Source organism: Rhizobium sp. BK313 (genome assembly GCF_014193655.1).
Classification (GTDB): Bacteria; Pseudomonadota; Alphaproteobacteria; order Rhizobiales; family Rhizobiaceae; genus Rhizobium.
This window is the reverse complement of record NZ_JACHZQ010000011.1, coordinates 56,280-106,657: the sequence shown is the minus strand read 5'-3', so window position 1 is coordinate 106,657 and position 50,378 is coordinate 56,280. Positions and strand designations below refer to the sequence as shown.

The following is a 50,378-nucleotide window of genomic DNA, read 5'->3' as shown; positions in this document are numbered from 1 at the left end:
TCCATCACCGCCTCGGCCAGTTCCTGCATCGGCGCAAGCCCCGGCGCGGAAACGCCGACGACGACCGGCAGACGGCCATTAAGCCGTTTCAGCACGCGCTCGACGACGGTGCGCGATTCCTCCGCCGTCAGCTTCGGCGCCTCCCCAAGCTGGCCGAGCACCGTCAGCCCGGTCACACCGACACTTTCATAAAAATCCACCATGCTGTCGATGCTGGCAAAGTCGAGCGCACCGTCATCGCCAAACGGGGTTACGGCAATCACATAGACGCCCTTGGCGTCTTCCGTCAGTCTGGTCATTTAGCCGCCTCCAAATTCGTAGGCCGCAACACATGGTCCGGCTCCGTCGGCAAACATCGTCACAATTTTCGTTGTTCGTCAAACGATTAGGCAGCGTCACTTTGACATCGATGTGCTTCAGCGGAGGCGGTTTCCCTGTCCGTCGAAATAGCGGCGTCTTTCTGGCGTGCAGCGCAGATAGAGCGTATCGCCGCGCTGAACATCGGGACCCTCGCGATATTCAGCGATCAGGTTCTGGCCGTCCTCCGTCTGGCAATAGAGATAGCGCGTGCCGCCGAGATATTCGTCGAAATCGACAGTCACGCGGACCGCATCATCGCCATCGGATGCCACGACAAGATGTTCCGGGCGCATGCCCAGCATCAGCTTGTCGCCGGGCGCGAGGCGGGCCTGACGTATATCGGTCTTGATCGAACCACCAGGGACCTTAGCGGAGCCATCGGAGGCCCATTCGGCCTCGATCATGTTCATGCGCGGCGAACCGATGAAGCCGGCGACGAAGATATTGGCCGGATCTTCATAGACCTCGCGCGGGCTACCGACCTGCTCGATGTTGCCGTCCCTGAGCACGACGATCTTGTCGGCGAGCGTCATCGCTTCGGTCTGGTCGTGCGTCACGTAGATCATCGTATTGCCAAGCTCGCGGTGCAGCCGGGCGATTTCGATGCGCATGGAGACACGCAGTTCCGCGTCAAGGTTGGACAACGGCTCGTCGAACAGGAAGACATCCGGCTTGCGCACGATCGCTCGGCCGATGGCGACACGCTGCCGTTGGCCGCCGGAGAGTTGGCCCGGGCGGCGGTCCAGCAGATGGTCGATCTTGAGGATGGCGGAGGCGGCCTTGACGCGTCCCTCGATCTCGGTGGCATCGGTCCGGGCCATTTTCAGCCCGAAACCGAGATTTTCTCGCACGCTCATATGCGGATAGAGCGCATAGGATTGGAAGACCATGGCGATGCCGCGGTCCGATGGGTCGAGATCGGTGACATCCCGGCCCTTGATGGCAATCTCGCCATCGGTCACTTCTTCCAACCCGGCAATCATTCGCAACAGGGTCGACTTGCCGCAGCCGGACGGGCCGACGAAGACGACGAATGCACCCTCCTGCACCTCGAGATCGATACCGTGAATGACCTCCAGCCCGCCGTAACTCTTGCGGACGCCGGTCAGCCTCATGCTGTTTTTCGCCATGTCAGGCTCCGTGTTGCGTCTGATCGGCGCGGATCCAGACCAGCATCTCACCCGGTTCGCGGTTGTCCCATAGATGATACGGAACGAAACGCGCGGTGGCGGAGCGGCTCTTCGGCGGCGTGGTTCGATAGAGGTCCGATCCCCAGTCAGCCTCATCGCGTTTGACCGGAATGTCGAGCGCAATGGCGCCCTCCAGCGCGGCAATTTCTGCCGTCTGCGCCGATACCGGATCTCCGGCAAGCGAGATGCCGTTGAGATCCCGGCCATTGTCGGTGGTTTCGACGCAATAGACCAGCGGTCCGCGCATCAGCGCCGCGCGTCCTGCATCCTGGCGCACCCTGGGATTGGCAAACAGAGTGCGTGGGATCAGCGGAATGTTGAGATCGACCTTGTCGCCGCTCTGCCACTCCCGCTCGATGCGAGCATAGCCGTCGACCGTGACCGAGGAGAGATCGACGGAAGCTCCGTTGATGGCAAGCGTCGCGCCGGCAGCCCATTCGGGAATGCGCAGCGAAAGCGCAAAGCGGGCGCGGCTGTCCGGATTGACCGCGAAACGGATGGCGCCGTTCCAAGGGTAATTCGTCTCCTGAGCCAGTTCGACCGTGACGCCGCTTGCGAGCGGGACGCGGGCCTTGCTCTCGCCATAGAGATGCACGGCGATTTCACTATCGGCAGCTGCGTACATGTAGGAGCCAATCGAAGCGAGCAGGCGGGCGATGTTCGGCGGGCAGCAGGGGCAGTTATGCCAGGTCCAGCGGTGATGCTTGCCAGCGCTTTCCAGCGGGTTTTCGTAGAAGAAGGTTTTTCCGTCGAGCGACAGCCCGGCCATTGCGCCGTTATAGAGTGCCTGTTCCATGATATCAGCGTAACGCCGGTTCGGTCCGCGCCCCAACATGCGGTTCGCCCAGAAGACCAGGCCGACCGAGGCACAGGTTTCGGCATAGGCGCTTTCGTTCGGAAGGTCGTAGTAGTCGGTGAAGCCTTCGTTGGAAGCCGCTGGCCCGATGCCGCCGGTGACATACATCTGCTTGGTTGTCAGATCGTCCCACAGCGTCTCCAGCGCCGAGGTCAGGCTGTCGTCATTATATTCCGTGGCAATGTCTGCCATGCCGGAATAGAGATACATGGCGCGCACCGCATGACCTACGACTTTGGTTTGTTCGCGCACCGGCTGATGCGCCTGATTGTATTCATAGGTCTTCTGCACGAACTTCGCCGGATCGCGGCCGTCGCGCAGCGCCTCTTCGGTGAAGAAATGCGGTTGCTGGCCACGTTCGTCGATGAAATATTTGGCGAGATCGAGATACTTCTTTTCGCCAGTGACACGGGCGAGCTTGACCAGCGCCAGCTCGACCTCCTCGTGGCCGCAATAGCCCCGAAGCTGACCTTCGCCATGGCCGAAAACAGTGATCATGTAGTCGGCAAAGCGGCTCATGACGTCGAGCAGCTTGCGCTTTCCCGTCGCCTGGTAATAGGCGACGGCGGCTTCGATCAGATGCCCGGCGCAATAAAGTTCGTGGTGGTCGCGCAGGTTGGTCCAGCGGCGGCCAGGCTGGACGCGCTGGAACCAGGCGTTCAGGTAACCGTCCTCCTGCTGCAATTTTTCATACATGTCGATGATCGCATCGGCGCGTGCCTCAAGCTCCGGATTCGGGCGGCGATAGAGCGAATAGGCAATGGTCTCGATCGACTTGCCGAGATCGCTATCCCAGAACATCTGCGTCGAGCCCGACCAGGTCTGCAGCGGGAGGATAATGCCGGGGCCCGGCTGGCCGACGTCAATTGCTTTGACCATGCCCGCCTCGACGCAGCGGTCGAGCAAGGTGGCGGCGGTGGAGTTGCAGATCGCTTCCTGACGGGCACCAAAAAGGCCGTGAAGTTCGACATTCGGAACGGGCAGGGGGCGGAATTGGCGATTTTGCTTGGCTGACATGGAATTCATCCGTTTCGTTTGAGGTTCATTTCACCGCGCCGGCCATCAGACCGCGCATGTAATAGCGTTGCAGAAGCAGGAAGACGATGACGCAGGGGATGGTCATGACGGCGATGCCGGCCTGGACCGCGCCCCAATTGACCGCGCCGAGCCGCCCGGTCCTGACCGCGATCATCAGCACCGGCAGTGTGAATTTCTCATTGCTGGAGAGCAGCACCAGTGCTGCCAGGAATTCGTTCCAGGCATTGAGAAAGGCGAAGATCGCAACGGTTGCCACACCCGGCAGCACCAATGGCAGCAACACGCGGAACAAAAGCTTCAGGTCGCGTGCGCCATCGATACGGGCTGCTTCCTCGATCTCCTTCGGCACGGCGTCGAAGGCGTTTCGCATCATGAAGACCGAGAAGGGTAGCTGGAGGGTGACATAGACCAGCGTCAGGCCGAGCAGCGAATTGTTGAGGCCGAGCCTCGCCAGGATGATGAAGAGCGGCGTCAGGATCGACTGGAAGGGGATCATCAACGTTGCGATGATCAGGATGAAGAAGGCACCCTTGAACGGGAACTGATAGCGCGAGAAACCGTAGCCGGCGAGCAGGCTGACCATGACCGTCAGGACCACCGTCGCCACCGAAACGAAGAGCGAGTTCAGCGTGTGCTGCACGACACCGGCGCCGAAACCGTCGAGGGCGCGATAGGCATCGAAGCTGAAGCCCGATGTCGGCCAGGGCGGCAGAGGCGGCAGGCTTGCCTCCGAGCCGTGCCGGAACGATGACAGCAGCGCGATGGCAAAGGGCGCAAAGAAGAAGATGACGATAATGACGCCGACGCCGTGATAGCTGACAGCACTCCACATTTTCCGCCGGGCGCGACGCTCTTTGGCGGTTGTCACGTTCGTGGTGCTCAAGTTCGTGATGCTCACGGGCGATCCTCCCCGACGCGCAGCAGCCAGAGCTGGACGATGCTGATCAATACGAGAATGACGAGAAGGGCGATCGATAGTGCCGCGCCATAGCCGAGATTGAAGGACACGAAGGACTGGTTGAAGATATAGTAGACCACCGAGATCATCCGGTTCTGAGGTCCGCCGCTGGTCATGATGTAGAACTGGTCGAAGGCGAGCACCGAGCCGGTGATCGAGATGATTAGGGCAAGCGCAATCGTGCGGCGCATCAGCGGCAAGGTCAGAAAGCGGAAGCGCTGCCAACGTCTGGCGCCGTCGATGCGGGCCGCCTCCGTCAGCTCGGAAGGGATCGCCTGCAGACCGGTGAGCAGGATGATCATGGTGAAGCCGGCGATCTTCCAGACCACCATCACGATAATCGTCGCAAAGGCCATGTCGAAGTCGGCGAGCAGGTTCGGTTTCTTGTCGACCAGTCCGAGCGCCAGCGCTGCCGGAACGAAAAAGCCGCTGTCGACATTGGCGAGCCAGACCCAGAGCAGCGAGGCCGTCGCCAGCCCGACGACGACGGGTAGGAAGATGATGGTGCGGTAGAAGCCGACGAGAGGCCGCTGTTTTTCTACGTAAAACGCCAGGGGAAAGGCGACGGCGAAAATGGCGATGGTGACGATCACGGTATAATAAGCGGTGAAGCGCAGCGCGGCCATGAAGCGGACGTCCGACACCATCCTTGTATAGTTGCCAAAGCCGATCCAGCGCGGATTGCCGAGCAGCGGCCAGTTGTGCAGGCTCATCCATCCGGTAAAGAGGACGGGCAGGACGAAGAAGACGATAACCAGCGCCATGGCCGGCGCGATGTAGAGAAATCCGTGCCAACCGGCACGCCGCCGCCGCTTGCGGCGCCGCAGTGCTCCAACAGCTCCGGGACCGGCCATGGAATGCTCCTGATGTTTTGGTGGGGAGGACCGGGAAACCTTAAGCCTCCCGGTCTGATGTGGCTTATTGCTGCTGCGCGTTGTCGATGATCGACTGCATTTCCGATTGCGCATTGGAGAAGGCCGTGTCGACGTCGTCTCCAAAAATTGCGGCGTTGGTGAAGCCGGCCCAGGGGCCGTTGGCGCTGTTGATCAGATCGTTGAACTGCAGCGTATAGGGCGTCTTGGCGATAGAAATAGCTTTCAGGCCCACTTGCATGCGTGGATCGAGGCCTTGAAGCACCTGGTCGGCAATATCGCCACGCGTCGGCAGGCTGCCATATTTCGCCATGATCTTCTGGCCTTCCAGCGAATAGGTATATTCGAGGAATTTCTCGACCGCCGCGAGCTTCTTCGTGCCCTTGGTGATGACGAAGTTATCGCCGCCGGCAAAGGAGGACGGCTTGCCGTCGACGCCGGGTATGAGGGTCACGCCGAAATGGATATCTGGATATTGCGTGATCAGCGTGCCGATCGAGAAGGCGCCGATGCTCTGTTGGCCGATCTTGCCGTTGCTGATGCTGAGGAAGTTGGCGCCGGTGTCGCTGGCCGCCCCCGCCGGCACCAGATCCTTCTTGACCATGGTGCGGTAGATATCGACTGCCTTGCGCATCTGCGGCGTATCGAGTGTCGCCGTCTTGCCGTCGGCCGAAAGAATGTCGGCGCCCGCGCCCCAGACAAGCGGCGTGAAGGTGAAGATCATGCAGCCGCCGCAGCCGCCGCCGGAGAAGTAGAAGCCGTAGGTGTCGCCGCCGAGCGCGCGGATTTTTTCGGCATTGCTCTCGATTTCGTCCCAGGTCGTTGGTGCTTTTTCGGGATCGAGACCGGCTTTCTTGTAGAGGTCCTTATTCCAGGCAAAGACGGAGGTCTCGACCGAGAGCGGCAGGCCGTAGATATGATCCTGATAGGTGCCGAGCTTCACATGCGACGGTGAGAGCGAATTGAAATAGGGCAGGCTCTTGGCCCAGTCGGTCAGGTCTTCCAACTGACCGGCGGCGGCAAAGGCCGGTGTATAGATGAGGTCCATCGACAGAGCGTCCGGCGCCTGGCCGCCCGCAATCGCGGTTGCGTATTTTTGCACGAGTTCGGAAAAGGGCACCTCTGTCATGGTGACCTTGTCGTCATGGCTGGCATTATAGGCTTCGACGACCTTCTTGAAGGAATCGCCGATGCCGCTACGCACCCACATTGTAATATTTTCGGCGGCGGATGCGCCAGACATTAGGCATAGAGATATGAGGCCGGTCGCGGCCAGAAGTCGCTTCATCATGTTTCTCCTCCCATGGGGCATTTCCGTCTGCCCCTTTTCCTCAACTAATGATCGGGGTTTCCCCCACACGACTGCCGCACGACCAATTCGCACGGCAATGTCCTGATCCCCGGTTCGACGGCGCGGCCTTCCGCCAGCGCCAGAACCGTCAGCCCGGCCTCCCGCCCGAGCGCCTTGAGATTCATATCGACCGTCGTCAGCGGCGGCCGCGTTTGGGCCGCGACGATCTCCCAGTTGTCGAAGCCGACCACAGAGACGTCCTGCGGTACGCGCACGCCGCGCTCGCGCAAGGCATCGACCACGGCACGGGCGATCTGGTCGTTGCCGCAGAAAATGCCGTCGGGCTTCGATCCGGGCGCATCCCATATTTTGGCAACGGCCTCATGCCCCCAGGCCTCGGACCACGTACCGTACATCACCGGCAGCACATCACCGGCGAGGCTGCGATAGGCCCTGGCTCGCTCGCGCACGGAAAAGAAGCTTTCCGGGCCGGTGACATGGGCGATCCGGCGGCGGCCGAGACCCATTAGCCATTCGACCGCAAGGGCGGCACCCTGGAAATCGTCGGCGCAAAAGGCGACACTACCGGGCGTCCCTTCCGTGAACGCGTAGACGACGGGCACGGGCAGGTTGGACAGATCCACCGGCAGCCGGCGGTCGATCCTCTTTCCCGAAGCGATGATGCCATCGACGCTCTTGTCCAGCATGGCGTCCACATGAACCTTTCCGAGCGCAGGATCGTCTTCGATCGTGCAGAGAAACACCGAAACCCCGTGATCGACGAGCGCTTCGGTAATGCCGGCCATCACAGGGAGAGTGAAACGGCCGTAGGTATCGTTGGTCAAAAGACCGATGGTGAAACTCCGATTGCTGAGCAGACCCTTGGCCAAGGCATTCGGCCGAAAACCAATTTCGGTCGCGACCCGCTTAACCCGTTCGCGAGTATCGTCGCCCATCCGCCCAGTATTGTTCAACGCTTTCGATGCGGTCGAAATGCTGACACCTGCGGCAGCGGCAACATCGTGAATCGTTACCCGACCGCTTCTAACACGCTGATTTTCCAGATGTCCTCTCCCGACCTCATTTGCCGTGAGAAAAGCTTTTCTCATCTCAAGAGTCAAGGAGAGAAAAGCTTTTCTCAAATTTTTTTGATCATGCCCGGAGAATGATGTCTTTGGCTGTAAACGTTCCGAATATTTGCGCGACTTTTAGTGCCGGTCGAAAGACCAGCGGTTCACCATGTAGGTGCGCGGCGAGGTTCCGAGCATGCGTCGGAACATGGTGGTGAAGGCGGCGACGCTTTCATAACCGGCCTCCAGCGCGACGTTGGTCACCGGCTGTCCCTCTGCAAGTTGCGGCAGGCAAGCGAAGACGCTCGCCTGCTGACGCCAGGTGGTAAAGCTGATGCCGGTTTCCTTGCGGAATTGCCGGGTAAAGGTCCGGCGGCTCATTGCCAGCTTCTCGGCCCAATCGTCCAGCCGGGCATTCGGCGTCGGGTTTGCCAGATAGTCGCGGCAAAGTGCTGCCAGCCGCCGGTCGGACGGGAAGGGCAGGCCGAGCGGGCGCTCATCGAGCGTCGAAATCTCCTCGATCAGGAGGGAAAGGACAAGTTCGGCCTTGCGATTTCCGAGCGGAGCTTCCCGAAGTCGGATGGCTTCAAGCAGCAGACTGCGCGCAAGATCTGTCACTTCGAGGACGCGGGGTGCCTCGTCCGGCAGGGTTGGATCGCGCGGCGTCACGTAGACCGATTTCATGCTGACATCGCTCAACATTTCGACGGAGTGTTCCAGGCCAGCGGGAATGAACAAGGCATGGCCGGGTGGCACCATCCATCGGCCACGGGTCGTCAGGATCAAGACGACGCCGGCGAAAACGCAAAGCAATTGTGTGCGGCGATGATGATGCCAGGGAACCGTGTAACCCTGCGGCGGCTCTGAGCTATGGACGAGTACGCCAGCATTCGATTCCTCCATCCAGAGCATATTTTGCTCGTGGTCTTTTTCGAGTGTCGCCAGCAACTGTTGAGAGAGCTTTTCCATTTTGGCCCGATCGCGAAAGAACTGGACCAAAACACGAAAGAAGGTCACCCGCAAGCCGTGTAAAAGGCTGATCAAATAGCATGGCTGAAAGGAATCGGTCGGCGCAGGAAGGAATCCTCAATGGTTGCGGCATTTTCGGGCACGCAGGCCCGATTTGAGAAGACGACAATTTCAATCGTGGTGGCGGTCAGCGTCTGCCATCTTCTGAACGACATCATGCAATCGCTGCTGACGTCGCTCTACCCGATGTTCCGCGAGAATTACGCGCTCGATTTCGTTCAGATCGGGCTGCTGACGATGACGTTTCAGATTACGGCGTCACTGCTGCAGCCAGTCGTCGGCATCGTCACCGACAAGTGGCCCATGCCGTATTCCCTGCCGGTCGGCATGGTCAGTACCTTTCTGGGGCTAGTCCTACTCGGTTATGCCGGCAGCTTCCAAACATTGCTAATTGCTGCCAGCCTCATCGGTTTTGGATCCGCGGTGTTCCATCCTGAAGCATCGCGCGTCGCGCGGCTGGCATCCGGCGGACGCCATGGCTTGGCGCAGTCGCTCTTCCAGCTCGGCGGCAATGCCGGCTCTGCCATCGGGCCGTTGATTGCCGCCTTCTTCGTGCTCCAGCACGGCCAGTCGAGCGTCGCCTGGCTTTCGGTTCTGGCGGTGATCGGCTTCATCGTCCTGAGCTGGGTCGGCACCTGGTACATCAGCCATCGCCGCCAGCATGCCGCGCGCCCGGCTCCCAGCCGCGCCTTGCCGATCGCGCGCAACAAGGCCATTTGGGCTCTTGCGATCCTGATCCTGCTGACGGCGACGAAAAACGTCTACATGGCGAGCATATCGAGCTATTTCACCTTCTACGTCATCGACAAGTTCCATCTTGACGTTCGCGATGCGCAATTGATGCTGTTCCTTTTTCTCGGTTCGGTCGCGGTCGGAACGATCATGGGCGGCCCGGTCGGAGACCGTCTCGGAGCGCGCTTCGTCATTTGGTTCTCGATCCTCGGCGTCATTCCTTTCGCGCTGATGATGCCCTATGCGAACCTGTTCTGGACCTGCGTCCTGACGGTGGTGATCGGGTTGGTGTTTGCGTCGGCCTTCCCGGCCATCGTGGTCTTCGCGCAGGAGCTGATCCCCGGACGCGTCGGGCTGATCGGTGGCATCTTCTTCGGCTTCGCCTTCGGGGCAGGGGGACTTGGTGCGGCGTTTCTCGGCGATTTCGCCGATACGCATGGGATTTCCTTCGTCTACACGGTCTGCTCTTATCTGCCGTTGCTCGGTCTGTTCACGATCTTTTTGCCGCGCATACCGAGGCATTGACGAGAGAGGCGGGGCTTTGCCGCCCCGCCGAATGTCTTACCGTGCGCTATTTCCGTCATGCGTCGCGTCGACGCAGCTTGCCGGCCGGAGCGATCGGTCAATCCGCGTTCCGGCTGCAGGGGTGAGACTGCAATCGTCGGGAATAACGGCCCGGCGATCCCTATCGTACACTGAGGTCCGCCGGAACAACGTCGCCTGGCCGCTCAGTGCGGAAAGCCAAGTCCGAAATTTCGCTTCCATTTTGAGACTGGTCATCAGCCTGCTCTTCGCCATAATCTATGCCTGCGTCATGCAGGAGGAGGAGACTGTCGAATGAGCGCCAATATCAAAGTTCCCGTGACGGGATGCATCTCCGGCAGCTATTTGGCTTTGCCGATTGGTCCCGCCTGAGCCTGGTAGGGCCGGCCCGTCATCACTTTTCTTGCCTTGCAATGTTTCATTCTCGACGCCACGGCCGCCGGCGCGGTGCCCGCTTGGCGTCAACCATATAGGATATGCCATGCAGCTCACCATCGCGCAGCGCCTAGACCGCCTGAAGGTACGCATTGCAGAGCTCAGTCATTGGCGCGAGCGCGCCGTACTCGCGATCGATAACTGGACGTTCGAAGGCGAGGATATAGCCATCGGTCAGGCCTGGCCGCATCGCAAAGGCATAGTGTATTTCGCCTCGCAAGCGAACGTGCCTGCCGACTGGCCGCTGGAGGAAACGCGCCTGCAGCTCGATCTCGGCGGTGAGAGCCTGATCACGCTCGCTTATGGAGGAGGGAAGAGCGAGAGCTTCGGCCTTGATCCCTACCACCAGGAGTTCCCGCTCAAGGACCGCAATTTCTCGATCACAACGGACAGCGTTGCCCGCTTCCCCTTCGGCGAACCGAACCGCCAGCCGAAGTTAAACCGAGCGCGGCTCGCCTGGTTGGACATTCCCGCACATCGGCTGAATCTTTCACTTCGGCAGGTAGCTGAGGCGATCGAAGCGCTTGATGATCACGATGTGGTGCCGCATCTGCTCGATGCCGCAGAGACGGCGCTGCGCAGCCTGGACTGGCCTTCCGCCACGGCTCCTTATATTTCCCGCACGGCGAACGCCGAATGGCAACAAAAGATCTGGGAATTGCCCGAGCTGATGGAAAACCCGCCGGGTCTGTCCGAGGATGAACGTGGGACCGCCGCTGCTGCTTATGACGGCCTGCTTACCCGTCTCAAATCGCTGCAGGAACGTTATCCGCAAAACGGCGAACTGCTGCTGACCGGCCATGCTCACATCGATCTTGCCTGGCTGTGGCCCTATGACGAGACCCGCCGCAAGATGCGCCGGACTTTCCACACGGCGCTGTCGCTGATGGACCGCTCGCCCGATTTCCGTTTCAACCAGTCGACCGCGCATTATTATGCGCAGATGGAGGCTGACGATCCGCAGCTTTTCGCGCGCATCAAGGAAAAGGTGGTTGAAGGCTCGTGGGAAGTAATCGGCGGCATGTGGGTCGAGCCGGACACGAACATGCCGACGGGCGAAAGCCTGGTGCGGCAGATCCTCTACGGCCAGCGCTATTTCGAAAAGACCTTCGGCGCCCGTCACACGATCTGCTGGCTGCCGGATTGCTTCGGTTTCTCCGGCGCCTTGCCGCAATTGCTGCGCCAGGGCGGCATCGAGAGTTTCTTCACCATCAAGGTCAATTGGAGCGAAACCAACAGGTTCCCCTACGATCTCTTCTGGTGGGAAGGTCTGGATGGCAGCCGGGTGCTGGCGCATACTTTCGACAATCCGATGCAGGGCTATAACGGCTTTGTGCAGCCGGATTGCTTCATGCCGACCTGGAAGAATTTCCGGGCGAAAACCCTGCACGACACCTCGCTCCTGGCGGTCGGCTATGGTGACGGCGGTGGCGGCGTGACGCCGGAGATGGTCGAGCGTGAAGTGCAGCTGCGCGATTTCCCCGCCATTCCGAAGGCCCGTTGGGGCAAGGTCGCCGATTTCTTTACGAGTGCCCATCGTACGGCTAAGGAAAAGCGTCTTCCCGCCTGGTCCGGCGAAATCTATCTCGAACTGCATCGTGCGACGCTGACCAGCCAGAGCGGTGTCAAGCGGCAACACCGCAGGGCGGAACGGGCGTTGATCACGGCCGAAACCCTGGCGTCGATCACCCACATGATCGGTGGCGCCGCGCCGCAGAGCCTGGAAGCTGACTGGCGGATAACGTTGAAAAACGAGTTCCACGATATCCTGCCCGGATCGAGCATCAACGAGGTCTATCAGGACGCCGAGCGCGAGCTTTCCGGCGTTATCGATCACGCCAAGGCACTTCAGAAGGATGCCATGGACGCGATTGCTTCGGCCCTCCCGAAAGGCGGCATTATGGACGCTCTCGTAGTCGTCAATCCGTCTCTCGATGCCCGGCCGTTACGCGCGGTTCTAGCCGACGGCACGATCCTTTCCACCGGCGATATCGTTTCGCCGCTTTCCATCCGTGTGTTCGACCGAGCTGCATTGAAGCCGGCCGGCGGATTGCGTGCCGAAGCGAGCCGGCTGGAGAACGAGCATCTCGCCGCTATCATCGGCGCGGATGGCGCTGTGCAGAGCCTTGTGCATAAGGCGACCGGCCGTGAGGCACTGGCGGAAGCCGCCAATCAGCTCTGGATCTATCCCGTCGACAAGCCGCGCAATTGGGACGCCTGGGACATCGACGCGGACTATGCTGAAAAGGGAATCCGTTTGGACAAGCCAGAAAGCATCGAGCTTGTCGAGAACAGTCCCCATCGGGCCGCGATCAAGGTTGTCCATCGCTATCGCGATTCCGCCATCGTGCAGCACTATGTCCTGACCGCCAACGCCAAGCGGCTGGATATCGAGACCCGTATCGACTGGCATGATCGTCGCACCCTGCTGCGCTCGCTGAGTCCAGTCGCGACGCGCGCCCGCACCGCCACATTCGAATGCGCTTACGGTGTTATCAGCCGCCCGACGCACACGAACACGAGCTGGGATGCCGCGATGTTCGAGGCAGTCGCCCATCGCTTCATCGATCTCAGCGAGCCGGATTTTGGTGTCGCCTTGCTAAACGACGCAAAATACGGCCATAGCGCCCGCGGCAACGTGCTTGGCATCAGCCTAGTGCGCGGGCCGATCTATCCCGATCCGATGGCGGATGAGGGCGAGCAGCGTTTCACCTATGCATTGCTGCCGCATGCCGGCGAATGGCATTCAGGCGGCGTGCGTGAGGAGGCCGACGATCTCAACCAGTCGCTGATCGTCACGGCCGCTGTCAATCTCGCAGAGACGACTCTCACTCCGATCGCCGTGACAGGCACACCGGTGGCGCTTTCAGCCATCAAGCCGGCCGAAGATGGCGGCGGGCTCGTGCTGCGCGTCTACGAACCGGCGGGCCGGCGCGGCGGACTTGTCGTCACCCCGGCAGAGGGTTGGACGATCAGCGAGGCTGTCAATTTGATGGAGGAGCCGGCCGCGCGCGATGCCGGTCCGGATATCCTGCCCTTCGAGGTCAGAAGCTGGATGATGACGCGGGCGTGACGGTTGGTTGCGGCGATCGGCCCGATAACTCTAGAGGGACAGAGCCATGATGCGAAAGATACGTGTATTCAACAATGTATCGCTGGACGGCTACTATACCGACGCAAACAACGATTACACTTGGGCCCAAGCAGGCGCCGGCGATCCGGAATTGATAGAGTTCACGAAAGGCAACGCACAGGGCACGAATGCTCTGGTATTCGGCCGCGTCACCTATCAGATGATGGTGAACTGGTGGCCTACGCCGGCGGCGGCCAAGGCCATGCCCGAAGTGGCCAAGGGCATGAACGAGGCACCCAAATATGTCTTCTCTCGCACTCTCGACACGGTGGACTGGTCCAACACCACTTTGCTGGCGGGCGATCCCGCAACAGAGATGGCGCGGATCAAGCAGACGCCGGGGCCGGACCTGACCGTGCTAGGATCCGGCAGCATCGTGGCGCAGTTGACGGCATCCGGGTTAATCGACGAAGTGCAGCTATTGATTTGCCCGGTGGTGCTGGGTTCGGGCAAAAGCCAGTTTGCGGGTGCGAGCGGCAAACTAATGTGGACCTTGTCGCGATCCAAGACGTTCCAGAACGGCCGCGTCTTCCTGGCTTATAGGCGGTCCGCGATGTCAACCTGAAGGTCGGGGAGAGCCAGCATGAGCACGTCGAGGAATTAGACCTTCAGGAATTGCGAAGACCTATCGAAGCTCAGGCCAGGAAAGATCTTCGAGGTCAGGTCGTCGGCGCCAACATTGAATTGGCGGTAAACCATTGCGGCCGCGATCTCACGCACGTCTGCAGTGGGCATCAGGTCGCGGTCCTCGAAGAGCTGTTCGTCTTTAATTCCGGGCCATTTACCGAGCACGCGGCCGCCATTGATGGCACCGCCCGCCAGCAGGCAACAGCCGCCTGTACCGTGATCCGTACCACCGGAGCCGTTCTGGCGGACGGTGCGGCCGAATTCAGTCATCGCCAGAACCACGGTCGTCTTCCATGCATCCGGGCCGAGCGTGTTCTTCAATGTCAGCACGGCTTGCGTCAGGTCACCAGCCGCTTTCCGGAACTGGGCCGCTTGCTGCACATGAGTGTCCCAGCCGTTGATGGAAAAGCTGGCGATACGGTATTCACGCAATAGCATCTTGGCCGCAAGCGCCGCGACATCGGCTATCTGCTCACCGCGTTTGGCGCCCGGCGCCTCACCCATCTTCGCCGACTGGTCGGCGCGCGTTGCCTCATCCATCGCCTTGGCGAAAGCGGGATCGTTGGCATAAAGACGTGTCAAAAATTGCATCTCGTCCGCACCCATGCCGAAATTGGAATCCGAGGCCCATACGTCGACGACATTGGGACCGGAGAGGATCAGTTCGGTCGAGGTGCTGATGTCGATCGCTTTGTGCGTCGTCGAGCGCGGAATGGTCGCGAGTGCGCGGTTCAGCCAGCCGGTCTTTTCCTCGGCGACGTGATCGCCGCCCGATTCCAGCATGTCCTGGCCGTCGAAATGGCTGCGGGCGTCTCGATATGGCGTCGAGACGGCATGGGCGAAGGCGAGCTCTTTAGCCTTCCATAGCGGAAGCAGGTCCGCGGCGGCCGGATGCAGGCCGAAGAAGCCGTCGAGATCGACGAGCCCCTTCTCGGGAGCAAGGGCGATATCCGGCCGCAAGCCGGCGAAGGATGCCTCGCCGTAAGGCTGCACCAGATCGAGCCCGTCCATGGCGCCGCGCAGCACGATGGTCACGAAACGGTTGTCCCCGGGCATGGCCGCAAAGGTCACCGGCGTAAAGATCGGCGCAGCCGCAAGACAGCAGGCGGAAGCGAGGAAACCGCGGCGGGAAAGCGGGAAGGCCTTGTCATCTGCCATGGGAATGCTCCTCGCGCTAGCGGCGATTGAATTCGGGCGAGGCAAGCACCAGCGTCAGGCCCGCCATCTTGTTTGGCGCCTGCGACACGACCCGGATCGTGTCGTCGCGGGCGGCATCCGCGAGCGTCTCCTTGAGAAACTGCCGTGGATCTTTCTGCTTGCCGTAACGACCGATCGCGCGCCGCGCCCAGGAAATCCGCTCGGAAAGCTCGCCGGCATTGATCCAAGCGTCGAAACCCTCGGGAAAGCCGGCCGGACTCGGCGGCCTCCAGACCGGCTGTCCCATGCGCTGCAACGCGTAGAGACCGAGGCCACGCGGCACGTAGAAGGTTGCGTCGATCGCAGCCTGACGGCGTCTTGCCTCCTGCGGATCCGGCGGATCGGTTGTCTTGTCAGGCGTAGCGGAGCTGTTGACTGGGACGGATGGACTATCGTCGGCCATTGCCTGCCCGCCGCCCTCGTCATCGGCGAGCGGATCGACAATTGCGCCTGCGGCCGTGTTCTTGGGAAGATCGAGCGCCCGCAGGCCGGCCACGACGAAGTCGAAAGGCTGCCGGGCCTTGGCTCCCTCGTTCGTCCAGGCAGCTGGATGATCAAGCATCGCGCCATAAACGGCCATCAGGTCGCCGTCCGTCTTCCGCCATGCCTGGGCCATGGCATCGATCATCGCTTGCGGCGGCGTGTCGGAGATGAAGTGGACCGCGAGCTTGCGGCTGATGTGCGCCGCTGTTTTCGGGTTTAGTGCCAGATCGTCCAGCAGCTGCAGATAATCGCGCTCGGTTCGTTGCGTTCGGCCGTAGCTGACGCCCAGCACCTGATGGCTGCCCGGTTCAGCAGCAGCCTTGCGGAAATCGGCCTCGACCGCCTGCCGATCGACCGTGATGCCCGTCAGTACCATGGCGGCGGAGCGCACATCGTCCTGTGTATAGCCGCTGCCAGCACCGAGCGTATGCAACTCCAGCAGTTCGCGGGCGAGGTTCTCGTTGAGTCCCTTGTTGCGTTTGATGCCGGCGGGAGAATCGGGGCCGAGCGACTGCGTCTGATCGAGATAGATCAGCATCGCCGGATGTTGGGTCGCGCTGCGCAGCAGATCCGGAAACGTCCCGCCGATATGGGGCCGGATCGCCTCGGCCTCGAACAAGGGGACGATGAGTTTCATCGGCTGGGTCTTGTCGACACTCACTGAGAAATGATTTGTCCAGAAGCCGGCAAGCCGCTCGTAGAAGCCGTTCGGCGAGAAGACCGCCTGCGCGATGCGCGCATCGGCATCGCGCCGGTAGCTTTGCTGAAGTTCCTTGAAGACTGCTTTCTGTTCATTGCGCTTGGCGTCGTCGTCAATGTCGCTGGAACGGATGTCGCGAAGACGGTCGGCGACATTGCCGATCGCCTGGCGGCGCGCATCGATGCCGCCGACTGGAAAGAGACAGTTGCCGTTGCCCACTCGCATCGGGTCGAGCAACGCATCCCTGTCGGCCGGCGGGGTTTCACCGGGGCGGAAGCCGTAGCCGAACCGCAGTGCTGCCATGGTCTGAAACGAAAGGCTCATCGCTTGTCACCGCGTCACCGATTTCGAACAGGCTCGCAGGCAATTGCGTCAGCAAAGTTCAGAAATTGTGGCTTTTTCCCGACATGAACAATTTGTAATCCCCATGCGTGTGTCGCGGGTCCAACAGGAGCGGGAGAGTGGATCGGAATAGGATTTTTTGCGGACGTCCGATCCGTCCTAATTCCTCCTCAATTTATCTTCTATTTGCCGAAGCGAAAAGAGGTGCGCGATGGTTAAATTTATGCATCGGAACATGGCGCTTTTACTGGCCACAGTCATGACTGCGCTCGCCATAACCGTGTACAACATGATTTCCCTCCTGGTGAGACATCACCACACGGCGCTGCATGACATCCGTCATGCGGTCTTCGTGATTGTTCTCTTCGGCATTTTCTATGGTGTCGTGCGTTATATCCAGGCGTTGCCCGAAGACGCCGACTAGGATTCTGCAGAAGCTTCGAAAACCAAAATCGTTAATGCGACACGTGTCCGGCTTCTGGGGACCCTCCGTCTCTGCGCGCAAGACTGGTGCACCACGAGGCAACAGAGCAATTATGCTGACGCTGATCTGAGATACTCCAGACAAGAAAAAGGCCGGCTATCGCATTTCTGCGATCGCCGGCCTCCGCATATTCGGGATCAACCGGCCTAGTGGGCCTTCGAAGGACGCGTGGCGGCGGCCTTCTCGACCATGGCGGTGACTTCGGCGCGGCGAGCGCCGGACAGCGGCAGGCGCGGCATGCGGACGCGCTCTGAACCACGGCCCATGATCTGCTCGGCAAGCTTAATGGACTGGACGAGATCATGCTCGGCATCGAGATGCAGGAGCGGCATGAACCAGCGATAGATACGGCGAGCCTCTTCCCAGTCGCCGCGTTCGGCAGCGGCGACGAGCTGCACCGATTCCTGCGGGAAGGCACTGGTGAGGCCGGAAACCCAGCCCTTGGCACCGAGCATCAGGCCTTCGAGCGCAACGTCGTCAAGGCCTGCGAAGATGTCGAAGCGATCACCGAAAGCATTGATGAGGTCGGTGAAACGGCGCGGATCCGGCGCACTTTCCTTGACGGCCTTGATGTTCGGCACTTCGGCGAGGGCTTGCAGCACGTCGGCGCCGATATTGACGCGATAGGCCGGCGGATTGTTGTAGAGCATGATCGGCAGCGAAGTCGCTTCCGCCACGGCGCGGAAATGCGCGATCAGCTCCTCCGGTTTCGGAACATAGACCATGGCCGGCAGGACCATGAGACCATCAGCGCCAAGCTTTTCGGCGTCACGTGCATAGGCGGCGGCGCGGCGCGTATCGAATTCGGAAACGCCGGTGACAACCGGAACGCGGCCATTCACCACCTCGACGGCCGCCTTCAGGATCATGCGCTTCTCATCGGGATCCAACGAATTGTTCTCGCCGCAGGTTCCCATGACGATCAGACCGTTGACGCCGTCATTGACGAGCGCGTCTTGGACGCGTTGCGTCGCGGCCAGATCTACGGAAAGATCCTCGTTGAATTGTGTCGTTACGGCGGGGAATACGCCCTTCCATCCAGTCGTCATTTTGGGTCCTCAATCGAAAGTCGTTGCGTTATATACAAATTGTCGACAAAGTTCAAGGATGGTTAAACGGCAAATAAGCGGTGATCGCCCGCTATTGCTGAAAGCTGCCAAAACGAAATAGTAACGTGCTTGTTGCGAAGAAGGATATCGGATGCGGAACGAGACGGAGAATGTACGGGTACGGGGTTCGGGAACACAGAGCGTCTATGCCGCTCTGCGCCGGGAAATCCTGTCGATGGCGCTCGAGCCGGGAAGCCCGCTCGACGAGGTCCGGCTTTCTGAACGCTTCAAGATGTCGAGGACGCCAATCCGTGAGGCGCTACTTCGGCTTGCCGGGGAAGGGCTGGTGACGACGCTTCCGAACCGCAACACGATTGTCGCGACGATCGATTTCGCCAGCCTGCCCACCTATTTCGAGGCGCTGACACTGATGTATCGTGTGACCACGCGCGGCGCGGCGGCGCGGAGGGATGCCAAGATCATGCAGCGCGTGCGCGCCCGGCAAAGGGAATTCGCCGATGCCGTGACTGCCCATGATGCCTTCGGGATGATCGAGGCGAACCGCGAATTCCACGTTGCCATCGCCGAACTTGCCGGCAATCCCTACTACACCACGTTCTTCGCACGGCTGCTCGATGAGGGCCGGCGCATCCTGCGTCTCTACTATTCGACTTTCGACGATCGCTTGCCGCGTCAATATGTCGACGAGCACGAGGAAATGATCGCCGCAATCGAGGCCGGCGATATCGACCGCGCGGACCGGTTGGCGATCGACCATGCGGCGCAGATCGTGCGCCAGATCCAGGAATATATAGCCCGGGATCTCGAGCGTCCGCTTACGATCGAGATCCCGTGAGGCAGGTGTCCCCTTCTTGAGGGCAGAGGTTGCCTGCTTCGACCATGTGGCCGCGTATCAGCATGCCGAGGATCTCTTATTAACTAAGCATCGCCCCTCCGCTTTGCTCGTTTTCTTGTCGACATATTGCCTACAGTCGCATTAATGTCGCTGCAAGGGGCGGTGCCAGCCGCACGAAAACCGCGCGCAACAGGAACTGGAAAACAAGATGACATGGTCCCATCCCGTCTCCCGTATCACCGATGATGAAAGGCAGCTCCGGCTGGCGAAGCTGAGACAGTCGCTGGAGGCGGAGGGGTTTGCCGGTATGCTACTCGGCCCGACGGAGAGCCTGCGCTATTTCACCGGCCTCGTCTGGCATCCGAGCGAACGATTCCTCGGCGCGCTCGTCACACCGGCCGCACTTTACTACATCGTTCCGGGTTTCGAGCGCAGTCGCGTGGAAACGTTGCCGCACCTGCCGGGCGAGATTCTGGTGTGGGAAGAGGAGGAGAACAGTGCCGGGCTCGTGTCACGCCTGCTGGGACAAGCCGGTACGCTTGCGCTAGACGACAGCTTGCCGCTCTTCTTTTATCACGCGCTCGCTGCGGAATTCGGCGCCGAAAGACTGAAGGATGGCGGGCAGATCATCCGAAACCTGCGCCGTCTCAAATCTCCGGCCGAGATTGCCCTCATTCAATATGCCATGGACTTGACGCTCGATGTGCAGAAGCAAGCGCATGCGCTGATGAAACCCGGTATCAGGGCTTCGGAAGTCGTCGACTTCATCGACCGCCGGCATCGACAGGCCGGCGCCGACGGCGGCTCGACCTTTTGTATCGTTTCCTTCGGAACAGCGACTTCGTTGCCGCACGGCGCCGACGGCGATCAGACGCTTGCAGCAGGCGACGTCGTGCTTGTCGATACCGGCTGCCAGATCGACGGCTATCATTCCGACCTCACCCGGACCTATGTACTCGAAAGTGGCAACCGCGAATTCGAAGCGGCCTGGGTGATCGAACGGGAGGCGCAGCAGGCGGTCTTCGATGCTGCCAAGCTCGGCGCACTCTGCTCGAGCCTCGACGATGCGGCGCGTTTGGTGCTTTCAAAACATGCCCTCGGTCCCGACTACCGCCTCCCCGGGCTGCCCCACCGCGCAGGCCACGGTCTCGGTCTACAGATCCACGAGGAGCCCTATATCGTCCGCGGCAATGCCACGCCGCTCGCCGCCGGCATGTGCTTTTCCAACGAACCTATGATCGTCTTTCCCGACAAGTTCGGTATTCGACTGGAGGATCATATCCACATGACGCCAGAAGGCTCGCATTGGTTCACCAAACCCGCCAAGGGGCCAACCGAGCCTTTTTCGTAATCGACGGCCAACATGGGGCGCGCAAGCTTCTCAGCTTTGAATGCCTATCGCGGCGACAGGCCTTTGGGCTGCACCTAAAACGTATTCGGGCCTGCAACTCTTGATAAGGGTCCGTGCCCTTCGGGAACCAAACGGCGTTTCCGTAGTTTACTGCCGTTGGAAAACGTCAGAGGACAGCATGACCGCCACCGTCAGCGCCGCAAAGTCGTCCACGATAGAGGGGCGTTACAGACTCCTCGTCGATGCCATTACAGATTACGCCATTTACATGCTTGATCCGCATGGCCTTGTCATAAGCTGGAACATCGGTGCTCAGCGGTCCAAGGGGTACACGGAAGCCGAAATCATCGGCGAACATTTCTCGCGGTTTTACATTCCCGAAGATCGTGAGGCGGGTCTGCCCCAAAGGGTGCTGAAAATGGCTGCTGAAACGGGGCGGTTCGAAGGCGAAGGATGGCATCTGCGAAAGAATGGTTCGCGATATTGGGCTCATGTGGCCATCGATGCGATCAGAAACGCGGAGGGCGATTTGCTGGGATTTGCAAAGATTACGCGCGATCTTTCCGAGCGGAAAAAAGCGGAAGCCGAGCTCAAACGGAGTGAAGAGCAGTTTCGCATCCTCGTTCAGGGTGTCGCTGACTATGCCATCTACATGCTCGATCCCCAAGGTTATGTCTCCAGTTGGAACCTGGGTGCGCAACGCATCAAAGGTTATACGCAGCAAGATATACTCGGCCAGCACTTTTCCCGCTTTTATACGGAGGAAGATCGTGCGGTAGGGCTTCCGAGGAAGGCGCTCGATATTGCCGCCAAAGTCGGGCGGTTCGAAAATGAGGGCTGGAGGGTGCGAAAGGATGGATCCAGATTTTGGGCCAGCGTCGTCATCGATGCCATACGCGAGAGTGACGGCTCACTTTTAGGGTTCGCGAAGGTCACTCGCGATATTACCGAAAAGAGGGAAACGCAGCGCACGCTCGAACAAGCGCGGGAAGAGTTGTTTCAGGCGCAAAAGATGGAAGCCGTTGGCCAGCTTACCGGCGGCATGGCCCACGATTTCAACAATTTGCTGATGGCCGTTCTGGGGAGCCTGGAAATCATGCGCAAGCGTATCGCTGACAATCCCAACATCACCCCACTGATCGACAATGCCATTCAGGGCGCACAACGCGGCGCGGCGCTGACGCAGCGCATGCTTGCTTTCTCGCGGCGTCAGGAACTCAATTTCGAGCCACTCGACGTGATCGAGCTGGTTCGCAACATGACTGACCTGCTGCAGCGCTCGATGGGGCCGTCGATGATGATCGAGACCCACTTCCCCCTCAGTCTTCCGATGGTGAAATCCGATGCGAATCAGCTTGAGAATGCTCTTTTGAACCTAGCCGTGAATGCGCGCGATGCGATGCCCAATGGTGGATCGCTCGTTATTGCCGCCAAACTTCGTGAGATTGCCAAGGATGAATCGGGTGGCCTGAAAGCAGGGTCCTATGTCTGCCTCGCCGTCAGGGATGAGGGAGACGGGATGGACGAGGAGACGCTTGCCAATGCAATCACACCGTTCTTCACGACCAAGGGCGTCGGCAAGGGAACAGGTCTCGGATTGCCCATGGTTCAGGGATTGATGGCGCAGTCTGGAGGCAAGCTGATCCTGAAATCGTGCAGGGGCGAAGGAACTACGGCCGAGCTTTGGCTTCCTGTCGCGGCGGAGACGAGGAAGAGGAAGGAAGAGCCGGCAAAGGAAGCAGTGTCCGCAGGCGTCGGTTCGTTCAACATTCTGGCCGTGGACGACGATGTACTGGTCCTGATGAACACGGCATTCATGCTGGAAGATCTCGGCCATACCGTCCTGCAGGCCCATTCAGGGGAAGAGGCGCTCAAGCTGCTCGAGGATCACAATGATGTTCATCTCGTCATCACCGATCACGCGATGCCGAGGATGACGGGCTCCGAACTCGCCACGGCGATCGCCGAGCGCCAGCCCGACTTGCCGGTCATCCTTGCCACAGGCTATGCCGAGCTGCCGCCGGGCAGTAACAGCGATCTGCTCCGCTTGCCAAAACCATTCAACCAAAACCAACTTGCCTCGGTGATCGCCAAAGCCGCGGCGAAGGCTCCTATCGCCAACATTACGAGTGCTGCCGGCGGAAGATAGACCTCTCCGAGGCAAGGTCTTCCCGGTCACGCATGTCCGTAGATGAGCTTCGGGTACCAATCCCTTGCCCGTCCCTCGGGCGTCATGTCGAGGATAGTCCAGAGCGGCATGAGGTCGGGGGCGCCGCGTGGATCCTGGCCGGGGTCAGCGGTCACGGGCCCCATTTCCTCACCCCAGAAATGCCGGATCGTCCCGTCCCTGCGGGTAAAGACATTGACGGCCGCATCGTCGCTGCCATTGCTGCCGAGCGCTCGATAATCGCGGCTATATTCGCCTGTCGGGTCGGAATAGAGCGGCAAATTCTGCCAGCGGCGTTCCCTTTTGAAATCGAGCAGTCTTTCGATGGGTGACCGAGCCACGACGGCGATGGCCATTCGCTGTTCGATGTCGAGCACTTCGCCTTCCAGTGCCGAAAGGAACGAGGTGCACATCGGGCATGGCCGTGCCCGTTCCGGTCCGAACATATAGCTGTAGATCAGCAAGGTCTCCTTGTCGTCGAACAAATCGTCGAAATCGATCGGGCCGTCGGGGCTGATGAACTGATAATGCTTTTTCACCAAACCGCCCGGTGGCAGTGCTCGCCGTTGCGCCGCGACGCGTTCTATATGTCGCCGAAGTTCAATCTCCTCGGCCAGCAGCGCGTTTCGCGCCTGCCGGTATTCGCTGCTCTCGTTCGGAAACCTGACACCGTTTCTCTGTGCCAATTCCGTTGCAGGCGTATATCCGTCTTCGCTGATCATGATGTCCTCCCTGTGCGATCCATTGGCCGATATTGGAGCGCCGTGCGTTCATTTGAACGCACAAAGGTCGCTCTAATCTTTTCAATCTAGAGCATCTTATCCGCTTGCAGGCGATGCCACCGGAAAGTGCGATGCTCTAGTCGTATGGCGCCACTGGATTTCGACAATAACACGGAGGAAAAACCCGGTTGCCGGTCGAAAGTTCCAGTGTTTGCGGAGGCATTTGACCGGCGGGGATCACTGAGCGGCGGAGCGGGCCTCGCTCGCTTCGTCCCATTCGATATCCGATGCCGGCTCCTCTTCTTCGAGCATCGGTGTGTCCATGACGTAGAGATAGCCATCGAGCATATCGCAAGCGCGCTCCGTGGCGTCGATCTTTGCCTCCGTTTCGCTGATTGCGGTAGCGATGGCCTTGATGCGGGCGCGCAGCATGTGGCCTACGACATCCTTGCCAGGGCGTTTTCCCAAGCGATCCAGATGAAGGCGGATACGGTCGGAATGACGCTCCAGCTCGCTCTTGCTGAAGTTTGCCTTGCGGATTTCGTCCAGAAGACTGGCGCGCATATGGGCGACCGGATCGAAGGTTCCGGGTTCGCGTTCGTCCAGAACCATGTCGGTAATGAGCTTCTCGATGGCGACCAGCGCCTGCAGATCGACAGCGTCGGTCAGTTCGACGTCGTAGCCGGTATCGTCGAACACCTTGCGGCGCACGGGGTCCAGAAGCAGCTCGTAGGCCTTTTGCAGCTGTCCAAAAGCATCGACGTCGCCACCGGAATCCGGATGCGCCGTCTTCGCCCGCTTGCGATAGGCCGTCTTGATCTGCTCTTCGCTCGCATCGCGTCCGATGCCGAGAATCTCGTATGGATCGGTCACTCCAACTCCTGCTGCCACTCAGCCCCGTCCAAAGTCCTGAAGCTCTTATGCCGTGATAGTTTCGGCAGAACGCGGGGTTCGCCGACGGACGGCTCGTATCCGTCCCTGCTTCTTCTCTATCATCACCACGGCAGAGTTTGGACAAAAACTGTCATGGCGCAACGTAGAAACGTCCCTTCTGTTGAAAGCCGCACTTCTTTAGGAGATTTTTATTTTACGACGTGTTTCCCGCAATCGAAAAACTATGCCGGTCCTTCTAGCCTGATTTCAACGGTTGCCGTTCGCGACATCCGTCGTCAGGACAAGGATCAAAGAGATGTACGCTCGTTATGGCATTCAATATCTCGCTCAGCATTTGCAGCTGGAACAGGAGCTTCGTGCCTCGCGGAGAAACGATGACGTAACGGAGATCGACGAAGCCGCACATCATTCCCATGATGTCCGAATTTTCCTGAGGCTTGCCTGTGTCATCGCCGTCTTCTCGGTGGGCGCGGCCAGCGTTATGCAATTGATCCATTGATCCCCAAAGAGCTCTTGCCGCATGGCCATTGAATTGGACCAGACATCGCGCGCTACCGTCAACCGGTTCGCCATAAAATGCGTCGTGGCGGTTCTGATATCGCTGTTCGCCCGGTCGAACTACCTTCTGTCGGCAGCGCGCTGTTTTGAGCTTTATGCACTGTTGATGGCGCTGATCGCGGCTTTGACGCGGCAGCGCTATTCGGCTCACTCCTTCAATCACTGGAGCGAAGCCCTGTGGTTGGCCTTTATATCGGCGGGCCTGCAAGTGCTGTCCCACGCGACCGCGTAACCAACTACTCGACTGCGAAGGCCGCGTTCTTTAAGGCGAAGCTCATCCACCTCATCCACAGTCTCCGAACCTCTTAACGGACCATCGGGCTATTCTGTCCAATCTCGTTCGGTGGCTGAAGGCGAGATAAAGGCCCTAAGACCGTCCCCTCATCACACGCGTCATCTCCTCGGCGGGGATGGGCCTGCTGAATAGGTACCCCTGGATGGCATGGCATCCGGCCTGTGAGAGGAAGCGGGCCTGCTCTTCCGTCTCCACGCCTTCTGCGATCACATCCAGCTCCAGCATTCGCGCAAGCGAGACGATTGCGGATGTGATCGCCATGTCGTCAGCATCGTCCGGAATATCGGTGATGAAGGATCGGTCGATCTTGAGGCGCGACAGCGGGAAGCGTTTCAGAGTACTCAGGCTCGAATAGCCCGTACCGAAATCGTCAATCGCAAGGCTGACGCCCAAAGCGTTCAGTTCGTGCATCTTCATAATTGCCCCCTGAACGTCGCGCATCAGCAGGCTCTCAGTGACCTCGATCTCGAGCCACCGCGGTTCAAGACCACTCTCGGCGAGGGCCGCGGCCACCTGCCGGATCATGCCATGTTCCTGGAACTGCCGCGCCGACATGTTGACACCGATCTTCACAGGAGGCAGCCCCTGTTTCTGCCATTCCTTGGCCTGGCCGCAGGCCTTGCGCAGGACAGCCTCTCCGATCGGAACGATGAGGCCCGACTCCTCGGCAAGCGGAATGAAGTCCCCGGGGAAAATAACTCCGTCGGTCGGATGGTTCCAGCGCACGAGCGCCTCCACGCCGATGATCTCGCCGGAGTTCATGTCTTTTTGCGGCTGGAAGTGCAGGACGAACTCGTCCCTCTCGACGGCACGTCTAAGTTCCTCTGAGCGTCCAAGTTTCCGCCGTGCGTTCTCCGCCATTGCTGGGTCGAACATCTGTATACCGTTTCGTCCGTTCTCCTTGACGCGATACATCGCCATATCTGCGTTGGCGAACAATTCCGTGGCCGTTTTGCCATGCATGGCAAAGCAGGCTATTCCCATGCTGCAAGTGAGTTGCAGGTCCATCCCGGCCAGAGTGAGCGGCCGTGCGATGGCCTCGCGAATGCGCGCCAATTGCGAGACGAAATCTTCGTCGGCCTGCTGGAGCGCCAGAATAAACTCGTCGCCACCGATGCGCGATATCAGATTGTCCTGTCCAATCTCCTCCGAGATCCGGCGCGCGACGATCTTGAGCAGCTCGTCGCCGGCCGCGTGACCGAGACTGTCGTTCACGAGCTTGAAGTTGTCGACGTCTAGGAAGACGACCGCGACTTTCCTCGATGTTTTGTCAGCACGCCGCAGCATACCATCGAGCTTTCGGTCGAGCAGCGTACGGTTCGGCAATCCGGTGAGGGCATCGTGCTCGGCAAGGAAGGTGATGCGTTCAGCGTCGTAGTGGCGGTCGATCGCGATACCGATCGTTTGTGCGACACCCGTCAGGAACTCCCACACGCTCGCTTCATGGTCAGTCGATCCTCGAATGGCGAGCACGCCGTGCTGTGCGCCGTCACCCGACGAGATTGCGAGGCAGGTCCATGCCGGGTGGTCGAGGATGTCTACTGGCGAAATCGAAGCCGCGCCTGCGGATGGCGACGCCGCGGCGATATAAAGTTCCTGGGCACCTTCGTCATGCAGTAGCACTGCGGCCGCGGTACCGGGGATGACCTCTTCGAGTAGATTGGCGGCGTCACTGAGGAACGGCTCAAGGCGTACTCCCTTGGCAACCGCCTTGAGAAGGTGGGCCTGAGCCTTCATCAGGCTTTCCCCGCGTTTGCGGGCCGAGATGTCCCGCGACGCCCCAACGACACCGATCACCTTTCCAGCTTTGTCCCTGAGCGGAACGCGCGACATCATCAGCCAGCCGCTGCCTCTCAGACGGCGTTCCTCGAAGCCAAGATCGGGTTCACCGCTTTCCATGACGCGTCGTTCGATGGCGGCTATGCTCTCAGCCGCCGCCGAAGGGTGGAGGTCGTAATCAGTCAGTCCAACCATGTCTTCCACGCGCTCAAGTCCATTGTTCAAGACGATGGCCTTGTTGGCGAATAAGAAACGGCCCTCCAGATCCTTTGCATAGATGTAGTCGGGCACATGGTTGATCATCGCCTCGAGCCAGTCGTAGCGTTCGGCGAGGCTGGGCTCGTGGGACTGCGGAAGCTCCTCCGCCAAGCGCGGGCGGGCGATCAGTTCCTCGGCATCCGCCGATATCGCCCCAGCAACCTGTTCTCCAACTGCTGCCTTACGCATGTTTGCCCTCGTCATCCACGTTTTGCCACAGTGTGAGCAAACCGTTATGTATCAGTGAAAGGCCCGTGGCGGGAGTGTGGCGTGTCAGCCTTCTCTGGCGACATCGTAAACCAGTAGTTGACAATGATGCTCCCGTTGAAAATTCCCCCCTGTCTACGACAGCGGCATCGCATAACTCGTTTCGAATAGTTGAAATGATATTGCGGGCATGAATCTCTCATTTCCGAAAAGGGAACCGGTGGCACTGGGCTGCTCTGCTGCAAATCGTATGCCTCCGGTTCGCTGGAGGTCAGAGCGGCGCAGAAGGTGCCTGCCTGCTGTGGTATCGTACGGTGCATTGTCTCAAGGAGCAACTGGCACGCTGGCTATAGGTCCAGTGACAGCCCTCGGGAAGCAAGGGCGCGAAACCTAGCGAATGGAGGTTGCTGGGAGATCCCGGATTTCTTTCGGGCGAAAGTGCCCTGACGCAGGGTGGTTGGCTTGCACCTTGCCGCGCCGTCGGCTGGGACGCGATGTTCGGAAATTGCCGGCGCAATTGCTGTGACCAAATACGCCTGCGCCCCGCCTCCCGTGAAGGAGACGAGGCGCTATCGCCTTTCAGAGGATGCTTAAGCGGCTGAGAACGGCACAGCCACGAAAGTCTTGTCGCCGCCGCGTTCGATCAGCAGCAGGACCGACTTGCGGCCTGCCTTGCCGGCTTGTGCGACCGCGCTCTGAACATCGTGGGCGTCGTGGACCGGCTGGTCGTTGACCGAGACGATGATATCGCCCGTCTGGATGCCGGCGGCGGCTGCCGACTTGTCCGGATTGACGCTGGCGACAACGGCGCCTTCGACATTGTGCGGCAGGTTCAGTTGTTGCCTTAGATCGGGTGTCAGGTTGGCGAGCCCGACGCCGATGCTCGGCTGATTGGACGGCTGCACCTTGCCGTCGCCCTTGTCATTGGCTGCCTGCTTGCTGTCGTCGTTGCCGCCGACGGTGACGTTCACATCAACGCTCTTGCCATTGCGCCAGACGGTGAGCGACCGCTTGTCGCCCGGAGAAAGATCGGCGACCAAGCGGGACAGATCCTTGGGCGTCTTGACGGTTTCGTTACCGACGGCTGTGACAATGTCGCCGCTCTTGATACCGGCATCAGCAGCGGGCGTTCCGTCGTTGACACTGGCGACCAGAGCGCCCTGCGGCTGTGAGAGGCCTACGGCATCGGCGACATCGGCCGTGACCGGCTGAATGGCAACGCCGAGATAGCCGTGATCGATCGAGCCGTTCTTTTCAAGCTTTGCAACGATCGCCTTGGCTTCATTCGAAGGGATGGCGAAACCGACGCCGACACTGCCGCCATTCGGCGAATAAATGGCGGTATTGATGCCGACGACATTGCCGTCGCGATCGACCAGCGGACCGCCGGAATTGCCGTGGTTGATCGGAGCGTCGATCTGGATGAAATCGTCATAGGGGCCGCTGTGCAGGTCGCGGCCACGGGCCGAAACGATGCCGGCAGTGACGGTCGTGCCGATGCCGAAGGGATTGCCGATCGCCAGAATCTGGTCGCCGAGCTTCAGCTTGTCGGAGTCGCCCCAGGCGACGGTTGCAAGCTGCTTCGGCGCCTGGATCTTCAGCACGGCGAGGTCGGATTTGGCGTCAGCGCCCAAAAGTTTGGCCGGCAGTTCGGTGCCGTCATCAAGCGTCACCTTGATGTCGGTGGCATTCTCAATGACGTGATTGTTGGTGACGATGACGCCATCCGGGCTGATGATGAAACCGGAGCCGAGCGCCATCGCACGCTGGGCCGGACGATGCTGCGGTGCCTGCTCTTGCGGGACGGGGATGCCTTGGTTCTCGAAGAACTGGCGGAACTGCTCGTCCATCGGGGAGTCGCCCATATCCGAGCTGGTATCGGTGGCCTTCATCGTGGTGGTAACGGTGACGACTGCCGGCTTGTCGCTGTCGACGATCGGCGCGAAGGAGCCGCCGGGGGCGATGATGCCGCCAGGTTCGGCAGTCGCGGCAACGGCAGCGGTGGTATTGAAGGCGAAGGGCAGGGCGCCTGCGCCGACGATGATGGCCGCTCCGACGATGGCTGCGGCGCGATGTTTGCGAAGAAGAGATGTCATGGCAAATGTCCCTTACGAGATCGTTGGCGATATGGCGTCTTGGGTCCACGTCAAGGACCAGGCGTCGAACGGAGTGCCGCTTCTATTCCTTCTGGAGAACTACGGTTATTCGAAGTTACTGCGGAATTTGTAGTAGAAAGAAGAAATGGCGCTGATGATTTATATGATCCGCCTGGTGACTTTTACAAATTAAATATTGATCATGTTTATATTGCAATTTGGTAAGACATTACTGGAATTTAATGTTGCGTTGCCCGAATTTCTTCACGTTTATTGTTTAAGCGCCATCCGCCGGCGACCAGCGCTTCAGCGCTTCCGAACCAAGTTCTGTCAGGGCGTAAATGCCGCGGTCGACCCGTTCGAACCAGCCGTAGACGTTGTGCCGCAGGATTTTGGCGGCTTCAGGGGCGTTGGCGCGAATATCTTTGGGGCGCTGCTGGCCGTTCTGAATGGCCACTGCACAGGCGAGTGCCTGTTGGCGATAGGCGGTCATGATTGGCGCGCGCGTGCTGCCGCCAAGCGCGGGATCGCCCTTCCGCCGCCGATGTTCCTCAACGAGACGTAATCGCCGGCGAATATTCTTACGTGGCATCGGCGCGACCGGACTGACGATGACATCAACTGTGCCGCTGTCGGAAACGGCCAGCATGCCGAAGCCGAGACGGCGGCAGAGATCGCGAAAACGGCGATCGCCCTCTCGCCCCTTGCCCTTCGCCGAGACGCGGGCGGCAATCCAGACCTCGTCGCTTGCAGTCGCCCGATCGACCGCCTGCAGCACGAGTTCCAGATTGAAGGTCAGCTTCAATTCGCAGATGACGACGACAGTTGGTTCGTCGCCACTCAGTCCCACAACATCGCAGCTGCCAATTTCGCCCTTTACCGCGTAGCCGGCTGCTTCCAGGAAATTCTTGATCGGAAGATAAAGTGCCGTCTCCAAATCCTGCCCTCTGCTTATCTGATGGTCAGCGCTGTTTTACGTGATTCGCGATGCCAGAAAGTCGATAAAGGCGCGGATGCGGGCAGCAAGATGGTCGTGGCCGGCATAGACGGCGTGGATCGGCTCGATGTCCTCGGGATTGTAGTCCTCGAGCACTGCTATCAGCCGCCCTGCATCGAGGTCCGATTGCACATGATATTGACCGATGCGAGCAAGGCCCAGACCGGCAATACAGAGTTCGCGCACCGTCGGGCCGTTATTGGCGAGCAGATTGCCATAGACGATCCTGACGAAATGGGAACCGCTGGCCGGATCGCGAAACGGCCAGCCCTCGGCGGTCGGGCGGAAATTGAAGGTCAGGCAATTGTGGCGGTCGAGATCGTCGGGTGTCAGGGGGAGGCCCTGCCGGACAAGATAGTTGGGCGAGGCAACGACGACACGGCGGCTTTCCAGCAGCTTGCGCGCCTTCAGCGAGCTGTCGCGTAGCGTACCCGCGCGGATAGCGATATCGGCGCGTTCGCCGACGATGTCGATCACGCTGTCGGTGAGCGAGACGTCGAGTTCGATTTCGGGGTAAGTCGTCAGGAAATCCGGAATCAAGGGAACGACGAAACCGACGCCAAACGCGACGGAAGCGCTGACACGCAACCGACCGCGGGGAATGGCCGCGCCGCCGGCAGCAACCATGCGTTCGGTCTCCTCGATTTCAGCGAGAATGCGTTGTGCCCGTTCGAGATAGACCTCGCCCTCCGGCGTCAGTTGCAGCGAGCGCGTGGTGCGCACCAGAAGCCGCGTACCGAGCCGGTCCTCCAGGCGGGTGACGAGTTTGCTGACGGCCGATGGCGAGAGCTGCAGTTTGCGCGCCGCCGCTGAGAAGCTGTGAAGCTCGGCCACGAGGGCAAAGACGTCCATTTCACCGGCGCGGTTGTCGGGCATCAGCTCTCATCTTTGAATTAAAATCACAAGTGTTCGGTTGATGTAGCCGATTATCGAACAAATGTCGCTAGACCATATTCCGCTCGAACAACAACAGCGCAGCCGGTCGCTTCCGGATGCCTTTTCGATCGGGTCATCTCATGCCATCAGCTCTCTTTGCCTTGACGATCGCGGCTTATGCGATCGGCACCACCGAATTCGTCATTGTCGGTCTGCTGCCGACCGTCGCGACCGATCTTCATATCACCCTGCCGCTCGCCGGCCTCATCGTCAGCGTCTATGCGCTTGGCGTTACCTTCGGCGCACCGATCCTCACGGCACTCACCGGCCGCATCGAGCGCAAGTCGCTGCTGCTCGGCCTGATGGCGCTCTTCATAGTCGGTAATGGCATGGCGGCTCTAAGCCCCGGTTACGGGCCGTTGCTTGTCGCTCGTGTGTTGTCCGCCTTCGCCCATGGCGTGTTCTTCTCCGTCGGATCGACTATTGCGGCCGATCTGGTGCCGGAAAACCGCCGCGCCTCGGCGATCGCCATGATGTTCATGGGGCTGACGGTGGCGATCGTCACCGGCGTGCCGCTCGGCACGTTCATCGGCCAGACCTTCGGCTGGCGTGCCACCTTCGCTGCTGTCGCCGTCCTCGGTGTCATCGCCTTTGCCGGCATCGCCTTGTTGCTGCCGTCAAATCTGAAGAAGGCGCCGCCGGCAGGCATCGGCGAGCAGGTCCGCGTCCTCGGAAGCGGTCGGCTGCTGATCGTCTTCGCGATGACGGCACTGGGTTACGGCGGCACCTTCGTCGCCTTTACCTTCCTGGCCTCGATCCTGCAGGAAGTGACCGGCTTTGCGGCCTCCGCCGTCAGCCTGATCCTGGTGCTCTACGGCGTTGCTATCGCCATCGGCAATGTTGTCGGCGGGCGTCTTGCCAACGGCAATCCGGTCAAGGCCCTGACGGGACTCTTCATTGCCCAGGCTATCGTGCTCGTGCTCTTCAGCTTCACCGCTGTTTCGCCTTGGCTGGCAATTCCGACGCTAGCGGCTCTCGGCTTCCTGTCCTTCGCCAATGTGCCGGGCTTGCAGCTCTATGTGGTTCAGCTTGCTCGCGAAGTTCGCCCGGCCGCGGTCGATGTCGCCTCGGCGCTGAATATCGCCGCCTTCAACCTCGGCATTGCCGCTGGCGCCTGGATCGGCGGCCTGGTGGTGGAATCCTCGCTAGGTCTGGGCGCAACGCCCTGGGTCGGTGCGATCCTGGTCGCCGCTGCCCTCGTCCTCACCCTCTGGAGCAGCGCGCTCGACCGCCGCTCGGCCTTTGTGGCAGCACCTGACGCCGCAAGCGCCGGGCGGCCCGTTATCCAGACGCGCACGCCCGAGCCCAGCCACTGAGTACAAAGCAGCCACGGCCTCGGTATGACTTTTCACCTAACCATCGGTATGGCTTCGTCTAACCAATTATAGTGGGCGGACAAACACTGCGCATAATTGGCCGGCTCATCTCGAATTGGTACCTTTTGGTTGCTGAGGAGTTAGCAACTGCAAGGTGAACGATTATGGACGTGTATGAGGCGGTCAAGAGCCGACGGGCGGTGCGCAGGTTCACCGATCGGGATATCCCGAAGGAGGTGCTGGAGCGCGTGCTGTCCGCCGCGGCGTGGTCGCCGTCCGGATCGAACCTCCAGCCGTGGAACACCTACGTGGTGACCGGCGCCGCGCTGGCCGAGCTCAAGAAGCGCGCCGGGAAACGTGTGGCCGCGCACGGCCCGTGGGACGAGCGGGAATACGAAATGTATCCGCCCGAACTGAAGTCTCCGTACCGCGAGCGCCGATCCGCCTTCGGCCATGAGCGCTACAGCGCACTCGGCATTGCAGACGGCGACTGGGAGGCAGCTCAGAGAGCTGCTTCCGCGAATTGGGATTGTTTCGGCGCGCCCGCCGCCCTGTTCTGCTACATCGATCGCGACCTGGGTGTGCCTCAATGGGCCGACGTCGGCATGTATCTTCAGACCATCATGCTGCTGCTGCGCGGCGAGGGGTTGCACAGTTGCACCCAAATGGCGTGGTCAGTGTACCGCAAGACTGTCGCGGAGATCCTGAACCCGCCCAAGGGGCTCATTCTCTTCTGTGGCATGTCGATCGGGTACGAGGATGTCAGAGAGCCTTACATGCGCACGGGCCGGGCGCCGCTCAATGAGACCGTCACGTTCGTCGACTCGACTTCTCAGCGATTGGCGCAAACTGCGCGCGACGATTTGTTGCTGGATGTATGAAACGGTGCCGTCACTCTGCGAAGGCTTCTGCCCGAAGCATTCGAAGTTGAAACGAAATTCTGCAAACGCACATCTACGATTCAACAACTAAGGAGATTACGACGATGAATTCAGTTTTGCTAAGGCTATTTGTGTCGGCTGCAGTTTGCCTCTTTGGCACTTTGTCGGTCGCCGCGGAAAACACTGCACACGTCACATCGCTTATGAAAAAGGACCTTCCAAATTATCCAGGCAAGGAAGGGCTGATGATATCGGTCGAGTATGGGCCAGGAGGTTCCGATCCCATTCACAAACATGACGCCAATGCATTTGTCTATGTTCTGGAGGGCTCGATCGTGATGCAGGTCAAGGGAGAAAAAGAAGTCACCTTGTCGCCAGGAGAGACCTTCTACGAAGGTCCTTCCGACATTCACTTGGTTAGCCGCAACGCAAGCAAGACTAAGCCGGCAAAATTTATCGTTGTGCTGCTCAAGAACAAGGGCGCTCCGGTTGTCATGCCCGTGAAGTGACATTGGGTGAGATCGGGGGCACGAGCAATTCGGTTTCGACGTTCCGCGAGCGCCAAATGTTTACGCTTTAGCGCGACCCAACATCCACCGTTGGGCGCAAACCGGCCGCTCAGTCCGGACAGAGCGGACTGGTGACGGTTGCTACACAATTGTGCAAAATTGGAAGGGAGCCGCTTGTTGCGCCTCCCTTCGTGTTTACGCCTCGAAGTTTAGTTCGACTTCGGAAACGGCAGCCGGCAACAGCGGCTCGCGGACACGCTTGCCGAAGTGCCGCTTGAAGCCAAAGACATTATTGATCAGGCTCTTCGTGTAGAGGCCAGGGCCGCTCGAATAGATGCGCCATCCGCCGTCGACGGCAATATCGCCCGCCTTGACGCGATCCCAATCATCAGACGCATGGTAACGATCATCGAAGGCGGCATCGCTGCTGCTGAAATAGGTGTTGCGCTGGCGCAGCGACGCATGTTCGAGCCGACCGCTGACCGAGATCGGGTTGGCGAGCGCCAGTGCGTTCCAGACGCCTTCGGCGTCACTATCCAGGGCCAGCGCCTCGCAGTAGCGCAGATGCGCATGCACATACATCAGCCCGATCTCGCGCCCAAAGAAGGACGAGGATTCGGCACGGCGGAACAAGGTTTCCGGTCCGCCGGCATAGGTGGCCGGCTTTTCCATCAGCCTGACGCCGTCCGGGAATAGCAGATTGTCCTTGATCAGCTTCATATGCTCGTGTCGCTGCTCCGGCGTGAAGACACCGCCCAGCATCGGCTGTGTCATCGCGATCAGCGAATAGTGCAGGCCGGTGCGGGTATCCTGCGGATGCAGCAACAGTTCGACGCCATCATGGCTCGGATCGAACACGCCGTAGCCGGCGACGACGCCGTCGCGCATCAGGAGGCGGTTGAAATCGCTACGCATGGCAGTGGCGGTTTCCTTGAGCGTTTCCGCCTCGTCGGCCCGGCTGACCAGCGTCAGGATCGCGGCGTAGCGCACCAGTTGCTCGTAGAGCAGCGAGACGGTCCAACTGCTGACCATCCAGTCGCGCAAGTGTGGATCGGCCGGCTGCAGGCTGTCGTTCCAATCGCCTTCGCCATAGCGGATCAGGCTGGTGCCGGGCACGAAGCGGCTGCGGACAGTGTCGAGCAGCTTGTCGACATGCGCAGAGATCGTCGCTGTCTCTTCACTCAGTTGCATGGTGTCGTCGGCGCGCCATGGCACGGTTTCGGCCAGGAAGGCGCAATCACCAGTGGCCTCGATATAGTCGCACAGCGCCTTCAGCGGCCAGACGACGATATCGCCATGACTCTCGCCGGCACGGATATTGGCATAGGGTTCCAGCATGAACCACTGCGGCCAGTCGCCCCGATCCCGGTATTGCTCGGAAAAGACGGTGCTCAGAACCTCCTTCACTTCGGCATCGTGCTCATAGGCGAGCAGGAATTCCACCGGTCCCTGGCAGACGTCGCGCGTCCCCCAGGCAGCGCCGGTATATTGCTCGAGGCCGTGCGGCACGCTCAAGTGCACGATCGCATCATGCGCAAGCCAGGGCAGCATCACAGCCTGCGCAGCGACATCGGGTCCGTCGCCCTCGATGCGCAGGCTGCGCGTCACATGGTTCCAGAAGCGTTGGGCGGCAGCAAGCATCTCCTCGCTGCTGATGCCCGCCTTGTAGCGCGCGGCGAGATGTTCGCCCGCCGCTGCGTCGGTCATCGATCCGGTGATCGCAAAGCTGAAGCCTTGAGTCGAGTGCGACTTGAGCGCGATGAACGGGCCGTTGTGAGACGTGCCGTCGCTGTAGAGAAGCTCGTCGCCGCCGATTACCTCGAAAACATCCGGCGTCGAGGTGACGAGATGGTAGGCGGCATGCGGATAGCGATCCCAAAGCCAGGAAGGCTGAGGTCGGAACGATATCTGCTTGGCCGCAGCGTCAATCTCGATGTTTGCGACGGCTTCGTAGTCACGTTCGCCGAGCACGATATGGCCGAACACCAGGAAGCGGCAGGCCGCGCCTTCGACCGCGACGTCCCACTGCATGGAGGGGTCGTCGCCGGAGGCGATAGCCGTCACGGTAATGGTGCGGCCGGCAAGCCTGTAGAGCCAACGGACATCGCTCAATCCGATATCAAAGGCGGCGGGGACGCCAAGCAGATGCCAGCCTTCGCCGAGATCCACGAGGATGCGCAGGCCGCTAGCCCGCGTCAGATTGTAGGGGTCGCGGGAGACCGAGAAGAGCTTGTGGAAAGACGTATTGCCGATCGTCAACTGCGCGGCGAAGATGCCCTGCATCCAGCAGGTTGCGGCCAGTGTCTGATCGTCCAGCAGCATGTTCTGGCCGCTGCGAACGATGGCGCCGTGACGGCGGGCCACGGCGCGTTCTTTTTCACGCAGCACGACATGGCGGTTAAGTGAGCCGTCCGGCACGAAGAAGGAATAGAGCTGGCCATCGATACGTTCTTCCAGCATCCGCTTGGGATAAAGCCGATCGATCGTCGCGTCGTCCAAAGGCTCGGTTACGAACAGGGGGGCATCCTGCACCAGGCTGCGAACCGGCAGGTCGCCGGCAATATCCGCCGCCGTCAGTTCGCCAAGCGCCTTCGGTAGGGCATCAAGGCGTGCAAGGTCGGCATCGCTGGAGGCTGCCGGGTGATTGGCAACGAACAAGCCAAAGAATGTTGTGGTCGCGATAGTATTTGGTGCAAGCGTAAGCGGCTTCGATTGGAGCGCCGGGCAGGCTACCTCGTGCTGCCGGCGCGTGCTCGGCAGGCTTTCGCCGAAGCTCGGGACCATCTGCGCATCGCCGCTGCGGGCCGGCACCACCAATTGGATCGCGTCCGTGGCATAGGCCGCCGCTCCATCGAGGCAGCCTTGCGCCAGCCACGGATTGCGTCCGCCGCCCTGCTTGAGATTTTGCCGGTTCATCACGACTTTGCCAAAGGCGGAATGATCGGCAATATGATGGTCGATATACTGCGAAGCATAGGCTTCGCTGTTCATCAGGAAACCGCGATCGCCAAGGCCGACGTCCTGGATCAGCACGAGATCGGCCGGAAGCGCCACATTGGTCGTATTTTCAAGCGAGACCTGCCAGAACCAGGCCGTGTCGCTGGCATGGAGTTGCAGCCGGACCGTATGCCTGATACCGGCAGTCTCACCGCTCCAGCAAAAACTCGTCATGTCATGGCCGAAGCGCGCCGCAGCCTTTGGACCGACGATTTCGGCGACTTCAGGCTGCGAACCGCCGGTGCGCAGATAGAGGCGCCCGATCCCGCCGTAAACAGGCGATCCCAGCACTTGGTTGATCATGACGCTTCCCTGCTGGTCGGCGAAGTCGATGGCAAATAGCGTGCCGTTCGGCAGCGCCGATACCGACAGGCCGGCGCCATTTGTAAGTGTGGAAAGACCGAGTTCTTCGCGCCGTGGCGTCTGAAAGTTACGATTGGATTCCGAGGACATAGCCGGTGTCTCGCTGATTCATGGGTCGGATAAGCTCACTAGATCACAAGCCGCCGTGCGATCATAGGAGGCAATTTGCCGTTTCCGGTCGCAATGTCTTGCAAGAGCGGCTTCGGCCTGTGATCGGCTGTGGCGGTCTTGGTGGCGAAATCAATTGACGCCGGACTCCAGTAGCGTCAGCGTCGCCGTCGCACAGTCGATCGAAGCTTTCACGCCGTAGGGCAGTGTCAGCATTGGCTGGGTGTGGCCGAAATCGAGGCCAGACAAGACGGGAAGGTCGGGCAGGCCAGCTTCCGCCAACGCTTTGACGACGGTAGTCTCGAGCTCAGCCCGATAGGTCTCACTACCGGCAGGATCGGGTCTGGCGATCAGAATGCCACTCAGCCGCTGCAATACACCTTGGGCTGCGAAGTTGCGCAGCCAATACTCTATGAGCTTGGGCGGCGGCGCCTCTTCGGAAGTTTCATAGAACAGGATGGCCCCATGCCACATGTCGAGGGAGGGCCACCATGCTGTTGCCTTCGCCATCTCCAAGACCTCAGCGCAACCGCCCAACACATGTCCGGACGCGATCCCCTGTCCTTGCAATATCCGGGGCGGATCGGCGGGTTGCAAGGTGCGGGGTTTCCGCTGCTGGACAGGATCGCCCCAGTCGGTCTGCTCGGCAGTCCAGCCCTCGGTGTTCGGCGCGATGAGCCCAATCGGTTCCACGTCGAACAGGGCCTTGCGGACGCCGTCGATGGTGAAGCGGTGCATGCCGCCATTTTCTGCGAAACCCGACATGATGCTCGGCCCATAGAAGGAGGTGAGACCGGCGGCGTGACAGGCCAGATGCAGGCTGGTGGTATCGGAATATCCGAGAAACACCTTCGGATTTTGGCGGATGACCTCGAGGTCCAGATGTTGGATGAGCCGTATCGAGTCACTACCGCCAATCGTGGCGATGATGCCGGCGATCGACGGGTCGGCAAATGCGTCCATCAGGTCCCGAGCCCGCGCTGCCGGGTTGCTGGCAACCCAATCGGCCGGTGCCAGCGTATGCGGCATCTCAACGACAGCGACGTTGAAAATATCTTCGAGCTGGCGCTTGCCGACGAGATAGCGGTCCGGCACCGTGCCCGGGCCGCCCCAGGAGGGCGAGACAGCGGCGATCCGATCGCCGGCCTTCAGGTGTCGAGGCTTGACGAGCGTGCGATTGGCTGATGTCGGAACCAATTTTCTAACCCTGTTCTGTCTCACTGGAATGCGCTTGCGACCTGATTGGCCGTGCGCACGATGGAGGAAAGATCGGCATCATCCCAAGCCTCTTTCGACGGCCCCTTGATACGAAACGTCTTGCTTTCGCCTGGCATCAGATTGACCAACATGTCGTCGACCTCGGCATCCGGGCCGAGCCGGTCTGCAAACAGGCAGAGATCACGCAGGAAGGATTGCGCCCTGATCGTCACCGCGGCACCTTCGGAGATTTGCGCCGTCTGAACGTCAAAGCGCGGCTCCGGATATTGCAGCTTGATATCCTTTTCGAAGAACCACCAGGCCTCGGCATCGCCGAGGCGGGCGCGCAGGAACTCGCGCTTGGGATCGCCCGGCGTCGCCACATCCTTCGGGATCGCGATCTCGGCATTTTCGAAGCGGTCGCAGAGAATGCGCCAGACAGAGTGGCTGGCGAGAAGCGTGCCGTTGAAATCGAAGCGCTCGACGGTGAAGGGCACGCGCCAGAACAGGGTGGTATCGTTGACGGCGATGGCGGAGAGACCGTCGCCACGCGGCTGGATGGTCAGGAGATGCGGCGCATAGCTGTTGCGCAGGGCATACCAGAGCGGCTTCTTTCGGCCCGCGCCATCGACCGCCGCCCAGGAGGTCACCGGCCAGCAATCGTTCAGCTGCCAGACGATCGCGCCCATGCAGGTGGGGCGGTGCGAGCGCATGTGATCGACGCCGAAGCTAATGGCGCGTGCCTGGTTGAGCTGTGTGACGAAGAGCCAGTCGTCGAAGCTTTCCGGAGCTGGAAACCAGTCTTCCAATCCCTTGATCAGTTTGTCGTTGCCGCTGGTTGCCTTCTGGTGATGTAGGACGCCGGGGGAGGCAGGGGCGCGATTTTTCTCCCGCACGGATTCGACAAGCGTGGCGTAGGTCGGTGGCGCCTGCCAGCCGAATTCGGAGCAGAAACGCGGAATATAGTTGCGGTAGGTCTCGTATCCGACCTCGTTCCAGACGTCCCAAATGTGCTTGCAGCCGTGCTCATCGGCGTTCGGCGGAATATCCATCGAGCCGGAATAGGGACTTCCCGGCCAATACGGTCGCGTCGGATCGATCTCGGCGACCAATTTGGGCAAGAGGTCGAGATAATACCCGGCGCCCCAGGGACGATTGGCGAGCACATCCTGCCAACCCCAGTCGAAATAGCCCCAGATGTTTTCGTTGTTGCCGTTCCACAGCACCAGCGAGGGGTGCGGCATCAGTCGCGTGATCGCCTCGCGCGCCTCCGCCTCGATCTCGCCGTAGACCGGCTCCTCCTCGGGATAGGCTGCGCAGGCGAACAGGAAATCCTGCCAGACCATGATGCCGGCGGCGTCGCATTCCTCGTAGAAAGTATCGGTCTCGTAAATGCCGCCGCCCCAGACGCGGAGGATGTTCATGTTGGCGTCCCGCGCCTGGGCGATCCGCTCGCGATAGCGTTCCCGTGTCACGCGCGGCAGGAAGCAATCGTCCGGAATCCAGTTGGCGCCGCGGGCAAAGACCGGCACGTCGTTGACGACGAGAGTAAAGGCGGAGCCGATCTCATCGGGCGTCGTGTCGAGCCGCACGGAACGGAAGCCGACGCGGCGTTGCCAGCGGTCGAGAGTTGCACCATCAGAACCCAGCAGATGAAGATCGAGATCGTAGAGCGGTTGGTCGCCGAGCCCACGCGGCCACCAGACTTGCGGATTGTCGATGCGGCATTCCACCAGGGCATGCGTCTCGCCCTGCGCAATCCGCACTTCGGAGCGCTTGCCGGCGATCGACATCACTAGAGCTGCGCTATCCGTGCCCTCGGCAGCCCATTCCATTTCGACGCGCAGGCGCGCGACGCCGTCACCGCCCTGCAGGGTGATATCAGGGCGAATGGCGCCGAGACGGGCCTTCGACCAGCTCTCGATGGCGATCGGTTTCCATATGCCTGCTGTGACGACGGTGGGACCCCAGTCCCAGCCGAAATTGCAGGCCATTTTGCGGATGAGGTGGCCGGGGCCGGGATAGTTTGCCGGGATGTCTGCGGCCGAACCGAGTGCACTGCGAACCGCCTCGCCATGGGCGTAGGCGGATTCGAAGTCGACGATCAGCTCGTTCCGGCCTTCCTTGAGCTGCTCGCGAATGTCGAAACGATAGCTGCGATGCATGTTGCGCGTTTCCCCGAGCAATACGCCATTCAGCTCCAGCCGTGCCGCCGTATCGAGTCCGAGGCAGGAGAGATCAATCCGTTCCGCCTCCTGGTCGTCCCAGTCGAAGACCAGACGGTAACGCCAGGTCGAGCGGCCGATCCAGTCATGGGAGATCTCATTGACATCGAGATAGGGGTCGGTGATCAGCCGGGCCGATAGCAGATCGAGATGCACATTCCCCGGCACGGTCGCTGGGATCGTCACCGGTAGCGAGGGGGCGGTGGAAGGCGCGTGAAGGCGGGAAACGGTCCAGCCGGTGTTTAATACCAGTTTCTGCATGATTGTTGGTCCGTCATGAAATGGATTGTGTCAAATCTGCCGTGGCTCTTTGGAAGGCTGAATGAACTGCGGCGCGGCATGAAGATGACGGTTCTTATGAAAAGCATGGACGATGCGATCCCGCTTTTTCAACGCGGCGATGATGTCGCAATGTTCGTCACAGGAGCTTTCGACAGCCGCAGGGGAATGCTTGCCGACCCCCACATTCACGATCATGAGACCAGCGAATACCCCATCAATCCGACCTCGGGCCTTACGGCCGAGCCGAAGCTGGTGGCCGCGCACATGGTCTACCGCCGATCCCTCGTCCTCGATCTGAGCGGTTTCCATTGCCATGCATCCTCCAACTGCGAAGAGGGTATTGTTGGTCAATAAGAGATGTCAAGCATGGGCGGGATGCTGAAGCGCGCCGGCGAACGACGACGGTGTCGACAAGCCGACGAAGCCGGGTTATTCGCTGATCGGGCGATTGAAAGGCTTGGCGAAGCTGCATGGCGTCATCCACGCTATCGGCAATATCGGGGCCTTCTCGCGATATTGGAAGAGCTTTTAGAGATTGGAAGATTGATGATAACCCATACGGTCGCGTTTCGCCTCAAGCATCCCAAAGCGTCGCCCGCCGAAATCGCTTTCCTGAAAGACGCAGTGGCCCTGGCCGATATCCCCGGTGTCCAGGATTTCCAGCGGATGCATCAAGTCGGTACCAAGGCCGATTTCGATTTCGGCTTTTCCATGCGCTTTGCCGACCAGGCTGCCTATGACGGATATAATAGCCATCCCGTCCACGTCGCCTTCGTGCAGGAGCGTTGGCTACCGGAAGTCGAAGCCTTTATCGAACTCGACTATGTCTCGCTAGGCGAAGACGGTTGATGCCGTCTCCGCCGGTCGCATTTCGGATTTATACGTCCCAGACCGGGCACCAGGAGCCGTTGACCAGCCGCATGCCCTTCTCCAGACCTTCGATGCGCTTGATCTCCGCTGGTGTCAGCGCGATCTTGCGGGCTTCGAAGTTGGAGATGATGCGTTCCTTTTTGCCCGAGGACGGAATGACGATTGCGCCCTTGGCCATCAGGAAGGCGAGCGCAATCTGCTCGCCGGTCGCGCCATGCGCCTTGCCGATCTCCTCCAGCACGGGATCGCCGACGACAGCGCCGCGAGCGAGCGGCGAATAGGCGGTGATCGGGATGCCGAGCTTTTCGCAATGATCGACGATCGGCCGGTTCTGCATGTAGACGTGGCACTCGACCTGGTTGGTCGTGATGGTGCGATTGCCAAACAGCTTGACGCTTTCGTCGATTAGCGCCTTGGTGAAGTTGGATACGCCGATGCGCTTGGCGACGCCGGCATCGAAAGCAGCGAGAAACTGGCCGACATAGTCTTCCAACGGGTATTTGTTCTGCGGCGACGGCCAATGAAGCAGCAACAGGTCGACCTGATCGGTTTGCAGCTTCTCCAGGCTTTCCTTGATCGACGGGCCGACCTGCCCAGGTCCGAAATTCTCGGGTTTCACTTTGGTGGTGATGAAGATTTCAGAGCGCGGAATGCCTGAAGCCTTGATGGCGCGGGCGACATCCTGTTCGTTGTTGTAGCCCTGGGCCGTATCGATATGTCGGCAACCGGCCTCAAGCGCCCAGATGACGCCCTGATAGGCCTCTTCGGAGGGGCGGTTCCATGTGCCGTAGCCCATCTGCGGGATACCGGCGACCACTGGTTCGGTACTCATTATTTTGTTTCTCTCTTCGTATTGCTCGATCAGAAGCCGGCGACCTGCTGAGGCTTGTAAGGGGCCTCCAGCGCCTTGATTTCATCGGCGCTGAGGACAAGCTCGTCCGAGGCGATCGCATCCTCCAGATGGCTCATCTTGCTGACGCCGACGATGGGCGAAGTCACTTCAGGCTTCTGCAGCACCCACGCCATGGCAATTTGCGCCATGCTCGTGCCGCGGGCCTTAGCGACGGCTTCGACGGCGGCCACTATTTCCTGATCGCTCGCCTTTTCATACATCGTCTTATTGTAGCGATCGGTCGTGGCACGCTTGGTTTCCGTACCCCAGGGGCGGGTCAGCTTACCGCCGCCGAGTGGGCTCCACGGCAGGGTGGCGATGCCCTGGTCCCTGCAGAGCGGCAGCATCTCGCGCTCTTCCTCGCGGTAGACGAGGCTGACCTGGTTTTGCATCGACACAAACTTGGTCCAGCCGTTGAGCTCGGCGGCATGCTGCAGCTTGGCGAATTGCCAGGCCCACATGGAGGAGGCGCCGATATAGCGCGCCTTACCGGCGCGAACGACATCGTTCAGCGCTTCCATCGTTTCTTCCACCGGCGTGAAGGGATCGAAGCGGTGGATCTGGTAGAGATCGACATAGTCTGTGCCGAGGCGGCGCAGGCTGTTGTCGATTTCGCCGAGGATGGCGGCGCGCGACAGGCCCTGGCCATTCGGACCGGGACGCATACGGCCGAAGACCTTCGTCGCAAGGACGATTTCCTGGCGCGGCGCCAGTTCCTTCAGCAGTACGCCGGTGATTTCCTCACTCGTGCCCTGCGCATAGACGTTCGCCGTATCGAAGAAATTGATGCCGGCGTCCCAGGCGCGCTTGTATAGCGGCCGCGCCTCGTCGAGGCCTAGCACCCAAGGGCGCTCTTCGGTCTGCTTGCCGAAGGACATGCAGCCGAAGCAAATGCGGCTGACTTCAAGTCCGGTCTTGCCAAGTCTTACGATTTTCATGGTCTTTCCTCCAAGTTTCGCTTTGAAACAATCGTGCGGATGGGGTCGGCGGTAAGAGATAGTTCCGAAAGGCCTTCCGGAACGCTTGGCCGCATCATGCCGCTGCCTGTCCCCTCCGTTCGGCACGGAAGAGGATGTAGAGGGCGCGTTGATGATTGCCAGAAAGGAATGGAGTGTCAGCATTGGCGCAAAGCGACCATTCTTGTCAAGATATCCGATCGTATTTTCACGGATCGTGAGTTGCTGTGAATGTAAACCTATTCAAGGAGACGTCTCTGCGAGCGCGAGGCTTCTTAGGTTGGCGGCACCTCTCGTACATACACAGATAGCTATCAAAACGACCGGCATCTCACACGCGATGGCTGCGACGGAGAGTTGCAGGCACGGAAGCTGGAGAAAATTCGACAGTATTCCGTGTACGACGGAGTGCATCGCATCTGGTGGCTCTGATATATCATTGACATGCATACATACGGCATGTCTAATGAAAGAAACATCTAATAGGCGGATGTGCTCGAAGCATCCGTAGCAGCATTTGGCTCCGCGCGTACGGCCGAGCCGCCGGGACTTCGCACGTATAAAATTTGATGAGGTTGCAATGCTCAGAATAATGATCTGCGCGCTGTTGCACCAGTCGTTGCCGCTCTGACGTCGACCCGACCAGGGCAACATGGAGCACGGGTGAAGTCCAGGCAAGGATCGATTTCGCTGATACCCATTGATGTCGCGTCAACGCGAGAAAACAAATTGATCAAGGAATGTAGCAATGAAACGCAAACATATGATTTTCCTTGCATTGGTAGGAACAGTCGGATTTCTGGTGGCTGGGGCCGTCGTGGCTCAGGACACCGCGAACAAGCCCCATGTTCCGCTTGAAAAGACAATCGGACAGGTAACGCGGCAGGGGCCGACCGCATCGCTTCTAGTGGTAAATGCGGATGGCGCCAAACTTGAGGGCGACAAGCTGACGCTCACCGGCGTCTCAGCGAACTCGATCGTCTTCGCCGACCGACCGGTGCGGGCCGCCGGACACATCTTGACCGATGAACTCGTCAAACAATGGGGCGAGGGACCGGACAATTTCAACGACGATCCGCCCAATGCTACGGTGTCGGTTCTCAATGGCGGTTCCGAAGTTAGGGATGCCGTGGTCACGCTCAAGTCTCCGAAGCTTGATGGGACGACGCTGACTTTCGATGTGACGGTTCTGGAGGGCAACCTTTCGACCGCGACCGGGCCTGCCGCTGTGTTCATCGACCATTGGCGCGGCTGGAACAATGTCGGCTGGTACGGCATGGGCCTTGCGACTGGCGCTGTCCTAGGCTCTGCCGCAGCGCGACCCGTCTATCCGGCTCCGCCGTACTACGGCCCCGTCTACTACCCGCCCGTTGCCGAACCTGTATGCCCTCCCGGATACTGGCTGGATCCGTGGGGACATTGCAGGAACACGCCCTACCACGGACGCCTGCCCAACGGACAGTGGCAGTAGAACCGGAAAACCTCCTGCTTTGACGTCAGTGTCGTCAACGCAGGAGCGCCTGCCAATCCTATGATCATGTTGTTGTCGGAGGTTTGAATGATCACCATCCGCTCCGCCGCGCGTCATCGAAACCGACGCTCCGCGAAGAAGCCCAATCTATCGGGCGGCGACTTGTTCATTTCTGCTTCGCTGCGTTGATCGCAAACTGGTCAGCCATAGGATCCGCCGTTTCACGAGATGGCGTCAACCCGCGCGGAAGGACCCGTGCTTATTGAGAGAAGGGAAGAGACAATGTTGAAGAACCTCCTAGCTTGCTTGGCTTGCGCGGCGCTTCTAGCGCCGGCCGCAGCCAGTGCGGCACAAACCGAGGTCGGAAAGCTAGATTGCGACGTATCGGCCGGTATCGGCGTGATCATCGGCTCGAAGCAGGCCGTCTCCTGCATGTTCACGCCTTCCGCGCCCGGCCCGAAGAAGTCATACCAGGGTTCGATTGATGAGTTCGGTCTCGATATCGGCGAAGTCCAGAAGGGCCGTATGGTCTGGCTCGTCTACAGTATCAACGGTCAGCCATTGACTGGTCTTCAGGGCACCTATCGCGGAGTCGAGGCCGATGCCAGCCTTGGCCTTGGTGGCGGCGCGAAAGTGCTGGTCGGCGGAAGCCAGAGCAGCGTCTCCTTGCAACCCGTGTCCTTAGAAGGCGATGTCGGAGTGAATGTCGCCGTTGGTGTCGCATCCCTGAGACTGCGCGCGGTCGACTAATCGAAATCGAACGATCGAGATGGTGCTCGTGTCCAGCCCTCATCGCTTCACGGGTGACGACGACGATCCAAACGGAAGAGCAACTGGGAAAATTGCGGGCCGAAGGCTATAGCGAAGTACAGGGTTTCCTGCTCGGCAAGCCCATGCCGCGAAAGGATGCGGAGGCGCTGATTTTTGGCGAAAAGCGCCAGGTGAAGCGGGTGTCATCGCTTTAACCTGACGGGAACAAAGACCTCCCAGCGCCTTTCCCAACTGCCATCGATCGTCCTGCTGCAGGTCACTGCGACATTCGGTGCGGACAAGCCATAGGTTTTGGGAACCCATTTGACCGTCAACGCAACGGCGCATCTGGGCACCTGAAGCTTCAGATTCGGGTCGAGCGTCTCCCAATCGGTGCCACGAGACACGTTTTCCCTGGCGATGAAGTGTCTCGCCTGTTCCCTTATCTCGAAGAGGCCGTGTTTCTCGCCGTTCGTCCTGTCGTCCTCTATGCTATGATAGGTGACGCCGGATGCCGAGCAATCTGGAGCCGCCCCCGCAAGCAGGGGCAGGGACAGAAACAGTATGCGCCACCGGTTCATGTGCCTCTCGCCAAGTATGGGAATGCAAGATGCATTTGGCACAAAATGATCACGTCGAAAAATCCTCATCTCACTTGTCGGAAAATCGGATCGACTGCCGTCCTTGGAGCAGCCCGTCCTATGGGCACAACCCACAAATCCGTTCCGAGGAAATCATCATGACTGATGCAACAGAACAAACACAATCGCAGCAACCCAACGTGCCGGTGCTTGGCGGCCTGGTGCCTGGTTTGACAGTGGACGGGGCCGTGAAGGCCGCCGAGTTCTACAAGCGCGCCTTTGGCGCCGAACAGGCCTTCCTGTTTCCGCCTGACGAGCAGGGCCGAACGATGCATATCCATCTTTATATCAATGGCAGTTCGTTGATGCTCGGCGACGCCTATCCCGAACATGGTCATGCGCTGGAAAAGCCGCAGGCTTTTACCCTGCAATTGTTTGTCGACGACCTCGATGCCTGGTGGAAACGTGCCGTGGAGGCCGGCGCCGAGGTCGTCATGCCAATTGACGTGATGTTCTGGGGCGACCGCTGGGGCCAGCTGCGCGATCCATTCGGCGTCACCTGGGGGATGAGCGCGTCCGTCAAGAAATAAACTCTGCAAAATGGACCCGGGTTCGAAGAGCTCGAACCCGGGTCATCTCAGCGAAACGTCATGGCAAGGGCGTTAGCCGGCCACGCTCTTCTTCACACCCTGCAGCCGAATAAGTCCGTCAGGGTAGGGAACGAAGCCGTCGATATTGCTGCGGGCCGCCCAGAGCGACTTGTAGTGATAGAGGACAATGAACGGCATGTCGGCGACATAGAGATTGATGGCGGCGGCATAGAGCTTCTTGCGCTCAGCATCGTTCGTCGTCTGTCGCGCCTGCATCAGGATCTTGTCGAGATCCTTGTTGCCATAGTGGCCCCAGTTCAAGAAGCCGTCGCTGGCAATCCATGGGCTGATATTACCGTCCGGATCGGGGCGTCCGCTCCAGATAGCCATGGACGCCTGATACTTGCCGGCATCGGAATTGGCAGCCAGCGTCGAGGATTCCAGTGTCTGGATCTTGACGTCGAACCCGGCCTCGGCGGCCATCGACTGGATCATCTGCGAGACCTGCGCCAGGATCGGGCTGTTGGCGACGGCGAGCGTGAAGGAGGGATTGGGCGTGCCTGCCTCGGCCAGCAGTGCCTTCGCCTTGGCGACATCGCGCTCCGGTACCGGATGGGCCGCATCGTAGAACTGCGTGCCGACCGGCTCCGGTTGATTGCCCGGAACGAAAAAGCCCTCATAGGCCACCTGGTTGATGGCGTTGCGGTCGAGCGACAGTTCGAAGGCCTGACGGACCTTGGCGCTTTTGCCGAGCGGATTGTTGGCGTCGTCACCATGATTGGTGTTGATGGAAATAAGGTCGAAAGCGGTGGACGGGCCGTCGATCACTTTCAGGTTCGCATCGCTCTTGACGGTCGGAATATCGCTTGGCGACAGGCGCTCGATCAGGTCGATGTCACCGGAGCGCAGGCTGAGAAGCCGCACGCTGTCATCCGGGATCATCCGATAATTCACAGAGTCGACCAGGATCGCATCCTTGTTCCAATATTGATCGAAACGCTTCAGCAGAATGTGATCCTGCGAAACACGCTCGACGAATTGGAATGGCCCGGCGCAGACCGGATGATCGCCGATCTTGGCGCCTTCCTTGCTGAGTGCCGCCGGCGACAACATCATGCCGGCGCGGTCGGACAATACGCTGACAAGCGGCGCATAGGCCTGGTTCAGCTTGATGTTGACGGTCAGGGGATCGACGACTTCGACACTGGCGACCGGTTTCAATTCGGTCTTGCGCTTCGAAAGCGGATCGGTGCGATAACGGTCGAGATTGACCTTGACGGCGGCGGCGTCGAAGGGCTGGCCGTCTTGGAATAAGACATGCTCCCGTAACTTCAAGGTCAGGGTCAGATTATCCGCTGACCACGACCACGCGGTGGCGAGCTGCGGCTGGTATTTGCCGTCGACGGTGATGTCGATCAGCTTGTCGCAGAGGGCTGCAAAAACGACACGACCGGCAACCGAAGTGCCCTGCGCAGGGTCGAGAATATCAGGATCGGCACGCAAACCGACACGAAGATCGGCGGCCATGGCGGATGAGGAAAGCAGTGTCAGAGCCAGAAATGCCGAGCACAAATAGAGGCCGGCCCTGCTTGTCAGTGAAGTCATCGTCAGCATCCTTTTCGACTGAGAACACGCCGTCTGCGCGTCCTAGACAGTTTTTCCGGATGGGACTGTGCTAGCACGATATAACGCATCTGCACAATATAGTGCAGGGATTAAAAAATAGGCTGAAGTCATTTTTAATTATATTAGATTTCTCTTTTGTGAGAGGCTGCAACTGATGAAAACGGTGCTTCTCGACGATGTTCGAGTGCCGGTATCGCCCAGATGTCATCGATCTGTTATATAGAGCTATAACAGATCGATGACTGTGTGTTTAGACGGCTGGTCTTCTGTGGGCGGCGAGAGCCGCTTCGACGCCAAGTGCGATTTGCAACAGCTTGCCGTCATCGCCGAATCCAGCGGTGAGTTGCAGGCCGAGCGGCAGATGTCCATCCGTGCCGCAAGGCAGGCTGATGGACGGTTGCCCGGTCATGTTGGCGAAGCCACTCGACAGCATTTCACCTTCCTCGCCATCCTCGGTAAATTCCGGATCCTCGATGGGGGCGGGAAAGGGAACGCTGGGACTCAGCAGCACATCAACATCAGCGAATTGGGCCTCGACCGCTTCGCGAAGCTGCAGGCGAAAATCCTGAGCTTGCAGGTAATCCACCGCGCTCACACCGAAGCCGGCCTCGACTTGCGACCGGGTTCTCGGCGCATAGCCCGCAGGATTTTCGGCGTAGAGCTCTCTGTGGATCAGGGATGCCTCCGGCTTGATGATCTTTCGTAGTTCCGAGTTGGCAGAGGCTAACAACGGGATATCGACCGTTTTGATGATGGCTCCGTGGGCCTTTAGCGTCGTAATCGTTTGCCTGAGGTTTTCCGCCACCGCCGCGGTCAGCTCCCGGCTGTCGGCGTGGTAGGAGAGAACACCAATTCTGACGCCTTCGAGCGACGGCGACGACAGGCGGAACGGTTTTCCGGAGAGATATTCCAGCAAGATTGCAGCGTCCGCGACGGTGCGTGCAAGCGGCCCGGCATGATCTAGCGTTTGCGACAGAGGGAAAACACCATCGACCGAAACCAGACCGAAGGTCGGCTTCAAACCAACGATGCCGCAATAGGAGGCGGGGATACGGATCGATCCGCCGGTATCCGTGCCAACAGCGAGAGGTACGATGCCAGCCGCGACGACGGCTGCAGAACCGCCGCTGGAGCCGCCCGATGTCCGGCCGGTATCATGGGGATTGTTGGTCTGGCCGACATCCGGATGGGCGATGCCGTAGGCATATTCGAGCAGATTGGTCTTGCAGACGAGGATGGCACCCGCTTCCCGCAACCGC

At 60.0% G+C, this 50,378-nt stretch carries 43 protein-coding genes (1 of these 43 only partly in view); 18 read left to right on the top strand and 25 right to left on the bottom strand.

What is annotated here, in order from left to right; all coding sequences use genetic code 11:
* The 8 genes from FHT86_RS35325 to FHT86_RS35290 form a co-directional block, all read right to left on the bottom strand.
* The coding region (locus tag FHT86_RS35325) for a dihydrodipicolinate synthase family protein (protein ID WP_133704508.1) at window positions 1–299 on the bottom strand (299 nt) is incomplete at its 3' end.
* A gap of 117 nt (window positions 300–416) precedes the next feature.
* The gene (locus tag FHT86_RS35320; protein ID WP_133704509.1) at window positions 417–1,490 is read right to left on the bottom strand and encodes a sn-glycerol-3-phosphate ABC transporter ATP-binding protein UgpC; all 1,074 of its coding nucleotides are present in this window, start codon (window positions 1,488–1,490) and stop codon (window positions 417–419) included.
* Between the two features lies 1 nt (window position 1,491).
* Window positions 1,492–3,423, bottom strand: coding sequence for a glycoside hydrolase family 127 protein (locus FHT86_RS35315; RefSeq protein ID WP_133704510.1), 1,932 nt, complete (start codon window positions 3,421–3,423; stop codon window positions 1,492–1,494).
* Between the two features lie 25 nt (window positions 3,424–3,448).
* On the bottom strand, window positions 3,449–4,312 hold the full coding sequence (locus FHT86_RS35310; protein WP_133704594.1) for a carbohydrate ABC transporter permease: 864 nt from the start codon (window positions 4,310–4,312) through the stop codon (window positions 3,449–3,451).
* A 26-nt stretch (window positions 4,313–4,338) separates the two neighbouring features.
* Complete coding sequence (locus tag FHT86_RS35305) at window positions 4,339–5,256, bottom strand: carbohydrate ABC transporter permease (protein ID WP_133704511.1); 918 nt, start codon at window positions 5,254–5,256, stop codon at window positions 4,339–4,341.
* 64 nt (window positions 5,257–5,320) lie between these two features.
* Window positions 5,321–6,565 carry an ABC transporter substrate-binding protein gene (locus tag FHT86_RS35300; protein WP_133704512.1) on the bottom strand — a complete coding sequence of 415 codons (1,245 nt, stop codon included), beginning with the start codon at window positions 6,563–6,565 and terminating at the stop codon, window positions 5,321–5,323.
* A 44-nt stretch (window positions 6,566–6,609) separates the two neighbouring features.
* Entirely contained in the window at window positions 6,610–7,674 is a 1,065-nt protein-coding gene (locus FHT86_RS35295) for a LacI family DNA-binding transcriptional regulator (RefSeq protein ID WP_246779815.1), read from the bottom strand.
* Window positions 7,675–7,773: 99 nt separating this feature from the next.
* Window positions 7,774–8,604, bottom strand: a complete 831-nt coding sequence (locus tag FHT86_RS35290; RefSeq protein ID WP_133704513.1) for a helix-turn-helix domain-containing protein — start codon at window positions 8,602–8,604, stop codon at window positions 7,774–7,776.
* Between the two features lie 120 nt (window positions 8,605–8,724).
* On the opposite strand from FHT86_RS35290, the gene FHT86_RS35285 reads away from it, so the two are divergent.
* The 3 genes from FHT86_RS35285 to FHT86_RS35275 all read left to right on the top strand — a co-directional run bounded on the left by FHT86_RS35285 (window position 8,725) and on the right by FHT86_RS35275 (window position 14,072).
* On the top strand, window positions 8,725–9,921 hold the full coding sequence (locus FHT86_RS35285) for an MFS transporter (RefSeq protein WP_133704514.1): 1,197 nt from the start codon (window positions 8,725–8,727) through the stop codon (window positions 9,919–9,921).
* Window positions 9,922–10,420: 499 nt separating this feature from the next.
* Window positions 10,421–13,447, top strand: a complete 3,027-nt coding sequence (locus tag FHT86_RS35280) for a glycoside hydrolase family 38 C-terminal domain-containing protein (RefSeq protein ID WP_183869041.1) — start codon at window positions 10,421–10,423, stop codon at window positions 13,445–13,447.
* Window positions 13,448–13,493: 46 nt separating this feature from the next.
* A complete protein-coding gene (locus tag FHT86_RS35275) occupies window positions 13,494–14,072 on the top strand; it encodes a dihydrofolate reductase family protein (RefSeq protein WP_246779814.1) in 579 nt (192 codons plus the stop codon).
* 35 nt (window positions 14,073–14,107) lie between these two features.
* Here the strand turns inward: FHT86_RS35275 and FHT86_RS35270 are convergent, their stop codons facing one another.
* Together FHT86_RS35270 and FHT86_RS35265 are read right to left on the bottom strand one after the other, a co-directional pair.
* A complete protein-coding gene (locus FHT86_RS35270) occupies window positions 14,108–15,292 on the bottom strand; it encodes a DUF1501 domain-containing protein (RefSeq protein WP_133704516.1) in 1,185 nt (394 codons plus the stop codon).
* 16 nt (window positions 15,293–15,308) lie between these two features.
* Entirely contained in the window at window positions 15,309–16,838 is a 1,530-nt protein-coding gene (locus FHT86_RS35265) for a DUF1800 family protein (protein ID WP_133704517.1), read from the bottom strand.
* 229 nt (window positions 16,839–17,067) lie between these two features.
* On the opposite strand from FHT86_RS35265, the gene FHT86_RS35260 reads away from it, so the two are divergent.
* The gene (locus FHT86_RS35260; protein ID WP_133704518.1) at window positions 17,068–17,280 is read left to right on the top strand and encodes a hypothetical protein; all 213 of its coding nucleotides are present in this window, start codon (window positions 17,068–17,070) and stop codon (window positions 17,278–17,280) included.
* Window positions 17,281–17,486: 206 nt separating this feature from the next.
* On the opposite strand, the gene FHT86_RS35255 is transcribed toward FHT86_RS35260, so the two are convergent.
* The gene (locus tag FHT86_RS35255; protein ID WP_133704519.1) at window positions 17,487–18,389 is read right to left on the bottom strand and encodes a dihydrodipicolinate synthase family protein; all 903 of its coding nucleotides are present in this window, start codon (window positions 18,387–18,389) and stop codon (window positions 17,487–17,489) included.
* Window positions 18,390–18,540: 151 nt separating this feature from the next.
* Between FHT86_RS35255 and FHT86_RS35250 the strand changes: the two genes are divergently transcribed.
* The 3 genes from FHT86_RS35250 (at window position 18,541) to FHT86_RS35240 (ending at window position 22,745) form a co-directional block, all read left to right on the top strand.
* Window positions 18,541–19,245 (top strand): GntR family transcriptional regulator, encoded by a 705-nt coding sequence (locus FHT86_RS35250; protein ID WP_133704520.1) that lies wholly within the window; start codon window positions 18,541–18,543, stop codon window positions 19,243–19,245.
* Window positions 19,246–19,453: 208 nt separating this feature from the next.
* Window positions 19,454–20,596: a M24 family metallopeptidase gene (locus tag FHT86_RS35245; RefSeq protein ID WP_133704521.1), complete on the top strand. Its 1,143-nt coding sequence runs from the start codon at window positions 19,454–19,456 to the stop codon at window positions 20,594–20,596.
* 178 nt (window positions 20,597–20,774) lie between these two features.
* A complete protein-coding gene (locus FHT86_RS35240) occupies window positions 20,775–22,745 on the top strand; it encodes a PAS domain-containing sensor histidine kinase (RefSeq protein ID WP_133704522.1) in 1,971 nt (656 codons plus the stop codon).
* A gap of 26 nt (window positions 22,746–22,771) precedes the next feature.
* On the opposite strand, the gene FHT86_RS35235 is transcribed toward FHT86_RS35240, so the two are convergent.
* Together FHT86_RS35235 and FHT86_RS35230 are read right to left on the bottom strand one after the other, a co-directional pair.
* Window positions 22,772–23,485: a DUF899 family protein gene (locus tag FHT86_RS35235; protein WP_133704523.1), complete on the bottom strand. Its 714-nt coding sequence runs from the start codon at window positions 23,483–23,485 to the stop codon at window positions 22,772–22,774.
* Between the two features lie 237 nt (window positions 23,486–23,722).
* Entirely contained in the window at window positions 23,723–24,358 is a 636-nt protein-coding gene (locus FHT86_RS35230; RefSeq protein WP_133704524.1) for a J domain-containing protein, read from the bottom strand.
* Window positions 24,359–24,674: 316 nt separating this feature from the next.
* Between FHT86_RS35230 and FHT86_RS35225 the strand changes: the two genes are divergently transcribed.
* Both FHT86_RS35225 and FHT86_RS35220 read left to right on the top strand, forming a co-directional pair.
* A complete protein-coding gene (locus tag FHT86_RS35225; RefSeq protein WP_133704525.1) occupies window positions 24,675–24,878 on the top strand; it encodes a hypothetical protein in 204 nt (67 codons plus the stop codon).
* 21 nt (window positions 24,879–24,899) lie between these two features.
* On the top strand, window positions 24,900–25,169 hold the full coding sequence (locus tag FHT86_RS35220; protein WP_133704526.1) for a hypothetical protein: 270 nt from the start codon (window positions 24,900–24,902) through the stop codon (window positions 25,167–25,169).
* 135 nt (window positions 25,170–25,304) lie between these two features.
* Here FHT86_RS35220 and FHT86_RS35215 read toward each other — a convergent pair whose 3' ends face one another.
* The 4 genes from FHT86_RS35215 to FHT86_RS35200 all read right to left on the bottom strand — a co-directional run bounded on the left by FHT86_RS35215 (window position 25,305) and on the right by FHT86_RS35200 (window position 31,445).
* Entirely contained in the window at window positions 25,305–27,473 is a 2,169-nt protein-coding gene (locus FHT86_RS35215; RefSeq protein ID WP_166656688.1) for a GGDEF and EAL domain-containing protein, read from the bottom strand.
* 593 nt (window positions 27,474–28,066) lie between these two features.
* Window positions 28,067–29,572: a DegQ family serine endoprotease gene (locus FHT86_RS35210; protein ID WP_133704528.1), complete on the bottom strand. Its 1,506-nt coding sequence runs from the start codon at window positions 29,570–29,572 to the stop codon at window positions 28,067–28,069.
* A gap of 277 nt (window positions 29,573–29,849) precedes the next feature.
* Window positions 29,850–30,509 (bottom strand): DUF2161 domain-containing phosphodiesterase, encoded by a 660-nt coding sequence (locus tag FHT86_RS35205; RefSeq protein ID WP_133704529.1) that lies wholly within the window; start codon window positions 30,507–30,509, stop codon window positions 29,850–29,852.
* Between the two features lie 36 nt (window positions 30,510–30,545).
* Complete coding sequence (locus FHT86_RS35200; RefSeq protein WP_183869039.1) at window positions 30,546–31,445, bottom strand: LysR family transcriptional regulator; 900 nt, start codon at window positions 31,443–31,445, stop codon at window positions 30,546–30,548.
* A gap of 140 nt (window positions 31,446–31,585) precedes the next feature.
* Here FHT86_RS35200 and FHT86_RS35195 point away from each other — a divergent pair, with 140 nt between their 5' ends.
* The 3 genes from FHT86_RS35195 to FHT86_RS35185 all read left to right on the top strand — a co-directional run bounded on the left by FHT86_RS35195 (window position 31,586) and on the right by FHT86_RS35185 (window position 34,211).
* A complete protein-coding gene (locus tag FHT86_RS35195) occupies window positions 31,586–32,821 on the top strand; it encodes an MFS transporter (protein ID WP_133704530.1) in 1,236 nt (411 codons plus the stop codon).
* A 164-nt stretch (window positions 32,822–32,985) separates the two neighbouring features.
* Entirely contained in the window at window positions 32,986–33,702 is a 717-nt protein-coding gene (locus FHT86_RS35190; RefSeq protein WP_133704531.1) for a nitroreductase, read from the top strand.
* 104 nt (window positions 33,703–33,806) lie between these two features.
* Window positions 33,807–34,211, top strand: a complete 405-nt coding sequence (locus FHT86_RS35185; RefSeq protein ID WP_183869037.1) for a cupin domain-containing protein — start codon at window positions 33,807–33,809, stop codon at window positions 34,209–34,211.
* 195 nt (window positions 34,212–34,406) lie between these two features.
* Here FHT86_RS35185 and FHT86_RS35180 read toward each other — a convergent pair whose 3' ends face one another.
* The 3 genes from FHT86_RS35180 to FHT86_RS35170 form a co-directional block, all read right to left on the bottom strand.
* Window positions 34,407–37,661 (bottom strand): GH36-type glycosyl hydrolase domain-containing protein, encoded by a 3,255-nt coding sequence (locus tag FHT86_RS35180; protein WP_133704532.1) that lies wholly within the window; start codon window positions 37,659–37,661, stop codon window positions 34,407–34,409.
* Between the two features lie 150 nt (window positions 37,662–37,811).
* Complete coding sequence (locus tag FHT86_RS35175) at window positions 37,812–38,876, bottom strand: S66 peptidase family protein (protein WP_133704533.1); 1,065 nt, start codon at window positions 38,874–38,876, stop codon at window positions 37,812–37,814.
* A gap of 20 nt (window positions 38,877–38,896) precedes the next feature.
* Entirely contained in the window at window positions 38,897–41,362 is a 2,466-nt protein-coding gene (locus FHT86_RS35170) for a glycoside hydrolase family 2 protein (RefSeq protein WP_133704534.1), read from the bottom strand.
* Window positions 41,363–41,458: 96 nt separating this feature from the next.
* On the opposite strand from FHT86_RS35170, the gene FHT86_RS37695 reads away from it, so the two are divergent.
* Together FHT86_RS37695 and FHT86_RS35160 are read left to right on the top strand one after the other, a co-directional pair.
* Window positions 41,459–41,737 (top strand): hypothetical protein, encoded by a 279-nt coding sequence (locus tag FHT86_RS37695; RefSeq protein WP_210298191.1) that lies wholly within the window; start codon window positions 41,459–41,461, stop codon window positions 41,735–41,737.
* Window positions 41,738–41,929: 192 nt separating this feature from the next.
* Window positions 41,930–42,232, top strand: coding sequence for a Dabb family protein (locus FHT86_RS35160; protein ID WP_133704536.1), 303 nt, complete (start codon window positions 41,930–41,932; stop codon window positions 42,230–42,232).
* Between the two features lie 28 nt (window positions 42,233–42,260).
* Here FHT86_RS35160 and FHT86_RS35155 read toward each other — a convergent pair whose 3' ends face one another.
* Window positions 42,261–43,085, bottom strand: a complete 825-nt coding sequence (locus FHT86_RS35155) for an aldo/keto reductase (protein ID WP_133704537.1) — start codon at window positions 43,083–43,085, stop codon at window positions 42,261–42,263.
* Between the two features lie 29 nt (window positions 43,086–43,114).
* Window positions 43,115–44,083, bottom strand: a complete 969-nt coding sequence (locus FHT86_RS35150; protein ID WP_133704538.1) for an aldo/keto reductase — start codon at window positions 44,081–44,083, stop codon at window positions 43,115–43,117.
* Between the two features lie 766 nt (window positions 44,084–44,849).
* Here FHT86_RS35150 and FHT86_RS35145 point away from each other — a divergent pair.
* The 3 genes from FHT86_RS35145 (at window position 44,850) to FHT86_RS35135 (ending at window position 46,537) form a co-directional block, all read left to right on the top strand.
* Window positions 44,850–45,572 (top strand): hypothetical protein, encoded by a 723-nt coding sequence (locus FHT86_RS35145; RefSeq protein ID WP_246779813.1) that lies wholly within the window; start codon window positions 44,850–44,852, stop codon window positions 45,570–45,572.
* A 282-nt stretch (window positions 45,573–45,854) separates the two neighbouring features.
* A complete protein-coding gene (locus tag FHT86_RS35140) occupies window positions 45,855–46,322 on the top strand; it encodes a DUF992 domain-containing protein (protein WP_133704539.1) in 468 nt (155 codons plus the stop codon).
* Between the two features lie 53 nt (window positions 46,323–46,375).
* Complete coding sequence (locus FHT86_RS35135; protein WP_166656687.1) at window positions 46,376–46,537, top strand: hypothetical protein; 162 nt, start codon at window positions 46,376–46,378, stop codon at window positions 46,535–46,537.
* Here FHT86_RS35135 and FHT86_RS35130 read toward each other — a convergent pair.
* A complete protein-coding gene (locus FHT86_RS35130; protein ID WP_246779812.1) occupies window positions 46,526–46,903 on the bottom strand; it encodes a hypothetical protein in 378 nt (125 codons plus the stop codon). The two genes, FHT86_RS35135 and FHT86_RS35130, sit on opposite strands and share 12 nt — an antisense overlap.
* 158 nt (window positions 46,904–47,061) lie before the next feature.
* Here FHT86_RS35130 and FHT86_RS35125 point away from each other — a divergent pair, with 158 nt between their 5' ends.
* Window positions 47,062–47,493 carry a glyoxalase/bleomycin resistance/extradiol dioxygenase family protein gene (locus FHT86_RS35125; RefSeq protein WP_133704600.1) on the top strand — a complete coding sequence of 144 codons (432 nt, stop codon included), beginning with the start codon at window positions 47,062–47,064 and terminating at the stop codon, window positions 47,491–47,493.
* A gap of 72 nt (window positions 47,494–47,565) precedes the next feature.
* On the opposite strand, the gene FHT86_RS35120 is transcribed toward FHT86_RS35125, so the two are convergent.
* Window positions 47,566–49,098 carry an ABC transporter substrate-binding protein gene (locus FHT86_RS35120; RefSeq protein WP_133704540.1) on the bottom strand — a complete coding sequence of 511 codons (1,533 nt, stop codon included), beginning with the start codon at window positions 49,096–49,098 and terminating at the stop codon, window positions 47,566–47,568.
* Window positions 49,099–49,369: 271 nt separating this feature from the next.
* On the bottom strand, window positions 49,370–50,378 hold the 3' portion of the coding sequence (locus tag FHT86_RS35115) for an amidase (protein ID WP_133704541.1). It continues 359 nt past the right edge of the window; the window shows 1,009 of its 1,368 coding nt (coding positions 360–1,368); its start codon lies beyond the right edge, outside the window — the gene reads right to left on this strand; it ends in the stop codon at window positions 49,370–49,372.

What these genes read in the sequence shown, in the direction of transcription:
- FHT86_RS35140 (WP_133704539.1), top strand. Translation starts at nt 45,855, where the DNA reads ATGTTGAAGAACCTCCTAGCTTGCTTGGCTTGCGCGGCGCTTCTAGCG.
- FHT86_RS35180 (WP_133704532.1), bottom strand. Translation starts at nt 37,661, where the DNA reads ATGTCCTCGGAATCCAATCGTAACTTTCAGACGCCACGGCGCGAAGAA.
- FHT86_RS35250 (WP_133704520.1), top strand. Translation starts at nt 18,541, where the DNA reads ATGCGGAACGAGACGGAGAATGTACGGGTACGGGGTTCGGGAACACAG.
- FHT86_RS35275 (WP_246779814.1), top strand. Translation starts at nt 13,494, where the DNA reads ATGATGCGAAAGATACGTGTATTCAACAATGTATCGCTGGACGGCTAC.
- FHT86_RS35130 (WP_246779812.1), bottom strand. Translation starts at nt 46,903, where the DNA reads ATGAACCGGTGGCGCATACTGTTTCTGTCCCTGCCCCTGCTTGCGGGG.
- FHT86_RS35235 (WP_133704523.1), bottom strand. Translation starts at nt 23,485, where the DNA reads ATGATCAGCGAAGACGGATATACGCCTGCAACGGAATTGGCACAGAGA.
- FHT86_RS35260 (WP_133704518.1), top strand. Translation starts at nt 17,068, where the DNA reads ATGGTTAAATTTATGCATCGGAACATGGCGCTTTTACTGGCCACAGTC.
- FHT86_RS35315 (WP_133704510.1), bottom strand. Translation starts at nt 3,423, where the DNA reads ATGTCAGCCAAGCAAAATCGCCAATTCCGCCCCCTGCCCGTTCCGAAT.
- FHT86_RS37695 (WP_210298191.1), top strand. Translation starts at nt 41,459, where the DNA reads ATGAAAAGCATGGACGATGCGATCCCGCTTTTTCAACGCGGCGATGAT.
- FHT86_RS35295 (WP_246779815.1), bottom strand. Translation starts at nt 7,674, where the DNA reads ATGAGAAAAGCTTTTCTCACGGCAAATGAGGTCGGGAGAGGACATCTG.
- FHT86_RS35210 (WP_133704528.1), bottom strand. Translation starts at nt 29,572, where the DNA reads ATGACATCTCTTCTTCGCAAACATCGCGCCGCAGCCATCGTCGGAGCG.
- FHT86_RS35280 (WP_183869041.1), top strand. Translation starts at nt 10,421, where the DNA reads ATGCAGCTCACCATCGCGCAGCGCCTAGACCGCCTGAAGGTACGCATT.
- FHT86_RS35285 (WP_133704514.1), top strand. Translation starts at nt 8,725, where the DNA reads ATGGTTGCGGCATTTTCGGGCACGCAGGCCCGATTTGAGAAGACGACA.
- FHT86_RS35160 (WP_133704536.1), top strand. Translation starts at nt 41,930, where the DNA reads ATGATAACCCATACGGTCGCGTTTCGCCTCAAGCATCCCAAAGCGTCG.
- FHT86_RS35215 (WP_166656688.1), bottom strand. Translation starts at nt 27,473, where the DNA reads ATGACGAGGGCAAACATGCGTAAGGCAGCAGTTGGAGAACAGGTTGCT.
- FHT86_RS35270 (WP_133704516.1), bottom strand. Translation starts at nt 15,292, where the DNA reads ATGGCAGATGACAAGGCCTTCCCGCTTTCCCGCCGCGGTTTCCTCGCT.
- FHT86_RS35155 (WP_133704537.1), bottom strand. Translation starts at nt 43,085, where the DNA reads ATGAGTACCGAACCAGTGGTCGCCGGTATCCCGCAGATGGGCTACGGC.
- FHT86_RS35320 (WP_133704509.1), bottom strand. Translation starts at nt 1,490, where the DNA reads ATGGCGAAAAACAGCATGAGGCTGACCGGCGTCCGCAAGAGTTACGGC.
- FHT86_RS35220 (WP_133704526.1), top strand. Translation starts at nt 24,900, where the DNA reads ATGGCCATTGAATTGGACCAGACATCGCGCGCTACCGTCAACCGGTTC.
- FHT86_RS35245 (WP_133704521.1), top strand. Translation starts at nt 19,454, where the DNA reads ATGACATGGTCCCATCCCGTCTCCCGTATCACCGATGATGAAAGGCAG.
- FHT86_RS35255 (WP_133704519.1), bottom strand. Translation starts at nt 18,389, where the DNA reads ATGACGACTGGATGGAAGGGCGTATTCCCCGCCGTAACGACACAATTC.
- FHT86_RS35300 (WP_133704512.1), bottom strand. Translation starts at nt 6,565, where the DNA reads ATGATGAAGCGACTTCTGGCCGCGACCGGCCTCATATCTCTATGCCTA.
- FHT86_RS35120 (WP_133704540.1), bottom strand. Translation starts at nt 49,098, where the DNA reads ATGACTTCACTGACAAGCAGGGCCGGCCTCTATTTGTGCTCGGCATTT.
- FHT86_RS35145 (WP_246779813.1), top strand. Translation starts at nt 44,850, where the DNA reads ATGAAACGCAAACATATGATTTTCCTTGCATTGGTAGGAACAGTCGGA.
- FHT86_RS35265 (WP_133704517.1), bottom strand. Translation starts at nt 16,838, where the DNA reads ATGAGCCTTTCGTTTCAGACCATGGCAGCACTGCGGTTCGGCTACGGC.
- FHT86_RS35305 (WP_133704511.1), bottom strand. Translation starts at nt 5,256, where the DNA reads ATGGCCGGTCCCGGAGCTGTTGGAGCACTGCGGCGCCGCAAGCGGCGG.
- FHT86_RS35170 (WP_133704534.1), bottom strand. Translation starts at nt 41,362, where the DNA reads ATGCAGAAACTGGTATTAAACACCGGCTGGACCGTTTCCCGCCTTCAC.
- FHT86_RS35190 (WP_133704531.1), top strand. Translation starts at nt 32,986, where the DNA reads ATGGACGTGTATGAGGCGGTCAAGAGCCGACGGGCGGTGCGCAGGTTC.
- FHT86_RS35185 (WP_183869037.1), top strand. Translation starts at nt 33,807, where the DNA reads ATGAATTCAGTTTTGCTAAGGCTATTTGTGTCGGCTGCAGTTTGCCTC.
- FHT86_RS35225 (WP_133704525.1), top strand. Translation starts at nt 24,675, where the DNA reads ATGTACGCTCGTTATGGCATTCAATATCTCGCTCAGCATTTGCAGCTG.
- FHT86_RS35200 (WP_183869039.1), bottom strand. Translation starts at nt 31,445, where the DNA reads ATGCCCGACAACCGCGCCGGTGAAATGGACGTCTTTGCCCTCGTGGCC.
- FHT86_RS35290 (WP_133704513.1), bottom strand. Translation starts at nt 8,604, where the DNA reads ATGGAAAAGCTCTCTCAACAGTTGCTGGCGACACTCGAAAAAGACCAC.
- FHT86_RS35195 (WP_133704530.1), top strand. Translation starts at nt 31,586, where the DNA reads ATGCCATCAGCTCTCTTTGCCTTGACGATCGCGGCTTATGCGATCGGC.
- FHT86_RS35125 (WP_133704600.1), top strand. Translation starts at nt 47,062, where the DNA reads ATGACTGATGCAACAGAACAAACACAATCGCAGCAACCCAACGTGCCG.
- FHT86_RS35240 (WP_133704522.1), top strand. Translation starts at nt 20,775, where the DNA reads ATGACCGCCACCGTCAGCGCCGCAAAGTCGTCCACGATAGAGGGGCGT.
- FHT86_RS35150 (WP_133704538.1), bottom strand. Translation starts at nt 44,083, where the DNA reads ATGAAAATCGTAAGACTTGGCAAGACCGGACTTGAAGTCAGCCGCATT.